This is a genomic window from Grimontia sedimenti, assembly GCF_011045095.1.
Taxonomy (GTDB): Bacteria; Pseudomonadota; Gammaproteobacteria; order Enterobacterales; family Vibrionaceae; genus Enterovibrio; species Enterovibrio sedimenti.
Genome location: NZ_JAALDL010000017.1, coordinates 57,672 through 102,781, shown reverse-complemented (window position 1 = coordinate 102,781; position 45,110 = coordinate 57,672). Strand labels below are relative to the sequence as shown.

The following is a 45,110-nucleotide window of genomic DNA, read 5'->3' as shown; positions in this document are numbered from 1 at the left end:
GCTGCCGCTCGACTTGCATGTGTTAGGCCTGCCGCCAGCGTTCAATCTGAGCCATGATCAAACTCTTCAATTAAAGTTTTTGGCTCGATGAAATACTGTATAAATTGACTGTGCCGATAACTCCGAAGAGTTTTCGTTTGGTCACTCAGTAAACATCGATAAATCTTTTGTCTATCAATCACGAGTGCCCACACAGATTGCATAGGTCAAATTGTTAAAGAACGTTGACTTGAAGAAGCGTTGCTTCTCACCGTCAGGGCTGCGAATTTTACGCTGCCGGGCGATGAAGTCAAGAAGAAATTTTGAGATTTTTCAGCGTTGCTTTCGCAACCCTCAAAACACCTTGTTGACTTGCCTCTCGGGGTGAATTTCCTTTCGAAGCGGGCGGCCATTCTACTGATTCGAAACAGCGCGTCAAGCGTTTATTTCAACTCAATTTTTGAGGCCTTCGCCGTACCGATTTGAGTGGACCTTTCCGCTGTGGGAGCCGCTCTCCGTGTCGGTGAAGCGGCATTATAGAGACTGGGATCACATTGGCAAGGGTTTTTATTGGTTTTTTTTCGTTCGAACACAATTCAACCTAAACTTTGAAAAACACAACAAATTGCAACATTAGATAGCCGTCACATTCACTTACTAGCAATAAGAACTCAATATCCGTAATATCAACCCGACAATTGTATTTATTTTAGTCAGCATTGATTTCGATTCTTCATGCTATTTCTTCTAACCGACGTTTACTTTAGACGATTATGAAAACATCTATCAGCTTGCTTATTACTGCAGCCATCGCACTCCTTGGTGCATTGCTTTTAAAAAACTCCACTTTAATTGCCAGTACAGGTTATGCATTCGCACTTGGTGCAATTACAACAGGTATTGCCATTTCTCTTTTTTCTACTAAATCTTCAGGCGATATTTCAGAGTCTAGTCCTTCCACCAGCAAAACCATCTATGTGGGTAACCTTCCTTACCGTGCAAATGAAAATGACGTAAAGGAACTGTTCTCTAAACATGGTGAGGTCTTTGCCGTGCGCTTGATGAAAGACAAGCGCACCGGGAAGCGACGTGGCTTTGGATTTGTCGTGATTGCAGCAGGAGATGCTGCTGATGCAATAGAAGCTTTGAACAACAGCGAATACGGTGAAAGGACTCTTAAAGTTAGAGAGGCGAATGATCCTAGAAAATCGGAGCGCGGCTAATCGTTGCAAAGCCCAACTTTTCTAACTCTTGATTTAGTGCTTCTTCTTCTTTCACTGGAGCGCTACTAAAAACAAAATGTTCAGCTTTACTGAGGGAGGTCATTTGATCTCCCTCTTTTAATAATGTCACTACGCGGTTGGCGATCGCTTTACCTGAATCAATTACCAGACATTGTTCGCCTAAAATGTCTTCAATTTCTTCACGAAGTAACGGGAAGTGTGTGCAACCCAATACAATGCAGTCTGTTTTATTTATAAACGGTGCCAGTACATCGCTTAATATTTTTTTATCGACCTTTCTGCCACGCAATTTCCCCTCTCCCATTTGTACGAGTTCCGTTGAACCTACCATTCAACTTCACAATCGGGCGCAAACTCTTTTACAAGCTGATGCGTATAAGGACGTCTGATTGTTGCGGGAGTAGCCAAAAGGCCAATGTTTTTGGATTTACTGATTGCGGCAGCAGGCTTAATAGCAGGAACAACCCCGACTACTGGGACATTAAGCAGATCCCGCAGATGTGGCAGCACGAGTGTGCTTGCGGTATTGCATGCAATGATAACTAACGAGATATCCTGCTGTTGGCAAATCGCGGAGACCATTCCACAGACACGTTGGATAAGCACATCATCCGCCAACTCACCATAGGGAAAAGCTGCATTATCGAAGGCATACACGACATGCTGTTCCGGCAGTAGCTGAGCCACTTCCTTAAACACAGAAAGGCCACCTACACCAGAATCAAAAATCAGCACACTCTTCACGCTATAACCCTTTGTTATCCACTTGCGACGCAATCATACTTCGCACGCCAGCGAATTTGAATCTTTCACCTGACGAGATGATAGCTAAGGTGGTGGAATCTCCCTTCCCGCTGAAAACCTGTGATCTCAATATCCAGGGGATACTGAAAGCAAGGAGCATCGGTAACGATAGTGTGAAACTCCCCGTCTTCGCCACAAAGGTCACAGCCATTTGGAAGCTCAGCTAACAAATTGGCGTTATAGTCCCAGCCAAGAAATCTTCCATCCAGCTGAGAGGTATCAACGGTAGAAAGTGTGGTCTTAATGCCTGAAGCAATGATGTCGTTTGCAAGCATCTCGCTTCCCTCACCGAGCAATGGAAAAACACACTCCCAGCCCTGAGGTTCAATATAGCTTCTGCGGTATTCTTCAATGCCATTACAGAACATATCGCCAAACGCCACTGCATCGACATTTAGCCCACTACTGCGTATATCTTCGACAACCCTCTTCTGATAAACATCATTGGGAGGAAAGACTTCGTTCAGTTCGATAAGCACCAAAGGCAATCCAATACTTTCTGCCTGCGCTTTGACAACATTGATTGGCGTTGCTTGGAAAGGAACAGTGCCTGCCACGTAGGTGGTATACAGTCCAACAACTTGATAACGATCGTCTTCCAGCAGTCGACACAGTGTCAGAGTTGAGTCCTTACCTGATGACCAACTGACAATAGCGCGTTTTTTCATTCTTTATTCCAAAAGAAAAAGCCGCCTGATGGCGGCTTTAAGCTGAATTAAAATTGATATGTTCCCGTAACGTAGTAAGCACGCTCCGACCCGGGATAATACCCTGTTGAATATCCGTTGTAGGATACAAAAGAAGCATATTTCTCATCTAGCAGGTTTTCTGCACTAGCCGAAAGAGTGAATGATTCATTTACGTTGTAGTTGATAGCTAAATTTACTAACCAGTAAGCACCAACTTTTTCCAAATCATTAGCATCGTCACCGCTCCGGTACATTGAACCGGTGTACACTGCATCTGAATAAACATCAATTTCGTCAGTGATATAATAGTTAAAGCCAACTCTAGCAGTATGCTCAGCTACCCAAGGCACTTCTTTGCCTTTGTTTTCACCTTCAGTTACTTCAGCGTCAACGTAGCTGTACTCCAGTGAAACTAGCAAATCATCGTTGACATAGTAATCACCGAAGACAGAAACACCATTTCGCTCAGATGAATCCGCATTTACATTAGCTCCGTCAAACATGCCTCCATCCGGCTTTTGCGCACTGTCTAAGTAAACGATCTCATCATCAAGATTCAAATTAAAAGCATCAATACGCAAAGAGTAATCGGTATCAGTCCAGTGCCAACCAATCTCGTTAGAGACACCTGTTTGCGGCTTAAGACCAATAACATCAGGCTGTGTATATGCTTGCTCTGATATTTTAGCAAAGCGGAAATTGCTCTCGGTACGAACGTATACACGAGACTTTTTAGAAATCTGGTAATTAAGCGCCAACTCATACGCAGAAGCGTCATCTTTAAGTTTGACTCCGTCAGGGTATACAGCCTGATCGTTGAGATCATCTTTTACGCGCCCATAACGACCGCCTAGAGTGAAAACCAAGTTCTCAATTAACGGATACTTATACTGCGAGTAGACATTAAGTGTTCTCTGCTCGATATCTCTGTCAGTGAACGAGCTTTTATAGTCATACTCGGCCTTACCTGCATCTACACCAAAGAGGAAATAAGCTTCTCCCGAAGATGTATCATGCTTTCCTTCTACTTGGCTTGATAAGAAAGCTTGGCCACTATCTACATTTGTAGCGCCACCCCAAATAGCACCATGCTCCGTCGTATCATCGAGGATAAATTCATTTTTCAACAACCAGTCGTCACTTAAAGCTTGGTCAAAGCCTAAGCGTGCAACACGAGTATAAGCATGACTGTAGTCGTCTTTATTTGAAGGGTTAACTTGAGTTGGATCAGTTTCAAACTGCTCTTTTGTTAGGCTACCAGCATACTCTCGCTCGGTATCATAGTAGCCAAGTTCCAAGTAAGCTTTTCTTGTTGTGTTTTCATAATCAACACGGCCCATCAAAGCCCCATTCTGACTGGCGTTATGCTTGCGATAGTTGTCTGAGTTATCTTGAGTAGCAGAAAAACGATAACTCGTCGTTTCGTTAATTGCCCCAGATGCAGCTACATTCGCATTTACAGAGTCAAAACTTCCGTAAGAAGCACTCGCTGTGACTCTGTCGTCTTTAGAAGAGCGGGTAACGATATTTATAACGCCACCCACAGCTTGATCACCGTATAGAACACCTGCACTGCCAGACAAGATTTCAATACTTTCTATATCGTTTAGCTGAATGAAGTTCAGATTTGGTGAAGTAAGATCGAGAGAATTGAGTCGACGTCCATCTAACAACACCAGAACATTGTTAGCGGCCTGCTCGCCGCTCATGCCACGGAGTGAAAATGATGCACCACTGTTTGAGTCAGATAACTGAATACCAGCACGCCCCTTGAGTAAGGCTTCCAGCGATTTAGCATTGCTTTTTTCTATTTCATCACGAGTAACAATTGTTACATTAGAAGGGATGTCTGCAATGGAGTTTACGAATTCGCTGCGAGCGAAAACGACCATAGTGTCGTCGATAGAAGGGGTGGTTGTTTCGGCGTGCGCAAACGCAGCCCATGGCAGCATACCTGCTGCAAGTAGCTTTTTAGACATATCAGATCCAAATATCGCGTGTATCCAATGATGTCAGGAGATCCTGAAACCATATTGTGACCCAGCTGATATTCGGACTTAGAGACGACCTACAGTGACGACTTCCCACATTTACATGCAGTGTCTGGCTTTCGCCTTGTCACTTTCGTTTCTCTTTACCGCTGCGCGCCAGTTCCGGATTCTCACCGGATTCCCAGCTGGAGTGAAAGCGCGCAGAGTATAGAGGAGTCAGCGCGCCATTGATACATAGATATTGAGAACTTGGTCTCATTCACTCGGGAAATGGGTGATTTGTGCTTGGCAGCGCTTTCAATAGCTGAGACTGACAAACTCCACTTCTTCTACGTCCAGCTTCATCTTGATATACACCGTCAGTACGAAGAAGAAGTTAGCAAGTAGATTAGCGAAACGGGGCAGTACTGGCTCAAAGGTCACGCCTGATTCATCTAAGCGATGAAGCAGACGCACGGTTTTCTTTGAGCCCGTGCGGCACTGATGCAACGCCATTACACCAACCGGACCTCTTGGCAGCACAAAGCGGTTAATACGACCACGGCTTAATTCGTTGTAATGGTCGTATCTCGCATGTAGCCATTCCAAATCTTCTTCAAAGATGGCCGTCTTCCCACGCACCGAACCATTGAGGTGATAGATTTTTGGATGAAGGGTCTCGAGATCTTCCCGCACATCATCAAAACCTTCCGGCAAGGTTGCTAGTGCCATCCCCACCAAACTGCAAAGCTCGTCAGTGTGGATTTCATAGTCGCAGGTCAGTGCCGACTCATAGATAAACGGATAACAAATCTCTTTGCGGTTCTTTGGTTTTCGAAAGCTCATGACAAGGCTCGGTCTGATTAAAGTGTGCCAATATTATCCCAAGGCACAGGTTTACGCTTCTACTGGCGAAAAAGTCAGCGAAAAGGCTGGACAATATGGTTCCGCTACTTACAATTTGCGCTCATTTTTAGTTATGCAGGTTAGGTAATATGAGCAATACCCTGATTGACACCACCCAATATCAGGCGCAATTGGACGAGAAAATCGCGCGTATGCAAGACGCGTTTACCGAGTTCAATGCGCCTGAGCTGGAAGTGTTTCCGTCTCCAGACAAACACTACCGCATGCGTGCGGAATTCCGTGTCTGGCATGAAGGGGATGACCTCTATTACATCATGTTCAATCAAGAGACCAAGCAGAAGTACCGTGTGGACCAGTTTCCGCAGGCAAGCCGCATCATCAACGATCTGATGCCTCTGCTGGTTGATGCTATCCGTCCGATTGAAAGCCTGCGTCGCAAACTGTTCCAGGTGGACTTCCTATCTACCCTGAGCGGTGAAGTACTGGCTTCAATGCTTTACCACCGTCAGCTTGACGAAGAATGGGAAGCAAATGCGCGCATGCTGAAGCAACGTCTGAACGATGAAGGCTTCAACCTGAACCTGATTGGCCGCGCGCGTAAGCAAAAGATCGTGATTGACCGCGATTACGTGGTGGAAAAGCTGAGCGTTAACGATCGCACCCTGACCTACCAGCAAATTGAAAACAGCTTCACCCAGCCAAACGGGAAAGTGGCAGAGAAGATGCTTGAGTGGGCAGTGGATTGTACTCAGGACAGCACAGGCGATCTGCTCGAACTTTATTGCGGTAACGGTAATTTTTCACTGGCACTGGCGGACAACTTTGATCGCGTTCTGGCAACCGAACTGGCTAAGCCCTCTGTTGAATCTGCGCAGTGGAACATTGCAGCAAACAACATCGACAATGTCCAAATCATCCGTATGTCTGCAGAAGAATTCACGGAAGCGATGGAAGGTAAACGTGAGTTCCGCCGCTTGCAGCAAGCCGGTGTAGATCTGAAAAGCTACAACTGCAACACTATCTTTGTCGACCCGCCGCGCTCAGGCATGGATGAAGGTACCTGCCGCATGGTGCAGGCTTACGACCGCATTCTGTATATCTCCTGTAATCCGGAGACACTGAAAGAGAACCTGGATATTCTGTCAGAAACACACCGCATCACACGTTTTGCGCTGTTTGACCAGTTCCCTTACACCCACCATATGGAAGCGGGTGTGCTACTTGAGCGTAAATAAATGTTCAGAAACAGAAAAAGGCGCCTTAGGCGCCTTTTTTGTGTCAACTGCCAGCATTACTCTTCGGCAGGGGTTTCTTCTTTCTTAGTGCCACCGACACTCAGCCAACCCATCTTGAATGCCACCCAGAAAACCAACAGCATGGTCACGATAATTGGGAAGAAGTTACCGCCAAGCTCTGGCACCTGCATACGCACAAACGCCGTATAACCAAAGGCACCGACCAGGAAACAGGCAAACGCGATAAGCGGTGTGCCCTCGGTCAGTGGTTGGTTAACATGCTGCTGGTAAAAGCAGTACACCGCCAGAATAAAGGCAATGATCGGGAAAACGGAGAAAGCAACGCTATCGACGAAAAGCGTTGCCAGTGATGCGCTGCCACATAGACCTGCGACCACGGCGAGAAGGAGAAATTTACGCTCTGATTGGTGATTCTGTTCCATATTACTTACCTGCCTGAAGACAACTTATCCTTGAGAGCATTGCGTTCACGTTCTTTACGGTACCAGTAAGCGCCTTTCGCAATAATGCGCAGCTGGGTCACCAGACGTTCCGCGAGTTCAGCACGTGCGCGCTTGTCCAGATCCAGTGCTTCTGCACCTGAGCTGAATACCAATGTGACACATGCCTCTGCCTGATTATAGGCTTCATCTCGGGTCGATCCGCCTGTCGCCTGGAAATATTCCGTCAGCTCAGCGATAAAGTGTTGAATTTCACGTGCGACGGCTGCACGGAAAGCCGCTGAAGTACCGGAACGTTCACGCAATAGCAGCCTGAATACATTGGGGCTGCTTTCGATAAATTCCATAAAGGTTTCTACTGACGTTCTGACAACGCTACCTTCGGTGGCGATACGTTGGCGAGCTTGTCGCATCAATTGACGCAACAACAAACCACCTTCATCCACCATGGTCAGGCCAAGTTCGTCCATATCTTTGAAGTGGCGGTAAAACGACGTCGGTGCAATACCGGCTTCACGTGCCACTTCGCGTAAGCTGAGACTGGAAAAGCTTCGGTCTGCGCTGAGTTGGCTAAAAGCCGCGTCAATCAGCGTTCGCCGGGTTTTTTCTTTCTGTTGAGCTCTAATTCCCATCGTCAGTGTTTTACCTCATGAAATCTAACCGCAAACTATACTCGGTTTTTTTAGTGAGTTCAGTGCTAATACTCAAACTACGTTAAGAAGCTTTATTGTCCTATTCATCAACTTGCCTCATTCAAAAACCCCAAACACCTCATTTAATGCCTTGCCGGTCCTTTTCATGCCATAACCCCAGCCAATACTGACAAATTTGAGTCATGTCGCTCATTTATTATTCGCTCTAAGATCAGCGCCATATGCTCATTCCTGTTAACGACACAGAAGGCCTGATTTATGAAACATGTAAAAGTTGCCACCTGCCTCCTCTTCGCGGGTTTCTCCTCAATAAGTAACGCACAACTAGCCAAAGAAGAAGGGGTGACTGGTGAGTTTTCCATGTTGGCGGGCATGTCTTCGACGAACTCAAATTTATCGACCTCTGGTGATGAGTATTTACCAAATGGCGCACAAAAACGCACCGAGGAGTTAATTGGGGGAGCGCTTGGCAACCTTACCTACACCTTTGGCGAAGACCTTAATAAACAGGTTTTTATTGGTACATCCCGCGAAGACATTGCCACGGGTCTCATTGCTCTGGAAATGGGTTATCGCTATTTGACTGACTCCGGCACTAAAGTGAGTCTGGCGTTCCTCCCAACCGTGCTCAGTGAAGAAGTGTGGAAGGACCCTTACAATTTTGACGCAGCAAGAGAAACCACTGACAGAACGGGCAACGCCTATCTTTTCTCACTCTCCAACATCAATGGCTCTGCCTACTCCGTTGATATCGGCATCGCAAACATCAAGGTGGATGAGGAATTATCGGGAGTAACTCAAGACACTCAACAACTGATGAACAGAGATGGCAACAGCTATTTTGGCAAGCTGAGTTACCAAGGCATGCTGACGCCAACAAGCGGCTATAGCGTTTCTCTTCGCTACCTGCACCATGACACTAAGGGTGATGCGATGGCCTATGATCACCTTGGTGCGGAAGGCACATGGTTCAAGCTCCATCAACGCCACAAGTTTGCAGCAACGCTAACTACCGGCTCATCAAAATACAAAGCGCCAAACCCTATATTTGAAGATGAAAAACGTTCAGATACGCATTACACAGCATTCGGTGCCTATGAGTATGCAAATCTGTTTGGTTTTGAGGATTTCTCGTTTGTCTCTTTAGCGAGCTACACCCATCACACCTCGAATATCGACTTCTATGATTACGATGAATATTTCTTCTCGGCAGGGTTTAGCGTCTTTTTCTAGGGCATTTCCTTTCGTATATGCATTTAGAGGCCTGTTTTTACGTTAAGTTGCGTGATCACCTACGCTGAATAGGAGCGAGTTGATTCTCGCCACGCCTTGTGAGCGCTACACTTAGCCCGCAATCCTTAACATAATGAAAACAAAAGGCCATACGGACATGAGCAAAGCGACCCCTACATCGTCTAACCATTTTGATGTCATCGTAATAGGTAGCGGCCCTGGCGGCGAAGGGGCTGCCATGGGCCTGACCAAAGCGGGCTTACGCGTCGCGGTGATTGAAAAAGAAGGTACCGTTGGCGGCGGGTGTACCCACTGGGGCACCATTCCATCCAAAGCGTTGAGACACACCGTCAGCCGTATTATCGAGTTCAACCAGAGCCCTATTTATACTGGCGACAACAAGCAGGTACACAGTACCTTTTCCGCCATTCTTGGCCATGCCCAATCAGTTATTGGCAAACAGACCCGCATGCGTCAGGGCTTTTACGACAGGAACCTCTGTAGCATCATTCACGGCAGCGCCAAGTTCAGCGGCACGCACGAAATTGAAGTAAAAGCCGCGGATGGCAGCGTCGACAAATACACGGCCGACAAATTCGTTATCGCGACAGGTTCACGCCCTTACCGTCCAAAAGATGTCGACTTCAAGCATCCGCGTATCTATGACAGTGACTCTATCCTCTCGCTGCAGCACGACCCTCGTCACGTCATCATCTATGGAGCGGGCGTTATCGGCAGCGAATATGCGTCTATCTTCCGTGGTCTTGGTATTAAAGTGGATTTGATCAATACCCGTGACCGCCTGCTCTCGTTCCTCGATAACGAAATGTCAGACTCGCTTTCCTACCACTTCTGGAACAGCGGCGTTCTGATCCGTAATGATGAGACCTACGAGAAAATCGAAGGCACCAAAGACGGCGTTATCTTGCATCTACAGTCCGGCAAGAAGATGAAAGCTGACTGTATTTTGTTTGCTAACGGCCGTACCGGTAATACCGATGCGCTGAACCTGAAAGCCGTCGGCTTGAAGGCAGATTCACGTGGTCAGCTCAAAGTGAACGATAACTACGGCACCGAAGTAGAGCACGTTTACGCGGTTGGTGATGTGATTGGTTATCCAAGCCTTGCGAGTGCAGCTTACGATCAGGGTCGAATCGTCGCTCAGGCAATGGTGGAAGGTCAGGCCAAAGGCCGCCTTATCGATCATATCCCAACCGGGATTTACACCATTCCGGAAATCAGCTCAGTGGGTAAAACCGAGCAGGAACTAACCGCGGCAAAAGTGCCTTATGAAGTGGGACGCGCGCAGTTTAAGCATTTGGCGCGCGCACAGATTGCTGGCATGGATGTGGGAAGCCTGAAAATCCTGTTCCACCGCGAAACTAAAGAGATCTTGGGGATCCACTGTTTTGGTGAGCGTGCGGCGGAGATCATCCACATCGGTCAGGCGATCTTTGAGCAAAAAGGCGAAGGGAATACGTTGGATTACTTCATCAATACTACCTTCAACTATCCGACCATGGCAGAAGCCTACCGCGTAGCAGCCTTGAACGGCCTTAACCGTCTGTTCTGATTTGCCGCAGGCAATAAAAAAACGGAGCTTCTGCTCCGTTTTTTGTCTCTGGACGAAAGTGAAAGGTGGCTAGGTTAGCCTTCCAGCCTCACAATCTGTCGCCAAGGCAGTTCGGTATCACCCAGTACAATGAAATTCGGGTTTTCCAGCGAGTCCCTCTCGTTGTAGGACAGCGGTGAAAGCGTCATATCCAGAATACGTCCGCCCGCTTCTTCTACGATGCATTGGGTCGCCGCCGTGTCCCATTCGCCGGTTGGGCCAAGGCGAAGGTAGCAATCCACCGCGCCTTCTGCGACTAAGCAGGACTTCAGCGCCGCAGAACCCAGAGGCACCAAATCATAGTTGCGGCTAGGCTCAAGGCGGTCAGTGATCGCTTTGATGTCCTGACGACGGCTTATCGCAATCGACAGAGATGCGAGTTCATCTTCATGCTTGAGGATAGACAGACGGTGTTTTTCGCCATCCGGCATCACCTTCCACGCCCCGTGACCTTTGGCAGCATAGTATGAAACCCCGGAAACTGGACCATACACCACACCCATCACCGGCTGATTGTTTTCCACCAGTGCGATAATGGTGGCAAAGTCGCCACTTCCGGCAATGAACTCCTGTGTGCCGTCCAGCGGATCCACCAGCCAGTAACGCTCCCAGTTGCCACGCTCAGCAAACGGAATCGAAGCGTCTTCTTCTGACAGCACAGGAATATCCGGGGTTAATGCACTCAGGCGTTCAGTAACCAGTTTGTGCGCCGCGAGATCGGCGCTGGTCACTGGTGTGTCATCGCTTTTGATGTTCTTTTCAAATTCACCACGCTGATAGATATCCAGGATCACCTGACCGGAAGCCCGGGCAATCTCTATCACGGGTTGAAGCAGTTGTGACAGCTCCATGTAACACTCCTCTTGGGCTCTCACACTACGACTTTGTCCAATGGTCTTTGGTCACGAAGTGATCAACGGCCGGAAAGCTCTCTCAAGGCCAACAGTAATGCAGTAATACTGCGCGCTTCCCCAAAATCGACGTGAGATAACAATTCTTCTGCCTGCGCAACAGGCCAACGGACCAATTCCAACGGCTCAGGTTCATCGCCCTCGAGCTTCTCTGGATACAGGTCCTGCGCCAGCAGCAGGGTCATTTTGCTGGAAAAATAAGACGGTGCGAGCACCACTTCTTTCAGCGGGAACAATTGATGAGCACCGAAACCAATTTCTTCTTTAAGTTCTCGGTTTGCCGCTTCTAAGGCGGTCTCACCCGGATCAATCAGCCCCTTTGGAAAGCCTAGTTCATAACGTTCAGTTCCGGCAGCGTATTCGCGCACCAACAGTAAGTCGCCGTTTTCTGTCACTGGCACCACCATCACAGCATTGCGGCCGCTTGGTTTCATGCGCTCGTAAGTGCGCTCTTCACCGTTACTGAACTTTAGATCCAAGGCTTCAATCTGAAACAGACGCGATTTAGCAACAACCTTAGCGTCCAGAATTTCAGGTGGAATCTGCTTTTTCATGCTTGCTCTCCCGTTAACCGCTGAAACTGAGGCGATAACGGCCTTCGCTGTCCGGCGTACCTAAGAAACCAAGTTGGCCTCGCATGCTTTCGGGAAATGTCTCTCCCGGCGCAAACCAACCATTCAGGCTATAGCGTTGATCCGGTGACAGCGAAATATTGAAATCAGTTTCAATCGCATCAGACGCACTGTCACCATCCATCACCAACTGACCTTCATTGCAGGACAATTGCGCGACCACTAAACCCGGATCAATCGTGCCGATGGGTGAAGCCACGTTGCCTTGCGACCAAGCAAGGTTGCCAGCGAGCGATTCACAGAAAGGCTGTTGGTTAAACAGGTAATCGCGTACGGTTAAATCAAACTGTCCGGACAGACTAACAGGCATTGGATACGGAATAAACGACTGCACCACATTGGCAGACGCCGAGACCAAAAGGTTATTCGCGTAGAGACCACCCAGGCTATATCCCAGGTTTCCGCGCGCCGACAAACCCGGCGAGCCAGAAAGGCGCAGTTCCACATCTGCTTTGCCGGTAAAGAGTTTCAGTGGATTGAACTGCCACTTCAACGCACCCATTTCCCGACCTTGAAACGTAAAATTAGACGCCGAGCCATTCCACAAGGTTCCCGATACGCCACTGAGCGACAGTCCTTGCATGGGCGGAAGGTAACGCACAACCAGATTCGCCGGAATGTGCACCACAGCGCTCGAGATCAATACGACAAGAAAAAGCACGCTCCATAGGATCACACGTTTCATCTTACCCTCTTCCCAGTTGCAGTCGTTTTACTTCAACGACACCCTGAGTGTCGGTTTTGCCCACATCAATAAACTTCACTTCGACGCCGTGATTAATCGATAGGTAGTCAAGCCAGCTGATAAGTGAATTGAATGGCATCGGCTTCAGCCACACTTGAATCTCTTCCTGCTGAGGCTGCAAACGCACAATTTCGAGGTTATAACGCTTAACTGACGTGGTCACAGACTGGTTAAGTGGGAGGGCGCTCACCTGACCGCTGTTTCCAGCCACACGGCGCAACGCTTGGATTTCGGCGGCTTTGCCATCCACCCAACTCAGCAAGCTACGCTCGCTATTCAAACGTTGTTGGGCCTGCTCGGCACGTTCCTGTAATGGACTGATAACTCCCCAGTAAAGGACACCCAGAACCAATACTGCGCTTGCGACACTCAGCAAGCGTTGCTCGCGGCGCGATAGGCCTTTCCAATAAGCAATCAATGCGTTCATGATGGCTCCTTACGCAATACAAAGGCGCCGGTCACGGTTTGCTGATCGCGGCTTAGCTGCCCCAGCTCTGTGTTGTATTTGGTCGACAAGGCTTCACGCAATTTCTCGAAGTCTCCGAAATCCTTTCCACGCGCATTCAAACGAAGCTCCCCGCGGTCCTGATCGAACCGAAGCGCATCGAGCTGGATGCCCGGCGCAGATTCTAACAGCGGGCCTAATTCGGACATCCACACCATCACGCCTGATTGGTTGCCACCACCGGAGAGCCTGCTCACTTCTCCTTCGATGATACGGCGCATATAACTGGTGGTCGGGATACGCTGATTTTGCGGCAGAAGTGCGCGCACTTTCGCTTCGCTTTGCTCACGGTATTGCGCGGCCTGCGCTTCCATCTGATAGATGTCTGCGATTTTCTCGCCACCCAACACGGCCAATAACACCGCCGCGGCAATCGCCGCGCCGCGCCAAGGCTTAAGATGTTTGTAAATCTGGTTCTGTGGTTTGTAGTGTCCTGCCAGCAGGTTGTAGCGGCTTTGCATCGCCTGTTGAGCAAGGAGAAGCATCACCAGCTCACACGGTTCAGTTTTCCAGTTGTCACCCATGTCTTCCGGGACATCTGAATAGCTGTAGACGGTTTTAGTACCGCCATCCTCTTCATGGAGACTGTTAATGCTTTGCAGCCAAACTGGCAGCCAGCCTTCTTCGACGGCGCTGCCCTCTGTTTCGCCGGTGCGCATCAGCCAGCGATGGTTCAGATTCGCCGCACTGTAGCCATCATCATGCATTGGCAAACACAAGCAATCCGGCACCAGCTTACGAATATGCAGTCCAGCATCAGCCAAATCGTCCAGCCAACGCTGGAGTAGCTTGTGCTCGACCACGGCAACATTGGCAAGCTCGCCGCTTTTCCCCAGCAAAGTGATATGAACCTGATCCACATCCTGTGCCAAGTCATCTTCTAAAAGGAAGGGTAAAACGGTGTCGAGCTGGCGTTCACTGCCCGCAGGAATCGTCGCGGTAGTCAGCGTGATAGCAGCACTGTCAGCCAATGCCACCACGTCCCGCTCAGCCGCATAATCCGTCAGCTGTGACAAGCTCTCGGCCTCACCAGAAGCAATCACTTCCTGCTGGGCTGGCGACCAGACCAGCCAGGGGATCAACTCCTGCGGATCACTGTTAAGCCTGATTGTCAGGATCTCGCTCACTCATTCCTCCAAAGCGACGACGGATAACGGTTACCGCGCCGTTGTCATCCCTCTTCAGCAAAGAACGCAGTCTTAGCGTCACGCTGTCGAGGGTAATTTCTGTATCCAATTCAAAGTAGCGGCTGCGCACATCCAAATATTGCTGCAGTCGTTCCCTTTCATCTTGTTCAATGCCCGCCAGTACTGGCTCGGCCATAAAGCTGGCCACGTCCTGCCAGCCATCAACGGCGTTTCTTCCGTTGATCAATTCTTTTGCCTGATCCTCACTGAGGTTCGGGTGGAAGATGGCGCTCAATATTGGCGCATCTTCCTCGGTCAGTGTGTTAACGTTCACCACCAACTTATCGCTGGGAATCGCACAAAGTAGCGAACCAACTTTGTCGAACATATCTTGCGTCACGCCATTGATGGCACGCCATTCAGAGATGTCCGCGATAAAACTGTTTGGCGCTACGTGTGGCACGGGACGCGCTTCGTATTCACTGTCTTCCACGCCTAGCGGCGACTGGACATTGGTGTCAGTATCGACAAATTCCCAGGTTGCCGCTGCCGCAGTTTCCGCTTCAAAGCTGTCGATGCCCTGCGATTCAATCAGCTGTTGAAACGACACCACCATTTTAGGGTTAGTGCCATTTTCCGTCGGTTTCACACTGCGAAGTCCGTTGACGTTAAAACACGCCTGTCGGTCGTAAACATTACCCGTCGCCTGGCCACCATCGAGCGGATAAACCTGATCACGTACAGCCCACGGCTGACTGAGGGTCACAGTATCGTTACTGTCGAAGCTTTCCTCGATACCAAAACGGGCCAAGGATTCAACCGATTGGGCGTACCAGTAGGCTTGTTGATATCGCACCTGACTTTCTGCCCGGTTGAAGTTTACAAACATCCTACCCGACATGCTGACCGCAACCGTGGTCATCAATGCCATGATGAGTAGCACCACCAAAAGGGCAACGCCGCGTTGTGACCGACGCTTCATCATGGCGTATTCCCCACCGGCGGTGCCAGAGTTTGTCCTGGCAGCAGATAAATACGGGTTAGCTCACCATAGCGCTCGGTATCCAACGTCACCCGGATGGCTTTTGGCATTTCGAGCGGCGTGTCCCAATCGCGTTTCCATCCATCTGAGCCCTGCACCTCAAACTTAATGTCTGTCACACCCTCAAGCAAAGGCATGGAAGCAGGTTCCGTCGCGGAGCTGTCATCTGGGTACATCCAGCGAATGCGTTCCAGTGTGTCATCCTGAATGCGGTAACCCACCTTCACCACTTCTCCACGCGGGAAAAGCTGTTGTGGGTTAATCCAGCCACCGCGTACAAATCGGATCCCCTGCGATTCTGAATCCAGTAAATCGTCACCAAATTCCAACAAAGTTTCTTTGGCTTCGTCGCCACCATTTCGGTATTGGCGTGCCAGCATCTGACGGAAGTCGCTGTCCATAATTAATAGTGTGCGTTGCAGGCTTTTTAGTGCATTGCCCACTTCTTCTGTCTGTATGTTGCTGTTAATGACGTTCCGGAAAATCTGATTCGCCGCCAGACTCAGGGTGGCGAAAATCATCAACGCCAGCAGCACTTCAATCAGGGTAAAACCCTTCGCTCTCTTAGTTCGCAGGCACATAGGTCCTCACCGATACCAGAGAGCCTTGACGACGCTCATCCGCCCAGACAATCACATCTACCGCCCGAAGCAGGTTGTCAGAGGTCGGAATAGGTTTCACCGTCCAGAACCACTCGCGCCCAGCCATTTTCGTGCTGCCATTTTTCGCCGATGTCACTGGTTTGTCTTCCAGCACAAACAGCGCCAACTGATTGTCTGCCACCATGGACGCAAAGGTTTTTTCTTCCAATACGCCCAAAGAATTAACATGTTGGCCGGTGGCATTAAGCACCGCCATTGCCGCCACGGCAAATACCGCCATGGCTACCAAGACTTCAATGAGGGTAAAGCCGCGACGCTTTCTCACTCTTTATCCTCATTCAAGTTCTTCACTTCGAATGTTGCCACATCATTGCCTTTCACCTGCCAGAGGCGCTTTTTGTCCGCCACAATGGTCAGGGTAAATGGAATAATTTCACCGTTCCCCATCAGGACAACCTGAGGCTGGGGCGGTTTGTTCTCCTCGTCCGCAAACATCTCTTCGTCGAACAGGCTTTCTCTGTCGAACAGACGATCTTCTTCAGACACAAAGCCACTGACTTCTAAATCAAGCACCAGTCCTTCAGGCAAGGTAACGGACGTAATGTTTCGCTCTTGCTCTACTGGCTCCCAATCCTCACGGGTCAGGCGAAGAAGCTGGTAACCGTCTTTTTCAACGTTGAGGCCAAACGTCTGCCCTGTCAGCAAGGACTGCTCTGTCCAAAGCTGAATGAGCTGGAAGAAGCGCTGGGCTTCTTCCTTGGCTTCATCACTTTTGTTTTGTGGAAGATTGGGCACCACGATGACAGCACTGATTGCCAGCAGCACCATCACCAGCAGGATTTCCAGCAACGTAAACCCGGACGGCGCCCTCTTCTCATCGATTAGTTGATGTCCAGCATGTTCCAGTTGCCGATGTCCTGATTCACGCCTTCACCGCCTTCCTGACCATCAGCACCCAGCGTGAAGATATCGACTGTACCGTGCTCACCCGGATTCAGGTATTGGTACTGGTTGCCCCAAGGGTCTTGTGGCAGACGTTTGATGTAACCATCCTGACGGTAGTTACGCGGCTCTGGCGACGAAGACGGTTTTGACACCAATGCATCCAGGCCCTGATCGGTGGTTGGGTAAACGCTGTTATCTAGGCGGTACATATCCAGCGCATTTTCCAGTGCACTGATATCAGTGACGGCTTTTTGTTGGTCAGCTTTGTCTTTGTTACCCAGCAGGTTTGGTACCACCAAACTTGCCAGTACACCCAAAATAACGATAACAACCATGATTTCCAGCAGGGTGAAGCCCTGTTGACGACGTTGCATTTTCTATCTCTCCTGAAAAAACACTGCTTGGCAGCGAGTTGTGGTTACACGCCCACGATATTGTTGAGCTGGATAATTGGCATTAAGGTTGCCACGACAATAAACAGTACGATTAGCGCCATCACAATGATGAGCAAAGGCCCGAAGATCCCCAGTGCGATATTGACCTGAGATTCGAAGTCTCTGTCCTGATTGTCAGCCGCGCGGGTCAGCATTTGCTCAAGCTCACCACTTCGCTCACCACTGGCAATCATGTGTAACATCATGGGTGGAAACAGTTTCGACTTTTCCAGCGATACCCTAAGGCTCGCCCCTTCCCGGACGCGATCAGACGCTTCCAGAACTTTACTTTTCACCCAGGTATTGGTCATCACGTCTGCCGCAACCTTCATCCCATCCAACAGGGGAATGGCGCTTGAAGTACAAATCGACAGAGTACGGGCAAAGCGTGAGGTATTCAGCCCCCGCGCAACCCGCCCAACCACAGGCATACCAAGTACGCTTCTATCCCAGCCTAGGCGCCGCTCTGCGTTTCTGAGCATCACACGGAACAGTACGAACAAAGCCACCGAGACACCCAGCACCAACAGTCCCCAATTGGTGACGAAATCGCTCGCCGCGAGCAATATCTTGGTGATGTTTGGCAGCTCAGCCCCAGTTTGCAGGAACTGGCCCACGATGTCCGGCACCACGGTTGCCAGCAAAAAGGCAACGATACCGATCGCAGCGACCGTCAGTACCATGGGGTAAACCATGGCCTGAATCAGTTTGTTCTTCACTTGCTGGCGGTTTTCCACGTAATCGGCGAGACGCTCAAGCACAGGGCCGAGATGACCGGATTTCTCACCGGCCGCCACCATGGCGCGGAACAGTTGGTCAAACACATGAGGGTAATCGCCAAGGCTGTCAGAAAGCGTGTAGCCTTCGACCACCCTTGCACGCACGCCGGTGAGCATGTTCTTGAGTCGCTGCTTTTCCGATTGGTCGGCAACAGCTTTGATACATTCTTCCAATGGCATGGCAGCCTGCACCAGGGTCGCAAGCTGACGGGTCAACAGCGCCAGTTCATTGGTACTGATCCCACGTTTGAAGCCGACAGAGGCAGATTGTTTTTGCTGCTCTTTTTCGTGCGTTTGCGCCACTTCCATCGGCACCAACGACTTCTCGCGCAGCATCTGACGCGCCTGACGCGCTGTGTCTGCTTCAATAACGCCTTTTACGGTGCGGCCTTTGGCATTTAACGCTTTGTATTCAAACGCTGCCATTAGCCCTCCCGCGTCACACGCAGGACTTCTTCCAGCGTGGTCTGGCCCTTGCGAACTTTCATCAGGCCATCAGCACGGATACTCGGCGTGGACTCGCGAACATAACGTTCAATCGCCTGCTCACCCGCTTCGTTATGGATGAGCTCCTGCACCTGGGTATCAACGACAAGAAGCTCGTGGATACCGGTACGGCCGCGATAGCCTTTATGATTACACTTCTTACAGCCCTTGGCTTTGTAAAGTGTCAACGGTTCGCTTTCTGACAACTCAAACCAGGCTTTGCTTTGAGCATCCGCTTCGTAAGGTTCTTTACAATCCGGACACAGGGTACGCACCAATCGTTGTGCCAGCACGCCAAGCAAAGAGGAAGACACAAGGAAAGGCTCAATACCCATATCACGAAGACGGGTCACTGCACCGACTGCGGTATTGGTGTGAAGGGTCGACATCACGAGGTGGCCCGTCAGTGACGCCTGCACCGCGATTTGCGCGGTTTCAAGGTCGCGGATCTCACCAACCATCACCACATCCGGGTCCTGACGCAAAATGGCGCGCAGACCACGGGCGAAGGTCATATCAACTTTGGTGTTCACCTGTGTCTGGCCGATGCCATCGATATCAAATTCGATAGGGTCTTCGACCGTCAGAATGTTTCGCTCCGCACTGTTAAGCTCAGTCAGACCTGCATACAGCGTGGTCGATTTACCCGAACCTGTCGGACCGGTCACCAGCAAAATGCCGTGCGGGCGTTTGATAAGATGCTGGAAGTTGTCGTGAACCGCCGGAGTCATACCCAGACTTTCCAGATCAAGTTGGGTAGCGTTTTTATCGAGAAGACGCAGCACTACACGCTCGCCGTGAGATGAAGGCATGGTCGAAACACGCACATCTACAGCACGTCCACCGATGCGCAGTGAAATACGGCCATCCTGTGGAACACGTTTCTCTGCAATATCGAGTCGCGCCATAACCTTGATACGCGACACCAACAGCGGCGCCAGCTTGCGGCTAGGACTTAATACCTCACGCAGTACACCATCCACACGGAAACGGATAGACAGGCTCTTTTCGAAAGTTTCGATATGGATATCCGAAGCCGTTTCTTTAATGGCCTCGCCGAGCATGGCGTTGATGAGCTTGATGATTGGCGCATCATCTTCCGATTCCAGCAAATCCTCGCTCTGCGGCAGCTCTTCAGCCAGCGCAAAGAAATCGTCACTGTCAGCGCCGATGTCTTCCATCAATTGCTGAGCTTCGGAAGAGTCACGCTGGTAAAGCTGGGTCAGCTTAGGCTCGAAATCTTCTGAGCGCAGCTGGATCGGTGTAAAGCCATGACCGAGAACGCGGCGTACTTCGTTGAGCACCGCAGGCTTTGGCTGGTCACGGTAGTACAGCAGGAAACCATTCTCTGTTCGCTCCACCATCACGCCATGGCGCTTGGCAAAGCCAAAAGGCAGTCTTGTGGCTACCATTGGGGCATTAAGGTCCTGAGCCAGTTCTGCTTCGACTTCCGTATCCTGAGACAGCAATTCCATGGCCTTACCTCAGCTCAGCCATGATGGCGCGCACTTCCGCAGGCATGGTCAAATCAGCGCCAAACTCCGGCAGTACTGGTGTTGTCACGCCCGGCATCAACTTCACTTCTTCCTGCGCACGGAAAATCTGCTCGGCGCGGATGTAGTTGTACTTACGCTGTGTGATGCCATCTGCAGTCAGACCGGTGCGGATGATAGTCGGCTTGATAAACAGCATCAGATTACGCTTGGTTTTGCCTGACGAGGTTGATTTGAACAGGTGGCCAAGAATCGGGATATCACCCAGCAAAGGTACTTTCTGCTCACTCTCGTTGGTTTGCTCGTCAATCAGACCACTCAGTACAATCATCTGTTGATCAGCCGCCAGTACCGAGGTGTTGATTTGACGCTTACCAAAGCGGATATCGACGGCGCCGCTTGCGCCCAGTACGTTCGAGATTTCCTGTTCGATGTTGAGCTGTACAGAATCACCTTCGTTGATTTGCGGAGTGATCTTGAGTTTCACACCGACATCTTTACGCTCAACGGTCTGGAATGGGTTGTCGTTGTTGGAACCTGTGGCAGAGCCCGTCACAACAGGCACTTCCTCACCCACGATGAACGAAGCTTCTTCGTTATCCAATACCATCAGGCTTGGCGAAGAAAGGATGTTGGAATCACTGTTGGTCGACACTGCAGTCACCAGAGCGGTCCAGTCACCGAAGACTACACCGGCAGCAAGACCACTGACACCGCCCAGCACTTCTGCAATCGCCGTTGGGTCGCCAGACTCAGTAATTGGCACCTGAACCAGGTTGTTATTGTTGTCGAAGCGCGACTCTGTCGTTGTCTTGTCTTTCGCTTCTTCCTGCGCAGCCAGGTAGTTAGTGATTGGTACGCCAGTATTACCAAACTGGATACCACCACCGTCCAGTGAGCCCCACTGAATACCGAGGTTTGCACCGTCGCTTTCTGACATTTCGACGATCATGGCTTCAATCAGAACTTGGGCACGGCGAATATCAAGCTGTGAAATCACACCTTCCAACGCTCGCATAATGTCTGGCGGCGCAGTAATAACCAGCGAGTTAGTGCCTTTGTGCGCCGAGATCTTCACGTCCCCGCCGACACCGGTAGCGCTTTTCTGGCCACCTTGCTTCTCTGCAATCAGGTTTTCTGATACGCCCTGAAGCACATCGACCACTTCTTCGGCTTTGGCATAACGAAGGTAAATCACACGGTTGTTGCCAACAGTTGCCATTTCGCGGTCAAGTTGGTTGATAAGACGGCGGATGCGATCACGCACCTGTGGCTCGCCGGAGATGAGTACAGAGTTCGTGCGCTCATCGGCGACAAAACTTGGTTGGAGAAGTTGTGGCGTGCTTTTGCCGTCGCCTTGTTTGTTCAGGCTTTCCACGATGCGCACCATTTCTGATGCTGAAGCATGCTTAAGGTGAACCACTTCCACTTCTTTATTACCGGCCTGGTCGACACGCTCAATGATGTCTGCCAGGCGGTTTACCACCGCTGCACGGCCTGTGATCATGATGACATTCGCAGGGTCGTAGTGAACCACGTTACCAGCACCCGCGTTATCAATCAGCTGACGCAGCAGCGGGGACAATTCCCGCACAGAGACGTTTTTCACTGAGACCACTCGGGTGACAACGGCGTCGCCCTGAATATTGTCATTGTCGCCCACCACAGGAATTGCCGATTGCTTGGCGTCTTTGTCACGCACCACTTTCAGCACACCGTTTTCCATTTCCACCACAGCAAAGCCGTAAACCGACAGTACGTTGAGGAAAAATTGGTAGTACTGATCTTCATTCAGCACGTCGTAGCTGCGCACGTTCACTTTGCCGCGCACCGCTGGGTCAACAATGATGGTCTTTTCGAGGTTGCGTCCGACAATCTCGATAAATTCCTGGATATCTGTTCCCTTAAAACTGGCACTGAATTCGGCAGCCCAAGCTCCCATGCTTTGCATGGCAAGCACACCTGCAACTAACCAGGATGTTTTACGTTTTTTCCACGTATTCACTTCGTTCTCCGTTTCCAGTCCAGTTACAGACCGATATAAATTTCGTGCAATTGACCGTCACGCTGGACGGTTAGGCTGATTTCAGAGGCATCAGACAAGCTTTGCCAAATACGGTTCATTTCTGCCGGGTTGGTCAAGTCAGCACCATTGATGCCTACAGCAACGTCGCCAGACTGAAGGCCAGCCTGCTCAAACAGGCGGCTGTCTCCACCAGGCCCAAGGCGATATCCCACCAGCCCTTCTTCGTTTCTCTCTTGAGACAGTGTGATGTATTTCAGCAATGCTTGCGGATTATTCATGATTTCTGCTTTCACATTGCTCAGATCTGCCTTTCCAGTGTTTTGGGGAATATTCGGCCTGGTTTGCGCGCGGGTCTTAGCAGGACTGGACTGGTTGTAATCGACCCCCGCTAGCATCAGCGCCTCATCACGCCCATTGTTTCGCAAAATGACGCGATCGGTTTGTACCTGACGAAGAATAACCCGCGTCCCCTCTATCGCTTCACCAATACCGTAGGTTTTTTGCGAGCCACGGTTAGCAATCACAGCCAAACCGCGATCAGGTTCAGAACTGGCAACCAAACCCACCAAGGTCAAATTCAGGCGGGTACGAGGAGCCTCGACGACAGGTTCAGTTTTTTTCTCAACGGGAGCGGCTTTGGCGCTGTATCGGCCAAAGAAGTGACGGTTGATCAATTGGTCGAGCTGATAAGCAGGTCCCTGTGCGACAACAGTCGCCACAGCAGCAGGTGCACCGGAAACGGCTTCAGGCGCAGAATTGGGCACCCAAACCCATACCAGTCTTCCCAGCGTCCATGCCAGTATCAATACCAGCAAACGCGTTACCCACTTCGCGAGCGCGGCCGGAAACGCTTTTCCTAGTTGTGGTTGCGCCCAGACAGGTAAGCGCTTTATCCCAAAATTCGAAGACATGTTTTTCCTGTTACAAACATCGGCACTTCATTGCCATTCAGTCAATTGCCGCAATCTGATGCCTTTTGGCACCTTAGAATAAGAATATGAAATTGACTCACCAATTTACCTGTTTTCTTGTCCATTGCCGATAAGTGAGAACTGATTTTTGTCTGAATGATTCCATTGCGGCTTGAAAGTTAGACGAATGAACACCATATAAGAGCTCGAATTGTGATGCTGATCGTATTCAGCAAACGTGATAAGTTTAGCCCCCCGAATGTAAAGGAGTGTCTAGTGGGCTCGAAAGATAACGATTTTGATCAGGATTTGCAGGTCAGGCTGGATAAATGGCTGTGGGCGGCACGTTTTTATAAAACCCGAACCATCGCCAGAAATATGATTGATGGTGGCAAGGTTCACTACAACGGCCAACGTTCCAAACCGAGCAAACTGGTAGAAATCGGCGCAGAGATCAAACTGAGACAAGGCTTTGATGAGAAAATCATCATCGTCGAACAACTGAGTGAGCGTCGCCGCGGCGCGCCGGAGGCTCAGGCCCTTTACAGTGAAACCAAGGAAAGCGTGTCGCGCAGGGAACAACGAAGCCTTGAGCGTCAGCTGAATGCACACAACCCAAGTCCAGATCGTCGTCCTGACAAAAAACAGCGACGCGATATTATCAAATTTAGACACAGTAACGATTAACGCCGGAGAAGTTATCCCATGGCACAAGACAGTCTGCACCGTTACTTGTTCGATGGCGTCTCTGTACGCGGCGAACTGGTTCAACTATCTGATTCATTCCAACAGCTGACGGGCAGCAAAAGCTATCCGGCACCGGTAAAAAACCTGCTGGGCGAGCTGATGGTCGCAACCAGCCTGCTGACAGCAACACTGAAGTTTGAAGGCAGTATTACGGTACAAATCCAAGGTGATGGCCCAGTGTCACTTATCGTTATCAACGGTAATCATGACCAAGTATTACGTGGTACAGCGCGCTGGAATGGCGATCTGCCAGAAGCGGCAACTTTGCCAGAACTCATGGGTAAAGGTCACATTGTGATCACCATCGAGCCAGACCAAGGCGAGCGCTACCAAGGCATCGTGGGTCTGGAAGGTGACACGCTCCAGGAATGTCTGGAAGACTACTTCGCACGTTCTGAGCAATTGAAGACCCGTCTGTGGCTGCGTACCGGTAAAGTAGACGGCGAATCGAAGGCGGCCGGTATGCTGCTGCAAATCCTGCCAGATGGCATGGGCAAAGAAGACGATTTCGACCATCTGGCAAAACTGACTGAGACAGTGAAAAACGAAGAGCTGTTCTCGCTGGAAGCGCAGGAAGTGTTATACCGTCTTTACCACCAAGAAAATGTAAAAGTCTACGAGCCGAAAAGTGTGACATTCAAGTGTTCATGCTCGCGTGAGCGCAGCGCTTCTGCAATTGCTGCGATTGAGCGTCAGGAAGTTGAAAAAATGGTCGCTGAGACCGGAAATATCAAACTTCATTGCGACTACTGCGGTGCTGATTACGAGTTCGACTCTGTTGATATTTCAGCAATTTTTGACCAGAACGGTCCTTCATCAGAAGCTGTGCATTAATAATTTTCTTAAATAATTAATGGTTAAAAATCCCACAAAAACCGGCCTCTGAGCCGGTTTTTTTCTACCAAATTTCCACTTTTCGCAAAAAAAGTACGCTGAATGCTAACCCCTTAATTTTGTACAAATAATAACCAATCTCGTGTGGCACACATACGCAACATGACGGTAATATTATAAGTACAGACTGGTTAAGACTATTACAAACCCTTAATTTGTTTGTGGTTATTTTTTGAGTTAACTCTCTGAATTGACTAATTCAGGTTGCTAGCATGGACGACAGTTACATTACATCTTACCCAAGGAGCACCTATGACTGTCATGAACGTCGAAAAAAAGGTTGCAAATAATGTCGATTTGTCAAAACACGGCATACACGATGTTAAAGAGGTTGTTCGTAACCCTACTTATGAACAACTTTTCGTTGAAGAAACAAAGCCGGAGCTGGAAGGATTTGAGAGAGGCACTGTAACGGAGCTAGGCGCAGTGGCTGTCGATACCGGGATTTTTACCGGTCGTTCTCCCAAAGATAAATACATTGTGCGCGACAACACTACCGAAAACACCCTGTGGTGGTCAGATCAAGGAACGAATGATAATAAACCTATCGACCAACACGTCTGGGATGACCTTAAAGCCCTCGTTACCCGCCAACTATCAGGCAAACGTGTGTTTGTGATTGATGGTTACTGTGGCGCCAACCCCGATACCCGACTGAGCATCCGCGTGATCACCGAAGTGGCCTGGCAGGCACACTTCGTGAAAAACATGTTTATCCGCCCAACCGAAGAAGAGCTGGAAAACTTTGAACCTGATTTCGTGGTCATGAACGGTGCGAAGTGCGTCAACGAGAAGTGGCAGGAGCATGGTCTGAACTCCGAAAACTTCACGGTATTCAACCTGACTGAGCGTATGCAGCTCATCGGTGGTACCTGGTACGGCGGTGAAATGAAGAAAGGTATGTTCGCGATGATGAACTACTTCCTTCCGCTTCAGGACATTGCTTCTATGCACTGCTCCGCCAACATGGGTAAAGATGGCGACGTGGCCATTTTCTTCGGTCTGTCCGGTACCGGTAAAACCACGCTTTCAACCGATCCAAAGCGCGCATTGATCGGCGATGATGAGCACGGTTGGGATGACAACGGTGTCTTCAACTTTGAAGGCGGCTGTTACGCAAAAACCATCAAGCTCTCTAAAGAAGCTGAGCCAGACATCTATAATGCGATTCGTCGCGATGCACTGCTCGAGAATGTCACCGTTCGCAACGACGGCTCCATTGATTTCGACGACGGTTCAAAAACAGAAAATACCCGTGTTTCTTACCCGCTTTACCACATTGAAAACATCGTGAAGCCGGTATCGAAAGGCGGCCATGCTAACAAAGTGATCTTCCTGTCTGCCGATGCGTTTGGTGTATTGCCACCAGTGTCTAAACTGACGCCTGATCAAACCAAGTACCACTTCCTGGCGGGCTTCACCGCCAAACTGGCGGGTACTGAGCGTGGTATCACCGAACCAACCCCAACCTTCTCAGCGTGCTTCGGCAATGCGTTTCTGACTTTACACCCAACCAAGTATGCAGAAGTACTGGTGAAGCGTATGGAAGCGTCAGGTGCAGAAGCATATCTGGTCAACACTGGCTGGAATGGCTCAGGTAAGCGTATTTCTATTAAAGATACCCGCGCGATCATCGATGCGATTCTGGACGGTTCGATTGAAGAAGCTGAAACCAAAGTGGTGCCAATATTCAATCTGGAAGTGCCTGTGAAGCTGCACGATGTCGATCCGGATATTCTGGACCCTCGTGACACCTACGTTGACCCTCTGCAGTGGGAAAGCAAAGCCGAAGATTTGGCAAAACGCTTTATCGACAACTTTGCGAAATACACTGACACCCCAGAAGGTCAGGCGCTGGTGAAAGCAGGCCCACAGCTCGACTAACCGACAGTCGCCACAAACATAAAGATAGAAAGCCCCCTGCTCCGGGGGCTTTTTGTTTTGCAGTTTGACGGACAATCTCTAAATTCCTCCATTGCCTTGGCGCTGAAACAGATTACTGCTTGAATAACGTTGATTTTTGCGCCAACCTCAACAGAATTGCGGCGTAACACGCTGCCCCCTTTCGCATCTGATAACCATAGAGAGAACACCGCCAAATGCGTTTCCTCGCCAAGTTGTTTGCCTCGCTTGTCATTATCACCTTGGTCGCATTGGGTGCGCTTATCACCGTACTCAGCACGAATTACGGCCTGCCATTGGTGCAAAAAACCGTGGCAACCCTCACGCCTTATACTTTGCGTGCCACCTCCCTAGACTACGATCTGCTCTCGCCTTTTTCCCTCACACTGATTGAACCAGAACTGGTTGAACAGGAAACAGGCGATACCCTTTACCGCGCAGGCTACGCCTCAGCAGCACTGTCGCTGTGGGAGTCCATTGATGGTTCGCTGACATTGCAAAGCGTAGTGATCCGCAAAGCGACGATTGATTTAAAAGACAAAGCAGCACTTCCGGAATCACTGTCGATAAAGCATCTTGCACTGGACGATGTCGCCTACCAAAGCAGTGCGTTTGCGTTTGACCATGCCGATATTCAAGTCGCCAACTGGCAAAATACCGAAGAGAAATGGGGAAGCTGGCAGGGACAGTTCCAATTCTCGACACCCTCTCTTTCTATCGACGGCCAGACACTGACCAACCTCTTGCTCGACAGTGAGCTGAATGAGGAAAAATGGGAAATTTGGGGACTGTCGTTTAACAGCCAGTTTGGCAATATCACTGGCAGCGCCACCATCGAAGACCGCAAGGTCACACTCCACCAGCTTACATTGAGCGACGCGCGTATTGAGCCTTCTGATAACCTTTCGAATCTCACTGCAATGTGGACATCGCTGAGCGAAGATTACGACATTGCCATCAACCGCCTTGATTTGCTGGACGTCAGTGCATCTCTGGACACGCTTACCCTCGAGCATCTAAACCTCTCGGCACAATCGGTCAACTTGCAGGGCGGCGAGTTGGTGTGGGCCGCCAACGATGCTTCCTCCCTGCTTTCTTTCAATGCCAATCTGATTAACTACGACACGTGGCTCTTGACCGATGTATTGGCAGAGATGTCGCTTTCCCCTGCACGTATCGAAGTCGGTGCCTTTTCCTCCAAAGTGGATGACGAGGGGTATATCTCCTTTGCCGGTGACATGACACCAGCGTCACTTTCATTGCGCTCGCTGGTGTTGAATGGGCTCACCCTTGAGCTTGAAGACGGGTTGTCCCGATCACTTTCGAGATACTGGAAGGGTTTTGACAATATCCGGTTGAACAACCTTACTGTGAGGCACACGAGCATCACAGTGCCAGATCCGGCTTTCCCACTGCAGGTGATGGGTCTCAACCTGAAAGGAAAAGATTTACTGCTAAGACAAGCCAGTCACAACGGGATGTGGCTAGGTGAGCTAACAGGGAGTGCTAAAGCCGCCAGCATCAACCGTATTCCGGTTTCCTCACCCTACCTGGCAATGCGCGTCGAAGATGGCATATGGCGGCTTGACCCATTGAGCCTGACGTTTCAACAAGGTCAGCTGGCCGCTAAGGCCAATGCCGACCTATCCAATCCAAGTCGCCCTTGGCTGTTTGAAGGCACAGGACTCAGTTTGCCAACCGCCATTTATTCGCGCTGGTTGGGTCTGAACCTGCCTCTTGAAGGTGAACATGATCTCTCAGTGCGCGTCTCTGCACTGGGTGGAGATAAGGACAGTCTGGCTTACAGCCTGACCGGAGATCTCAAAGCCACACCGCACCGTACCGTGATGCTTGCTAACCAAGGAGAATCCTTCGGTCAAGCTTTGTTGATGTTGTTTGCGGATAAAACCGGGGAAGCGGAGAAAGTGGCACTGCCAGTGAGTCTTGGCGAAGTGAAAATCGCTGCCGATCGCGGCCGGATTGGGCTGGCTCCGCTCAGTTTAGTGCAGGAAGGACAGCGCTCAACGCTGTCGGGACAATGGGATCTGGTGACGGGCAATGGCGGATTATCCCATTCACGCCAGTAAGCAAGTTGGAAAATCAGCCAAACAGTAATGTTTGGCTTTCAATGGTATCTGCTGCTTTTTCCTGCTCAGGAACCAGCATGTAGGTGCCTGTGAAGGTCCCCGCCACATCATCGCCACTGTAGAAAGTGACTTCCAGTTTCACCCGGGCTTTGCGGCCGTTTTCAAGGCGATCGAGATCCCCACTTAGCCCATCAAGAGATACCGCAGCGCGTGGACGTTCCAGAATCGGCCGACGGTATCGGATATGGCTGTCAGCCAGCACGATGCTTGCTGATAACTGACGCTCTTTCATCAGCAGCCATACCATCCCCCAACCAGCAAGGGTTGCCATGCTGAACACACTGCCTGCAAACATGGAGTCATGGGGATTGAGGTTGGCATTGAGCAGCGCACAAATTTCAAAGCGGTAGCCGGTAAACTGATTGATGCGTATACCCATTTTGTCGCTGATGGGGATTTGTTGCTCCCAGCGCTGCTGAAGTTCGTGACACCATTCCGGGCGGCGCACGACATCGGACATCATATCGAGGGTTTTCAGCATCTGTTGGTGACGCACAGGGCCGCGCTCTTCACTCAGCTCACCCTGATTGACAAAACCGTTCTGGCTATAGAAACCAATGGCGTCTTCACGGGCGTTACAGACCAGTCGTTTCGCGCCTTCCTGGCGTGCCAGCGATTCCAATGTCATGAGAATGAGTGCACCTAAACCACGCTGACGATATTGCGGAGCCACGGCCATGTAGCGAATTTGGCCGTCGTTGTCCGGTGTCAGGTAAAGACGGCCAATGGCGATCGGCTCGCCTTTAGCGTCAACAATCATGCGGTGGTGAGAACCAACATCATAGGCGTCGCGCTCAGAGCCTTCCGGCAGACGCCAGGGTTCACGAAGCATCTTCCAGCGAAAATGAAAATACGCTTGAAGCTCATCATCCTTGGTAGGGGTGATTAACCGAAACATCCTGTTTCTCTCCTCGTGAACCCAACTGGGTTATTAAACCTGCAGCCAGAAAGTCACCGGACCATCGTTCACCAGGCTCACTTTCATGTCGGCTGCAAACACACCATTTTCTGTTTTGACACCGCTTTCGCGACAATATTGCGAAAACAATTGATAAAGACGATCCGCTTCCGCCGGAGGCGCGCCGTTAAAACTGGGGCGCATCCCTTTGTTAGTGAGAGCTGTCAGCGTGAACTGGGAAACCACCAGTACCTCTCCACCCGCCTGTTGCACGTTCAGGTTCATCTTGTCGTTTTCGTCACTGAATACGCGGTAACCCAACACCTTCTCATGCAGGCGATGCGCTTTCTTATCATCATCGCCTTTTTCAACACCCAGCAGCACCAACAGCCCTTTGCCAATCGCACCGACAGTCTCGCCGTCAACCACCACACTGGCTTCGCTGACTCGCTGGATAAGCGCAATCATAGCAGCTCCTTTCTTATCGTCTTAATTATCATTAAGTTGTTTGGGTTCTGAAGGGGTGGGTGTATCCCACATCTGACGCTCGCCGAGCGAAGCGGTGATCTCAGCCCCAATCAGCACGATACACCAGCTGAGATAGACCCAGACAAACAGCAAAGGGACCACAGCCAGCGCACCGTAAATCAGTTCATAGGATGGAAAATTGGTGGCATAGAAGGCAAAGCCTTTTTTACTGAATTCAAATAGCAGAGCAGCTGATATCGCCCCGGCAGATGCATGCGCAAGGCGCACCCGGCAATTAGGTACCAGCGTATAGAGCCCCAAAAATGCCAGACCGGTGAGCAAAAACGGCAACCACTTCAGCAAGGTTGGCGCCCATATGTCTGCCCCATCAAGCTCGAGCAGGTTCAATGACCCCAGATAAGAGCTCACACCCAGACTGCTGCCCACCAACACAGGACCAAGGGTCAGTACCATCCAGTAAATAGAAAACGACACCACAGGCGCGCGCTTGTGCTTGATTCGCCAAATGTAGTTCAGGCTCTTGTCGATAGCGGAGATCAGCATCAAGGCCACCACAAACAGGAAGGCCACACCGACAGCAGTCATCTTGCCTGCGTTAGCGACGAACTGGTTGAGGTATTGCTCTAAGGCATCACCGGAGGCAGGGACAAAGTTATGCAGTACAAAAGTGCGGATCTGATCGCCGGCATCAGCAAAGCCTGGGATTAACGATAATGCTGACAGCACCACAGTGATGAGCGGTACCAGCGACAGCAAAGTGACATAAGCCATGTAACCGGCAGTCACTGTCAGGCGGTCATGAATAACACGTCGAATAAGATGCCTTGTGAAGGCGAACAGAATTTGCCCTACCTTGGGCAATGAATGCTTGAGTCGTTCCAATGCTTCAACCATAGTCTTTATTTAGAAAATTAATCATACACGAAGGAGTGTACCGTGCGCCTCATCTCCACCCTGCTTTTGTTTTTTACGCTGGCTGGCTGCCAGTCAGCTTACTACGCCACCATGGAAAAGGTTGGCGTGCATAAGCGTGACATCATGGCCGATCGCGTTGAGGCGGCTTCCGATGCACAGCAGGAAGCCAGCGAGCAGTTTACCAGTGCACTTGATGCACTCACCACTCTGACTAATTTTGATGGTGGAGAGTTACAAACAATGTACGACACCATCAACGATCAATATGAAGACAGCGAAGCTGCGGTGGAAAACGTGCGCGAGCGCATCGATGCCGTTGAGGATGTGTCTGATGCCCTGTTCGATGAATGGCGCGAAGAGTTGTCACTCTATTCCAGTGCCACGCTTCGCCGTGACAGCGAACGTAAACTCAAGGAAACCGAGCGCAGTTACGCGCAAATGCTGTCTGCGATGAAAAAAGCAGAAAGCAAAATGGAGCCAGTTCTCGACACATTACGTGATAACACCCTTTACCTGAAGCACAACCTCAATGCCGCTGCGATTGGCGCTTTGAAGGGAGAGTTTGCCGGTTTAGAAAATGAAATAAATCGCGCGATCAAAGACATGCAAACCGCAATTGCGGAGTCAGAGCGCTTCCTGGTAACCCTAAAGAACTAAGATTCATATCTGAAAGCGTCTCAATGTTTTTCTCTATTTTGAAACAGACGGTGTGAGACAAACTGCCGTAATGTGTGCCCAGGCAATTTACTGCCTGCATTCAACGGTATTGGTAAATCCATAAGTATTTACCGTCTCTCAACTTGGAGGAGAACACATGAGCATTATTTCTTGGATCATTCTTGGCTTACTCGCAGGTATTCTCGCGAAGTGGATCATGCCAGGAAAAGACGGTGGCGGTTTCATCATCACTACCCTGTTGGGTATTGCAGGTGCCGTAGTGGGTGGCTGGGTCAGCACACTGCTGGGCATTGGCACCACAACCGGTCTGAGCATTGGCGGCATCGTAATGGCAACAGTGGGCGCACTTATCCTCCTGTTTGTTTACAACAAGTTCGTCAAATAACGCAGAAAAACAAAAGCGATAGAGACAAAAAAGCCTCCCAACCGGGAGGCTTTTTACGTTCCTAAGAAGGCTTACTTGCTGCCGCGGCTTGCGCGCTTACGGTCAGTTTCAGTCAGCAGTTTCTTACGGATACGGATGCTTTCTGGGGTGACTTCTACCAGCTCGTCGTCATCGATGAACTCCAGAGCCTGCTCCAGTGTGTACTTGATTGGTGAAGTCAGTACCTGTGCGTCATCAGTACCTGATGCACGTACGTTGGTCAGCTGCTTACCTTTCAGGGCGTTAACAGTCAGGTCATTGTCACGGCTGTGAATACCGATAACCATACCTTCGTAAACTTCAACACCGTGACCGATAAACAGACGACCACGCTCCTGCAGGTTGAACAGGGCGTTAGTCAGGGCTTTACCCGCTGCGTTCGCAATCAGTACGCCGTTGTTACGCTGGCCGATGTTACCGCCTTTGTGTGGACCGTAGTGGTCATAGGTGTGGTACATCAGACCTGAGCCAGAAGTCAGGGTCATGAACTCAGTCTGGAAGCCAATCAGGCCACGAGATGGCATGATGAAGTCCATACGTACACGGCCTTTACCGTCTGGAGACATGTCTTTCAGCTCACCTTTACGCAGGCCGATTTTCTCCATGATGCCGCCCTGGTGCTCTTCCTGAACGTCGATGGTTACGGTCTCAAACGGTTCCATCAGCTGGCCATCTTCTTCTTTCAGAATAACTTCTGGACGAGATACAGCAAGCTCGAAGCCTTCACGACGCATGTTTTCGATCAGGATAGACAGGTGCAGTTCACCACGACCTGAAACGCGGAATTTATCCGGGTCTTCAGTTTCTTCAACGCGCAGTGCAACGTTGTGAACCAGTTCTTTCTGCAGACGCTCAAGGATGTTACGTGAAGTCACGAACTTACCTTCTTTACCTGCGAAAGGAGAGGTGTTCACCTGGAAAGTCATGGTCACAGTTGGTTCGTCAACAGACAGCGCTGGCAGCGCTTCAACCGCGTTCACGTCACAGATGGTGTCAGAGATTTTCAGCTCGCCCAGACCGGTGATTGCGATAATGTCACCTGCCGCTGCAGATGCAACGTCATGACGCTCAAGGCCCAGGTAACCCAGTACCGTACCGACTTTACCGTTACGGGTTTTACCGTCAGCACCTACGATGGTCACTTGCTGGTTAGGTTTTACAGAACCACGGGTCACACGGCCAACACCGATAACGCCAACGTAAGAGCTGTAGTCCAGCTGAGAGATCTGCATTTGCAGAGAGCCGTCAGTATCAACTTCTGGTGCTGATACGTTATCAACGATAGCCTGGAACAGTGGTTCCATGTTCTCGCCGGTTTCGCCTTCTTCCAGGGTCGCCCAACCGTTCAGTGCTGATGCGTAAACCACTTGGAAGTCCAGCTGCTCGTCAGTTGCACCCAGGTTATCGAACAGGTCAAATACCTGATCCATTACCCAGTCAGGACGCGCTCCAGGACGGTCGATTTTGTTGATAACAACGATTGGCTTCAGACCGTGTGCGAACGCTTTTTGCGTTACGAAGCGAGTTTGTGGCATTGGGCCATCAACTGCGTCAACGATCAGAAGTACAGAGTCAACCATCGACATGATACGTTCCACTTCACCACCGAAGTCGGCGTGTCCTGGGGTATCTACGATGTTGATGCGGTAATCATTCCAGTTAATCGCGGTGTTCTTCGCCAGAATGGTAATGCCACGCTCTTTCTCGATGTCGTTCGAGTCCATGACGCGTTCTTCGTGCTCGCCACGGGTTTCCAGGGTGCCAGACTGCTGAAGCAGTTTGTCAACCAGGGTGGTTTTACCGTGGTCAACGTGCGCGATGATCGCGATGTTTCTTAGTTTATCTATCTGTAAAGTAGACATGGGTTCTCTTTCACTCAAAAAAGATGTGCCGCCAAAAGCTCCGGCTTTGCCGAAAGCGCTCACCGCCACTGATTAAAAATCCGGCCGTAATTTACCAGATTTTTATTGAAACCCACGAAATATGTGACTTAGGATCAATTTATATTCGTTCTGCCTTGTTACCGACACAAAAAGCCCACTTTGGAAGCCTGTCTCCATCCCTTATCCAATACTGCCTGCGGGCGAACAGTGCGCTACATTTGGGCAACATTTTCCTCGCTTATCATGGGTCGACTTCTTGCGTTTTTTATTGCACCACAATAGGCCGACTTTCGATCCACCTCACAGCTCCAACATTGTCTTATCCATCCCATTGATCTGACGTTGACAACATAGCCGAACCGCTGCTGAATGAGTTGATTGGCACGCAACCCTTCCAGTTGCACCATCTTGGTGCGGACGCGCACCATAATTGATCGAAGTAACGCACTTTTTTAAGTCATTTTCGTGTAAAAGCGCAGAATGACTGGGATTTCAAACTTGGCACACTTTTAGCTTTAGTGGAGCCAGACCCATTTTTTGGTGGAACGCATAGAAGCAACTTCACCAAGTTAGAGAACAATGACACCGGAGGTTTATTCACATGTCAGTAGAAAACGTACTCGCCTTAATCCAAGAGCACGAAGTTAAGTTTGTTGACCTGCGCTTCACCGATACCAAAGGTAAAGAGCAACACATCTCAATCCCAGCACACCAGATCGACGCGGACTTCTTCGAAGAAGGTAAAATGTTCGACGGTTCATCTGTTGCAGGTTGGAAAGGCATTAACGAGTCAGACATGGTGATGATGCCTGACGCGTCTTCAGCAGTACTTGACCCATTCACGGAAGACGCAACGCTGAACGTACGTTGTGACATTCTTGAGCCAGCAACTATGCAAGGCTACGACCGTGACCCACGTTCTATCGCAAAACGCGCTGAAGACTACATGCGCTCTACCGGTATCGCAGACACTGTTCTGATCGGTCCTGAGCCAGAGTTCTTCCTGTTTGACGATGTGAAATTCGCGACTGACATGTCAGGTTCTTTCTTCAAGATCGACGACGTAGAAGCAGCATGGAACACAGGTTCTGATTTCGAAGGCGGTAACAAAGGTCACCGTCCAGGCGTTAAAGGCGGTTACTTCCCAGTAGCACCAGTTGATTCATCTCAAGACATCCGTTCAGCAATGTGTCTGGTGATGGAAGAGATGGGTCTGGTTGTTGAAGCACACCACCACGAAGTAGCAACTGCGGGTCAGAACGAAATCGCAACGCGTTTCAATACCCTGACCAGCAAAGCGGATGAAATCCAAATCTACAAGTACGTTGTTCACAACGTAGCGCACGCATTTGGTAAGACTGCGACCTTCATGCCTAAGCCACTGGTTGGCGATAACGGTTCAGGTATGCACGTTCACCAATCTCTGGCGAAAGACGGTCAAAACCTGTTCGCTGGCGACAAGTACGGCGGCCTGTCTGAAACTGCTCTGTACTACATCGGTGGTATCATCAAGCACGCTCGCGCAATCAACGCATTCGCGAACGCGTCTACCAACTCATACAAGCGTCTGGTTCCAGGCTTCGAAGCTCCTGTTATGCTGGCATACTCTGCACGTAACCGTTCTGCTTCTATCCGTATCCCAGTGGTACCAAGCCCGAAAGCACGTCGTATCGAAGTTCGCTTCGGTGATCCATCTGCTAACCCATACCTGGCGTTTGCAGCAATGCTGATGGCTGGTCTTGACGGTATTAAGAACAAGATCCACCCTGGCGATGCAATGGATAAAGACCTGTACGACCTGCCAGCAGAAGAAGCAGCAGAAATCCCAACTGTTGCTGAGTCTCTGCAGCAAGCTCTGCAAGCACTGAGCGACGATCGTGAGTTCCTGACTTCAGGCGGCGTATTCTCTGATGACTTCATCGATTCTTACATCGCACTGAAATCTCAGGACGTTGAGAAGGTGAACATGACCACTCACCCACTGGAATTCGAACTGTACTACTCAGTGTAATTCAACGGGTTTCATACCAAATCAAAGGGCTCGCTCACAGGCGGGCCCTTTTTCTATTGTCTGGATTTCTCCCCCGCGGAAAATAGGTTTGTTGGCATCCCGCCAGAAACTCAAGGAATTCATGATGCGCAAAATCGGTATGCTCCTTTTTGGTGCACTGTCTGTGTCCGCCAGCGCGGGTGAGTATTACCGCTGGGTTGATGAAAATGGCACTCTGCATTTCAGCGATTCGCCACCTTCTGCGAGTTTGGAGCTCGAGGTGGAGTTAGGTACGATTCCTCTACCCGCTCAGGGGCCATCCAATGTTGCTTCACCTACCGTTCCGGAAGCGCCGCCCATACCTGATGCGCCCGAAGCGCCGCCGCTGGCCAGCTCAATTTCCCTGCTGTCTCCGGGCGATGAGGTCACCATTCGCAGTAATGAAGGCAGTATCACCCTCAACATTTCTACCGATCTGCCACTAGGGAAAAATCAATCTGTTCGCGCCGTGATTGATGGAAAGAAACAGCCCGCCTCAAAAGGGGCATCTTTAACCCTAACCAACGTTGATCGGGGCACCCACACCATAAAGGTGCAATTACTACAAGATGGCAAGGTAATTGCAGCATCCCATTCAATAACCGTGTATCTGCATCGGGCAACCAAGAAAAAAGCACTGCCTCCGGGCAAGCCAAGCCCCAGATAACACAGGTTAAGACGCTATTTGGCAGCGCTGCTGTAGAAAGCGGTTTTTCTTCGCTGCACAACAACGCACTATCGAGTAAACTAGATTGCACCATATTGGTGCAATCAAAAGGAAGGTAATGTGGCCACGCTGACCGAAACTGTTATGGATAACCTGATCACTGCGGTGTTGGTGCTTGATAATGATCTTGTTGTCACCTACGCCAACCCTGCAGCCGAGCAACTGCTCTGCCTAAGTGCACGTCGTTTACTGGAGCATCCCCTTCCTGAATTGTTGCAACACTGTTCAATCGACCTCAGCCTGGTCAAGGAAACGCTTTCTGGCGGTCAAGGACTCACTGACAGCGATGTCACCATCGTCGTGGATGGCCATCAGCGCAAAGTAGAACTGAGTGCCAGCCCTTTGATGTGGGCGCGCAGTCCTTCCATGCTGATTGAAATCAAAGCCATTGGCCATCAACAGCAAATCAGTAAAGAGTTGCAGCAGCAGGCACAACAACAGGCTGCCAAAGAGCTGGTGCGTGGTCTTGCCCATGAAATTAAAAACCCGCTCGGTGGCCTTCGTGGTGCGGCTCAGCTTTTAGAGAAAATGCTGCCCGACCCAAATCTTGCGGAATATACCCGCATCATCATTGAGCAGGCTGACCGTCTGCGCAATCTGGTCGACAGATTACTGGGGCCACAAAAGCCCGGTCACCGCCAGCAAGAGAACATTCACGTGGTGCTTGAGAAAGTTCGCCAACTGGTCGAGCTCAGTGCAGGCAAGGTCAACCTAGATCGTGACTATGACCCGAGCTTACCCGATATAGAAATGGACCCTGAACAGATGGAGCAGGCCATTCTCAACGTGGTGAACAATGCGGCGCAAATTATGGGAGACAGCCCAAATGCCGAAATCACCCTCCGCACCCGCACTGAACATCAAGTCGTGATTGGCGGGAAGCGCCACCGTTTGGCTGCACGTATAGATATTTCTGACAATGGTCCTGGCATCGCCCCTGAGCTCCAGGACACCTTGTTTTATCCCATGGTGTCAGGGCGCCCCGGAGGCACAGGGCTTGGACTTTCCATTACCCGAAACCTCATAGATCAGCATAAAGGCAAGATTTACGTTAATAGCTGGCCGGGACACACCACTTTCACCATTTTGTTACCAATTCGTCGCTAAGGGGAGAATATGAGCAAAGGACTAATCTGGGTCGTCGATGACGACAGCTCAATCCGCTGGGTACTGGAACGCACCCTGAGCGCAGCTGGGCTTGCTTGTGAAACTTTTGCCGACGCTGACAGCATGCTGGATGCATTAAACCGGGAAGTCCCGGATGTACTAGTCTCCGATATCCGCATGCCGGGCACCGATGGCTTCACCCTGCTAAACCGTCTGCAATCTGAATACCCGACATTACCCGTCATCATTATGACTGCTCACTCGGATCTGGATGCTGCGGTGAGTGCGTATCAGAAAGGGGCATTTGAATACCTGCCAAAGCCGTTTGATATTGATGAAGCCGTCGCTTTGGTTGAGCGCGCCGTCTCCCACAGTCAGGAACAAAAACGCCAGCGCTCTCCCAAGGAAACCATGGAAGCCGCACCGGAGATTATCGGTGAAGCGCCGTCTATGCAGGAAGTTTTCCGCGCCATTGGTCGCCTTTCCCGTTCTTCGATTTCCGTATTGATCAACGGCGAATCCGGCACGGGTAAAGAGCTGGTTGCCCATGCTCTTCACCGCCACAGCCCACGCGCGTCAAACTCTTTTATCGCACTTAACATGGCGGCCATCCCTAAAGATCTGATTGAATCAGAACTGTTTGGTCACGAGAAAGGGGCCTTTACCGGTGCCAACAATGTCCGTCAGGGCCGCTTTGAGCAAGCCAATGGCGGCACCCTGTTTCTGGATGAAATCGGTGATATGCCGCTGGATATCCAAACCCGTCTGCTGCGCGTGCTGGCCGATGGCCAGTTCTATCGTGTCGGTGGCCATCAGGCCATCAATGTGGATGTCCGTATCATTGCAGCAACCCACCAGAACCTCGAAAGGTTGGTGGCCGAAGGCAGTTTTCGTGAAGACTTGTTCCACCGCCTGAACGTGATTCGTGTTCACCTGCCGCCGCTTCGTGAGCGTCGTCAGGATATCGGTCAGCTCGCCAAACACTTTCTCAAGCGAGCGTCAGATGAGCTCGATATCGAGGTCAAATCACTGCACCCGACCACGCTGGATTTAATGTCAGGTCTTTCCTGGCCCGGTAACGTACGCCAGCTTGAAAACACCTGTCGCTGGCTGACAGTGATGGCGAGCGGTAAAGAAATTTTGCCCGAAGACTTACCGCCAGAGCTGATGCAGCCTGAATCAATGGAAAGTACCGGCGAAGGTGACAGCTGGCAGGCCGCACTATCCCAATGGGCCCGTCTGTCGCTGGATAACGGTGATGACAACCTGCTCCGTGAAGCCTTGCCTGAATTTGAACGTATCTTGCTGCGTGAAGCACTCAGCCACACCCGGGGGCACAAGCAGGAAGCAGCTAAACTGCTTGGTTGGGGACGTAACACCCTGACCCGTAAGCTCAAAGAGCTTCAAATGCCATAAACCCAAAACAGCTCACCATTTAAACAAATTTGGTAAACAACCTTTTCAAAACCGCCTTTTTAGGCGGTTTCCTTTTCCTGCCCTACTGACGACCTTGTATTTAGTCCTTATACTTTCCAAAAGTTGATTTAAGGATATTCACATGATCGCAACCCACCTTCCTCTGACGGATCTGCACCGTCACCTTGATGGCAATATTCGGATTAACACCATTCTGGAACTGGGTCAGAAGTTCGGCATGACGCTTCCTGCTGACACTATCGACACACTCCGCCCACACGTTCAGGTTATGTCTAACGAGCCGGATTTAGTTGGTTTCCTGTCCAAGCTGGATTGGGGTGTCGCTGTACTGGGCGATCTGGATGCGGTTCGCCGTGTTGCCTATGAAAACGTCGAAGACGCACTGAATGCACGCATTGACTATGCAGAGCTGCGTTTCTCGCCTTACTACATGGCGATGAAGCACCAACTGCCAGTGCAAGGTGTAGTGGAAGCGGTGATTGATGGCGTTCAGGCTGGTAGCCGTGACTTCGGCGTGAAAACCAACCTGATTGGTATCATGAGCCGTACTTTTGGTGTGGAAGCCTGCATGCAGGAGTTGGATGCGCTGTTGGCACTGAAAGAGCACCTGGTTGCTATCGATTTGGCCGGTGACGAGCTGGGCCAGCCGGGTCACCAGTTCAACGACCACTTTGCCAAAGTCCGCAAAGCTAACCTGAATGTGACTGTGCACGCTGGCGAAGCGGCAGGAGCAGAAAGCATGTGGCAGGCAATCAATGAGCTGGGCGCAACCCGTATCGGCCATGGTGTGAAAGCCATCGAAGACCCATCTTTGATGGAGTTTCTGGCGAAGAACCGTATTGGCATTGAGTCTTGCCTGACCTCTAATGTTCAAACCAGCACCGTGGCTTCATTGGAAGCACACCCGGTGAAACAATTCCTGGCACAAGGCATTCTGGCAACGTTAAACACCGATGACCCTGCAGTATCAGGTATCGAGTTGCCTTACGAGTACGAAGTGGCCGCACCGCAGGCGGGCCTGAGCCAAGCGCAAATCACTCAGCTTCAAGCGAACGGCATGGAAATCGCGTTCCTGTCTGATAGCGAAAAAGCGGAACTGAAAGCCAAAGCAGCATCCCGCAGCTAATCCGTTTACCTGAAAAATATCCTGAAAACACCGGCAAAAGCCGGTGTTTTTTTGTTCAAAACTCAAGTAGAATGCCGCCGAATTTTAAGCAACCAAGGTCAATGCAAAGCCTTTGCTTTGATAAGCCTCTTGGTTGAAAACCCATATTTACGCCGGATGAGAAGTATCATGTTCGACGCACTGTTTACCGCAAATGAAATTGTTGCTGCTGGCCCAGGTCAACTGGCAGCGGCAGCTCTGGCTGTGGTGCTGGCTATTTTCAGCATCGGCAGCGGCGTATAACGCCCCATCAACAGCCAACAAAAAAGCCGCTATCAGCGGCTTTTTTCGTTTCTTGTGCCGTGAGACAGCATTAAATCACACGGGAAAACTGCTGCTGACGCGCTCTGTCACGCAAGTAAGTGTCAAAGCACATGCAGATGTTGCGAATCAGCAGACGCCCTTTCAGCGTCACTTTAATGGTATCCGCATCGATGCTCACCAGCTCATCATCGACAAAGCACTGCAGCAATTCCAAATCTTCCGCAAAGTGGGTGTCGAAAGAAACATCGAACTCGCGTTCAATTGCACGCTTGTCCAGAGTAAAGTTGCAGATCAGCGATTTGATGACTTCGCGGCGAAGCAAGTCATCGCCATCCAGCATCACACCTTTCCACAGCGCATGGCGTTGCTCGTCGACCTGACCGTAGTATTTTTTCAGCTCTTTCTGGTTTTGTGCATAGCAATCACCAATCATGGAAATCGCCGACACCCCCAAGCCCAGCAGATCGCAATCGCCTTGGGTGGTGTAACCCTGGAAGTTTCTGTGGAGGATGCCTTCACGCTGCGCTACCGCCAGTTCATCATCCGGTAAGGCAAAGTGGTCCATACCGATAAACTGGTAGCCTGCGCCAGTCAGAGTGTTGATGGTTTGCTCCAGCATCGCCAGTTTTTCCTGTGGCGATGGCAAGTCGTCTTCTTTGATTTTTCGCTGCGCGGCAAACAGTTGTGGCAGGTGCGCATAGTTGAAAACAGACAGACGGCCCGGTTGCATGGTCAGCACTTGTTCCAACGTCTTGGCAAACGTCGCACCATTTTGGTGCGGCAGGCCATAAATCAGATCCAGGTTGGTCGAGCGGAAGCCCAATTCTTTGGCACGCACCACCATGGCTTTGATGAAGTCTTCATCTTGCTCCCGGTTCACCGCTTTCTGAACTGTCTTATCGAAATCCTGCACGCCGATACTTAGACGGTTGAAGCCTTCAGAGCGCAGGTGGTCGAGCATGTCGAGTTCAATCTCACGCGGATCCACTTCGATACTTATTTCTGCATCGGCATTGAGACGGAATTCTTCACGCAACAGGGACATCAGACGGGAAATCTGTTCCTTGGTCAGGAAAGTTGGTGTACCACCGCCCCAGTGCAGTTGTGTCACGTTGCGATCGCGAAGCAAATACGCACGTTGACGAATTTCCAGTTCCAGCGCATCAAGATACTGATCCGCTTTGTGTGCATGACGGGTGATCACCTTGTTACAGCCACAGTAGTAGCAAAGGGTGTGGCAGAACGGGATATGCACGTATAACGACAGATTACGATCTGGGTATTGGGTGCACGCCATATCAAACTCAGCCGCCGTGAAAACCTCGTGGAATTCCAGTGCGGTTGGGTAAGAGGTGTAACGCGGCCCTGAGTAGTTATACTTCTCGATCAGTGCCTGATCCCAGATAATTTGCTGCTTAGACATGTATGTTCCCGCCAAAATGAACAACCGGAAAGTGTAAGTTGGCTAATTCTGCCACACTCTCCGGCTGCTAAGAATTGTTCCCGCACAAGGAACGGGAAAATTGTTGGTCAGATCGTACCTTTTATGGCTGAGTCGTTAACTCGCTAAGGTACGCACTGGCGTCATTTTTGCGCCAGTAAATGCGAGGATTTCCTCAAGCTCTGTATGAATGGCCTGCTGAAGACGGGCTTCCGCCTTCATGCGCGCCATGTCGTGGCGCATGCGTTCACGCTTTTCGATCTTCTTACGCGCATCGCCACGTGGCATGTCTTTCACCACATCATACAGCTCGTAAAGTGCGGGGAAGCGCTCAGGGAATTCTACGCGCTTCTCTCCCTGCAGGTGGTCCATGATCATGTAAAGACGGATAGCCGCTTCTGACAGGTCGCACTGCTCTTGCAGTGTCGCCATGGCAATCACATCTACACTCTCAATGATTTTCTCGTTACGTTGCTTGATAGCGGCGTTCATCGCCTTTTCCTGCATTTTGGTTTGATGGCGAAGTTTCGACAACAACCAGCCTGCATACACAGCCAAACCGAGAATGATGGCACCACCGAGTACCACAACACCTATAGGAAGAGTTTCCAACACTTACTCCTGGTCAAATTTGAAGTTTTCAAACTCCGCCAGCAAATCGTCGTCACCGCGGCGTTTGTTTTTCTTCGGTGCTTCTTCCACTTCAGGCTCGTCCTCTTCGAACAGACCCAGTTGCTTCATTAGCACCTCAATGCGATCCAGCTTCTCATCAACATATTGCTGAAGGCCTGCGCCCAAGCTATCACCGTTTTCAATACGGTCGAGAAGCACATTTAGTTGCGCATCATTTTCCAACATTTCCAACTCCTGCTCAGCGCTCAGGCGACGGGCCTTCTTCGCTTCTGCAGATTTTGGATGTGGTTTGGCTTCTACCACCAACTGAATAGGTTTTTTGCTGCCCAGGCGCGGGTCGCGTTGTGCCTGCGCCTGACGCTGTTGCGCGATTTTGCCTTCTGAGTGACGTGAGCCAGACTTCAGGCCTTTGCGCTTGTTCTTACGTTTGCGTGCCAGCGCGGCAATGTCTTCTTTGGTCAGCGACTTCTCGCTGTATTGCGCAGGACCTTCAGAGCCAACTTTGCGGGCTTTTTTCTTACGGGTCATTCGTTTTTCTTCCTCAGTAAAATTACGTCGTTACCAACAAAGTCCACGTCAAGACCATCACGCTCGGCCAAAAAGCGGAACGTTTCGCGACTGAAAAAACTCACGTGGGTTGGGTCATTTTTGTAATGCCAGCTTTTGAAAGCTGGAGCATCAATAACGAGCTTGGTCATAATGGCTAACCAGCCTCCCGGCTTGACCAAGTTCAGCAATTGTCTCCATTCCCTGTGAGGCATATAAAAGTGTTCAATGGCTTCTGTACAGGTCACGAAATCATACGTAGCGTCCAACGCACTGAGGTTGGGCGCAAAATACGGATCGTACACGGCCATTTGGTGTCCGGCTTCTTCAAGCATGGCGGCTAAAGCCGGACCGGGACCACATCCAAAGTCTAAGCCTTGCTTGGCACCCTCACCCATTTTTCCATAAGCGGTGTCGCGAGACGGCTTAGGAAACGTCGATAGCCTTCATCTTCCACGACATTTTCATGTTTGTCGTAGACGGCTTTTTCTTCCTCCGGTGATAACAGGCACTCAGGGTCTGCAAAGACCAAGTAGCATTCCTGACAACGGAAGTAACGGCGACGTCTATCCTGCTCGAAATCGGCTGTATCAGCAGATCTACATAGAGGGCATTCAAGGGACATGGGGATTTCTACACCAAATTGAATGGCGGGAAATGTAGCAGAAAGTTGAATAAGAAAAAAGCGACAGGCAAAGCCTGTCGCTCTATAGCGTTCTAATGAACGGATTTACCGTTTTCATCCCTAACAGTAACACCACATCCCGGTGAATAAGGGTCCTTCTAAGCGCGGGCGTCCTGCCGTTTTTATTTGAGTTATTACTCGCAACGTCCTGTCGTCATCACCATCCTGGTGTGTGTCCTAACCTTTCGTCCTAAAGGTGGTCCATGCTGAGTGTGAATCCTTCACACTTTTGAATGCCGTCCTGACAACATAACGTCCTGGTCGCTGAGGCTTTCCTAAGCCAAAGTCCGTTTGAATCCTTGCCGCAGCCCTGCGAAATCGTCCTGATTGTCCTTTCCGTGTCGTGCTCCTGTCGACATGAATAAGTTTACGCTTTCGCCCTTATCAAAACAGGCGATAACTCACAATTCAAACAATCACTAAATGCACTTAAAAAGTATCTTTCTGAAATATAGAAGAAAAAATTAAAAACCAACAAATTTTTACGCACCTTTCTCTATAAAGAATGGTCGATCGCTTACAAGATCATGGGAAATAAAAGAAACCCAAACGAAAAAAGGCAGCGAATGCTGCCTTTTTGACGTCTTATTGCGCAATTTTGCTTTTGCACAATCTGTTAGTGCAGACCACCAACATAATTAGAAATCGCTTCAATTTCTTTATCAGACAGCTTCTGCGCCACAATGCGCATCATGCCGTTGAGGTCGTTGTTGC

42 protein-coding genes, 1 rRNA gene, 2 pseudogenes and 1 riboswitch (1 of these 46 only partly in view) are annotated in these 45,110 nt (G+C 50.3%); of the genes and pseudogenes, 15 read left to right on the top strand and 30 right to left on the bottom strand.

The genetic code is table 11. The annotated features are described in order from the left end of the window. A 16S ribosomal RNA gene (locus G5S52_RS19410) occupies positions 1-73 on the bottom strand; the annotation flags it as partial. Between the two features lie 679 nt (positions 74-752). On the opposite strand from G5S52_RS19410, the gene G5S52_RS19405 reads away from it, so the two are divergent. Beyond that, positions 753-1,202 carry an RNA recognition motif domain-containing protein gene (locus G5S52_RS19405; protein WP_165017593.1) on the top strand — a complete coding sequence of 150 codons (450 nt, stop codon included), beginning with the start codon at positions 753-755 and terminating at the stop codon, positions 1,200-1,202. On the opposite strand, the pseudogene murI reads toward G5S52_RS19405, so the two are convergent. The 4 genes and pseudogenes from murI to G5S52_RS19385 all read right to left on the bottom strand — a co-directional run bounded on the left by murI (position 1,180) and on the right by G5S52_RS19385 (position 5,532). Further along, positions 1,180-1,967: pseudogene (murI, locus tag G5S52_RS19400) on the bottom strand (glutamate racemase). The gene G5S52_RS19405 and the pseudogene murI sit on opposite strands and share 23 nt — an antisense overlap. 65 nt (positions 1,968-2,032) lie before the next feature. After that, positions 2,033-2,695: a Dph6-related ATP pyrophosphatase gene (locus tag G5S52_RS19395; RefSeq protein ID WP_165017591.1), complete on the bottom strand. Its 663-nt coding sequence runs from the start codon at positions 2,693-2,695 to the stop codon at positions 2,033-2,035. Positions 2,696-2,742: 47 nt separating this feature from the next. Beyond that, complete coding sequence (locus tag G5S52_RS19390) at positions 2,743-4,695, bottom strand: TonB-dependent receptor (protein ID WP_165017589.1); 1,953 nt, start codon at positions 4,693-4,695, stop codon at positions 2,743-2,745. A gap of 46 nt (positions 4,696-4,741) precedes the next feature. Beyond that, positions 4,742-4,928, bottom strand: a riboswitch (cobalamin riboswitch). A 76-nt stretch (positions 4,929-5,004) separates the two neighbouring features. Next, positions 5,005-5,532, bottom strand: coding sequence for a cobalamin adenosyltransferase family protein (locus G5S52_RS19385; RefSeq protein ID WP_062708786.1), 528 nt, complete (start codon positions 5,530-5,532; stop codon positions 5,005-5,007). Between the two features lie 149 nt (positions 5,533-5,681). On the opposite strand from G5S52_RS19385, the gene trmA reads away from it, so the two are divergent. Beyond that, positions 5,682-6,788: a tRNA (uridine(54)-C5)-methyltransferase TrmA gene (gene trmA / locus G5S52_RS19380; protein WP_165017586.1), complete on the top strand. Its 1,107-nt coding sequence runs from the start codon at positions 5,682-5,684 to the stop codon at positions 6,786-6,788. Between the two features lie 56 nt (positions 6,789-6,844). Here trmA and G5S52_RS19375 read toward each other — a convergent pair whose 3' ends face one another. After that, positions 6,845-7,231, bottom strand: coding sequence for a YijD family membrane protein (locus G5S52_RS19375; protein WP_002539753.1), 387 nt, complete (start codon positions 7,229-7,231; stop codon positions 6,845-6,847). 5 nt (positions 7,232-7,236) lie between these two features. Then, complete coding sequence (gene fabR / locus G5S52_RS19370) at positions 7,237-7,881, bottom strand: HTH-type transcriptional repressor FabR (RefSeq protein WP_002539752.1); 645 nt, start codon at positions 7,879-7,881, stop codon at positions 7,237-7,239. 279 nt (positions 7,882-8,160) lie between these two features. Here fabR and G5S52_RS19365 point away from each other — a divergent pair, with 279 nt between their 5' ends. Further along, positions 8,161-9,135, top strand: coding sequence for a DUF2860 family protein (locus G5S52_RS19365; RefSeq protein ID WP_165017583.1), 975 nt, complete (start codon positions 8,161-8,163; stop codon positions 9,133-9,135). A gap of 157 nt (positions 9,136-9,292) precedes the next feature. Beyond that, positions 9,293-10,708: a Si-specific NAD(P)(+) transhydrogenase gene (gene sthA / locus G5S52_RS19360; protein WP_165017580.1), complete on the top strand. Its 1,416-nt coding sequence runs from the start codon at positions 9,293-9,295 to the stop codon at positions 10,706-10,708. 74 nt (positions 10,709-10,782) lie between these two features. On the opposite strand, the gene cysQ is transcribed toward sthA, so the two are convergent. The 14 genes from cysQ to gspC form a co-directional block, all read right to left on the bottom strand. Further along, positions 10,783-11,598: a 3'(2'),5'-bisphosphate nucleotidase CysQ gene (gene cysQ / locus G5S52_RS19355; RefSeq protein WP_046305057.1), complete on the bottom strand. Its 816-nt coding sequence runs from the start codon at positions 11,596-11,598 to the stop codon at positions 10,783-10,785. Between the two features lie 62 nt (positions 11,599-11,660). Continuing rightward, positions 11,661-12,212 (bottom strand): ADP compounds hydrolase NudE, encoded by a 552-nt coding sequence (nudE, locus tag G5S52_RS19350; RefSeq protein WP_165017577.1) that lies wholly within the window; start codon positions 12,210-12,212, stop codon positions 11,661-11,663. 13 nt (positions 12,213-12,225) lie between these two features. Continuing rightward, positions 12,226-12,975, bottom strand: coding sequence for a type II secretion system protein N (locus tag G5S52_RS19345; protein ID WP_165017574.1), 750 nt, complete (start codon positions 12,973-12,975; stop codon positions 12,226-12,228). A gap of 1 nt (position 12,976) precedes the next feature. Next, a complete protein-coding gene (locus tag G5S52_RS19340) occupies positions 12,977-13,462 on the bottom strand; it encodes a type II secretion system protein M (protein WP_165017570.1) in 486 nt (161 codons plus the stop codon). Continuing rightward, positions 13,459-14,667, bottom strand: coding sequence for a type II secretion system protein GspL (gene gspL, locus G5S52_RS19335; protein WP_165017567.1), 1,209 nt, complete (start codon positions 14,665-14,667; stop codon positions 13,459-13,461). The genes G5S52_RS19340 and gspL overlap by 4 nt, the downstream gene beginning before the upstream one ends. Next, positions 14,639-15,652, bottom strand: coding sequence for a type II secretion system minor pseudopilin GspK (gspK, locus tag G5S52_RS19330; RefSeq protein ID WP_438590730.1), 1,014 nt, complete (start codon positions 15,650-15,652; stop codon positions 14,639-14,641). The genes gspL and gspK overlap by 29 nt, the downstream gene beginning before the upstream one ends. Continuing rightward, the gene (gene gspJ / locus G5S52_RS19325; RefSeq protein WP_039850160.1) at positions 15,649-16,290 is read right to left on the bottom strand and encodes a type II secretion system minor pseudopilin GspJ; all 642 of its coding nucleotides are present in this window, start codon (positions 16,288-16,290) and stop codon (positions 15,649-15,651) included. The genes gspK and gspJ overlap by 4 nt, the downstream gene beginning before the upstream one ends. Continuing rightward, on the bottom strand, positions 16,274-16,636 hold the full coding sequence (gene gspI, locus G5S52_RS19320) for a type II secretion system minor pseudopilin GspI (RefSeq protein ID WP_039850159.1): 363 nt from the start codon (positions 16,634-16,636) through the stop codon (positions 16,274-16,276). Before gspI ends, gspJ begins: the two co-directional genes overlap by 17 nt. Next, a complete protein-coding gene (gene gspH, locus G5S52_RS19315) occupies positions 16,633-17,193 on the bottom strand; it encodes a type II secretion system minor pseudopilin GspH (protein WP_368737484.1) in 561 nt (186 codons plus the stop codon). Before gspH ends, gspI begins: the two co-directional genes overlap by 4 nt. Next, on the bottom strand, positions 17,193-17,630 hold the full coding sequence (gene gspG, locus G5S52_RS19310) for a type II secretion system major pseudopilin GspG (protein ID WP_002539739.1): 438 nt from the start codon (positions 17,628-17,630) through the stop codon (positions 17,193-17,195). The genes gspH and gspG overlap by 1 nt, the downstream gene beginning before the upstream one ends. A 44-nt stretch (positions 17,631-17,674) precedes the next feature. After that, complete coding sequence (gene gspF / locus G5S52_RS19305; RefSeq protein ID WP_002539737.1) at positions 17,675-18,895, bottom strand: type II secretion system inner membrane protein GspF; 1,221 nt, start codon at positions 18,893-18,895, stop codon at positions 17,675-17,677. Further along, positions 18,895-20,367, bottom strand: a complete 1,473-nt coding sequence (gene gspE / locus G5S52_RS19300; protein ID WP_438590731.1) for a type II secretion system ATPase GspE — start codon at positions 20,365-20,367, stop codon at positions 18,895-18,897. The genes gspF and gspE overlap by 1 nt, the downstream gene beginning before the upstream one ends. 67 nt (positions 20,368-20,434) lie before the next feature. Then, on the bottom strand, positions 20,435-22,453 hold the full coding sequence (gene gspD, locus G5S52_RS19295) for a type II secretion system secretin GspD (protein WP_165017555.1): 2,019 nt from the start codon (positions 22,451-22,453) through the stop codon (positions 20,435-20,437). Between the two features lie 23 nt (positions 22,454-22,476). Further along, positions 22,477-23,385 carry a type II secretion system protein GspC gene (gspC, locus tag G5S52_RS19290; protein WP_165017552.1) on the bottom strand — a complete coding sequence of 303 codons (909 nt, stop codon included), beginning with the start codon at positions 23,383-23,385 and terminating at the stop codon, positions 22,477-22,479. Between the two features lie 276 nt (positions 23,386-23,661). On the opposite strand from gspC, the gene hslR reads away from it, so the two are divergent. The 4 genes from hslR to G5S52_RS19270 all read left to right on the top strand — a co-directional run bounded on the left by hslR (position 23,662) and on the right by G5S52_RS19270 (position 29,015). Then, complete coding sequence (hslR, locus tag G5S52_RS19285) at positions 23,662-24,072, top strand: ribosome-associated heat shock protein Hsp15 (RefSeq protein ID WP_165017549.1); 411 nt, start codon at positions 23,662-23,664, stop codon at positions 24,070-24,072. 18 nt (positions 24,073-24,090) lie between these two features. Continuing rightward, complete coding sequence (gene hslO / locus G5S52_RS19280; RefSeq protein ID WP_165017546.1) at positions 24,091-24,966, top strand: Hsp33 family molecular chaperone HslO; 876 nt, start codon at positions 24,091-24,093, stop codon at positions 24,964-24,966. A 312-nt stretch (positions 24,967-25,278) separates the two neighbouring features. Further along, the gene (gene pckA / locus G5S52_RS19275; protein WP_165017543.1) at positions 25,279-26,910 is read left to right on the top strand and encodes a phosphoenolpyruvate carboxykinase (ATP); all 1,632 of its coding nucleotides are present in this window, start codon (positions 25,279-25,281) and stop codon (positions 26,908-26,910) included. Positions 26,911-27,125: 215 nt separating this feature from the next. Next, the gene (locus G5S52_RS19270; protein ID WP_165017540.1) at positions 27,126-29,015 is read left to right on the top strand and encodes an AsmA family protein; all 1,890 of its coding nucleotides are present in this window, start codon (positions 27,126-27,128) and stop codon (positions 29,013-29,015) included. Positions 29,016-29,028: 13 nt separating this feature from the next. On the opposite strand, the gene G5S52_RS19265 is transcribed toward G5S52_RS19270, so the two are convergent. From G5S52_RS19265 to G5S52_RS19255, 3 genes are read right to left on the bottom strand one after another with little or no spacing between them, the layout of a single operon-like run. Beyond that, positions 29,029-29,973, bottom strand: coding sequence for a bifunctional GNAT family N-acetyltransferase/hotdog fold thioesterase (locus tag G5S52_RS19265; RefSeq protein ID WP_046305078.1), 945 nt, complete (start codon positions 29,971-29,973; stop codon positions 29,029-29,031). A gap of 33 nt (positions 29,974-30,006) precedes the next feature. After that, positions 30,007-30,441: a D-aminoacyl-tRNA deacylase gene (gene dtd, locus G5S52_RS19260; protein WP_002539721.1), complete on the bottom strand. Its 435-nt coding sequence runs from the start codon at positions 30,439-30,441 to the stop codon at positions 30,007-30,009. 21 nt (positions 30,442-30,462) lie between these two features. Continuing rightward, the gene (locus G5S52_RS19255; RefSeq protein ID WP_165017537.1) at positions 30,463-31,356 is read right to left on the bottom strand and encodes a virulence factor BrkB family protein; all 894 of its coding nucleotides are present in this window, start codon (positions 31,354-31,356) and stop codon (positions 30,463-30,465) included. 42 nt (positions 31,357-31,398) lie between these two features. Here G5S52_RS19255 and G5S52_RS19250 point away from each other — a divergent pair, with 42 nt between their 5' ends. Both G5S52_RS19250 and G5S52_RS19245 read left to right on the top strand, forming a co-directional pair. Then, positions 31,399-32,034: a DUF2959 domain-containing protein gene (locus G5S52_RS19250; protein ID WP_165017534.1), complete on the top strand. Its 636-nt coding sequence runs from the start codon at positions 31,399-31,401 to the stop codon at positions 32,032-32,034. Between the two features lie 157 nt (positions 32,035-32,191). Beyond that, a complete protein-coding gene (locus tag G5S52_RS19245; RefSeq protein ID WP_002539716.1) occupies positions 32,192-32,440 on the top strand; it encodes a GlsB/YeaQ/YmgE family stress response membrane protein in 249 nt (82 codons plus the stop codon). A gap of 71 nt (positions 32,441-32,511) precedes the next feature. On the opposite strand, the gene typA is transcribed toward G5S52_RS19245, so the two are convergent. Then, the gene (gene typA / locus G5S52_RS19240; RefSeq protein ID WP_002539714.1) at positions 32,512-34,341 is read right to left on the bottom strand and encodes a translational GTPase TypA; all 1,830 of its coding nucleotides are present in this window, start codon (positions 34,339-34,341) and stop codon (positions 32,512-32,514) included. Positions 34,342-34,963: 622 nt separating this feature from the next. Here typA and glnA point away from each other — a divergent pair. From glnA to add, 5 genes are all read left to right on the top strand, one after another. Next, entirely contained in the window at positions 34,964-36,373 is a 1,410-nt protein-coding gene (gene glnA / locus G5S52_RS19235) for a glutamate--ammonia ligase (RefSeq protein ID WP_002539711.1), read from the top strand. Between the two features lie 121 nt (positions 36,374-36,494). Then, positions 36,495-37,058: a DUF4124 domain-containing protein gene (locus G5S52_RS19230; protein WP_165017531.1), complete on the top strand. Its 564-nt coding sequence runs from the start codon at positions 36,495-36,497 to the stop codon at positions 37,056-37,058. 120 nt (positions 37,059-37,178) lie between these two features. After that, the gene (gene glnL, locus G5S52_RS19225; protein WP_165017528.1) at positions 37,179-38,225 is read left to right on the top strand and encodes a nitrogen regulation protein NR(II); all 1,047 of its coding nucleotides are present in this window, start codon (positions 37,179-37,181) and stop codon (positions 38,223-38,225) included. Positions 38,226-38,234: 9 nt separating this feature from the next. Then, the gene (gene glnG / locus G5S52_RS19220) at positions 38,235-39,641 is read left to right on the top strand and encodes a nitrogen regulation protein NR(I) (protein ID WP_165017525.1); all 1,407 of its coding nucleotides are present in this window, start codon (positions 38,235-38,237) and stop codon (positions 39,639-39,641) included. A gap of 142 nt (positions 39,642-39,783) precedes the next feature. Continuing rightward, the gene (add, locus tag G5S52_RS19215; RefSeq protein ID WP_165017522.1) at positions 39,784-40,788 is read left to right on the top strand and encodes an adenosine deaminase; all 1,005 of its coding nucleotides are present in this window, start codon (positions 39,784-39,786) and stop codon (positions 40,786-40,788) included. Positions 40,789-41,140: 352 nt separating this feature from the next. Here add and hemN read toward each other — a convergent pair whose 3' ends face one another. The 5 genes and pseudogenes from hemN to G5S52_RS19190 all read right to left on the bottom strand — a co-directional run. After that, on the bottom strand, positions 41,141-42,514 hold the full coding sequence (gene hemN, locus G5S52_RS19210; protein ID WP_165017519.1) for an oxygen-independent coproporphyrinogen III oxidase: 1,374 nt from the start codon (positions 42,512-42,514) through the stop codon (positions 41,141-41,143). A gap of 135 nt (positions 42,515-42,649) precedes the next feature. Next, positions 42,650-43,147: a DUF2489 domain-containing protein gene (locus G5S52_RS19205; RefSeq protein WP_046305096.1), complete on the bottom strand. Its 498-nt coding sequence runs from the start codon at positions 43,145-43,147 to the stop codon at positions 42,650-42,652. Further along, entirely contained in the window at positions 43,148-43,693 is a 546-nt protein-coding gene (yihI, locus tag G5S52_RS19200) for a Der GTPase-activating protein YihI (RefSeq protein ID WP_165017516.1), read from the bottom strand. Beyond that, a pseudogene (locus tag G5S52_RS19195) lies at positions 43,690-44,336 on the bottom strand (class I SAM-dependent methyltransferase). The gene yihI and the pseudogene G5S52_RS19195 overlap by 4 nt, the downstream one beginning before the upstream one ends. Positions 44,337-45,012: 676 nt before the next feature. Then, on the bottom strand, positions 45,013-45,110 hold the end of the coding sequence (locus G5S52_RS19190; protein ID WP_165017514.1) for a c-type cytochrome. Its footprint extends 520 nt past the window's final position; only the last 98 of its 618 coding nucleotides appear in the window; its start codon lies off the right edge, out of view; the stop codon is at positions 45,013-45,015.

Excerpts from the sequence above, each read along its gene's own strand:
- G5S52_RS19390 (WP_165017589.1), bottom strand. The coding sequence starts at position 4,695 with ATGTCTAAAAAGCTACTTGCAGCAGGTATGCTGCCATGGGCTGCGTTT.
- G5S52_RS19265 (WP_046305078.1), bottom strand. The coding sequence starts at position 29,973 with ATGTTTCGGTTAATCACCCCTACCAAGGATGATGAGCTTCAAGCGTAT.
- gspG (WP_002539739.1), bottom strand. The coding sequence starts at position 17,630 with ATGCAACGTCGTCAACAGGGCTTCACCCTGCTGGAAATCATGGTTGTT.
- G5S52_RS19340 (WP_165017570.1), bottom strand. The coding sequence starts at position 13,462 with ATGAACGCATTGATTGCTTATTGGAAAGGCCTATCGCGCCGCGAGCAA.
- nudE (WP_165017577.1), bottom strand. The coding sequence starts at position 12,212 with ATGAAAAAGCAGATTCCACCTGAAATTCTGGACGCTAAGGTTGTTGCT.
- gspC (WP_165017552.1), bottom strand. The coding sequence starts at position 23,385 with ATGTCTTCGAATTTTGGGATAAAGCGCTTACCTGTCTGGGCGCAACCA.
- G5S52_RS19270 (WP_165017540.1), top strand. The coding sequence starts at position 27,126 with ATGCGTTTCCTCGCCAAGTTGTTTGCCTCGCTTGTCATTATCACCTTG.
- G5S52_RS19230 (WP_165017531.1), top strand. The coding sequence starts at position 36,495 with ATGATGCGCAAAATCGGTATGCTCCTTTTTGGTGCACTGTCTGTGTCC.
- glnA (WP_002539711.1), top strand. The coding sequence starts at position 34,964 with ATGTCAGTAGAAAACGTACTCGCCTTAATCCAAGAGCACGAAGTTAAG.
- gspF (WP_002539737.1), bottom strand. The coding sequence starts at position 18,895 with ATGGCAGCGTTTGAATACAAAGCGTTAAATGCCAAAGGCCGCACCGTA.
- G5S52_RS19405 (WP_165017593.1), top strand. The coding sequence starts at position 753 with ATGAAAACATCTATCAGCTTGCTTATTACTGCAGCCATCGCACTCCTT.
- G5S52_RS19375 (WP_002539753.1), bottom strand. The coding sequence starts at position 7,231 with ATGGAACAGAATCACCAATCAGAGCGTAAATTTCTCCTTCTCGCCGTG.
- yihI (WP_165017516.1), bottom strand. The coding sequence starts at position 43,693 with ATGACCCGTAAGAAAAAAGCCCGCAAAGTTGGCTCTGAAGGTCCTGCG.
- hslO (WP_165017546.1), top strand. The coding sequence starts at position 24,091 with ATGGCACAAGACAGTCTGCACCGTTACTTGTTCGATGGCGTCTCTGTA.
- G5S52_RS19255 (WP_165017537.1), bottom strand. The coding sequence starts at position 31,356 with ATGGTTGAAGCATTGGAACGACTCAAGCATTCATTGCCCAAGGTAGGG.
- G5S52_RS19365 (WP_165017583.1), top strand. The coding sequence starts at position 8,161 with ATGAAACATGTAAAAGTTGCCACCTGCCTCCTCTTCGCGGGTTTCTCC.
- G5S52_RS19245 (WP_002539716.1), top strand. The coding sequence starts at position 32,192 with ATGAGCATTATTTCTTGGATCATTCTTGGCTTACTCGCAGGTATTCTC.
- add (WP_165017522.1), top strand. The coding sequence starts at position 39,784 with ATGATCGCAACCCACCTTCCTCTGACGGATCTGCACCGTCACCTTGAT.
- dtd (WP_002539721.1), bottom strand. The coding sequence starts at position 30,441 with ATGATTGCGCTTATCCAGCGAGTCAGCGAAGCCAGTGTGGTGGTTGAC.
- G5S52_RS19385 (WP_062708786.1), bottom strand. The coding sequence starts at position 5,532 with ATGAGCTTTCGAAAACCAAAGAACCGCAAAGAGATTTGTTATCCGTTT.
- sthA (WP_165017580.1), top strand. The coding sequence starts at position 9,293 with ATGAGCAAAGCGACCCCTACATCGTCTAACCATTTTGATGTCATCGTA.
- gspK (WP_438590730.1), bottom strand. The coding sequence starts at position 15,652 with ATGATGAAGCGTCGGTCACAACGCGGCGTTGCCCTTTTGGTGGTGCTA.
- hemN (WP_165017519.1), bottom strand. The coding sequence starts at position 42,514 with ATGTCTAAGCAGCAAATTATCTGGGATCAGGCACTGATCGAGAAGTAT.
- cysQ (WP_046305057.1), bottom strand. The coding sequence starts at position 11,598 with ATGGAGCTGTCACAACTGCTTCAACCCGTGATAGAGATTGCCCGGGCT.
- G5S52_RS19395 (WP_165017591.1), bottom strand. The coding sequence starts at position 2,695 with ATGAAAAAACGCGCTATTGTCAGTTGGTCATCAGGTAAGGACTCAACT.
- pckA (WP_165017543.1), top strand. The coding sequence starts at position 25,279 with ATGACTGTCATGAACGTCGAAAAAAAGGTTGCAAATAATGTCGATTTG.
- gspJ (WP_039850160.1), bottom strand. The coding sequence starts at position 16,290 with ATGTGCCTGCGAACTAAGAGAGCGAAGGGTTTTACCCTGATTGAAGTG.
- trmA (WP_165017586.1), top strand. The coding sequence starts at position 5,682 with ATGAGCAATACCCTGATTGACACCACCCAATATCAGGCGCAATTGGAC.
- typA (WP_002539714.1), bottom strand. The coding sequence starts at position 34,341 with ATGTCTACTTTACAGATAGATAAACTAAGAAACATCGCGATCATCGCG.
- gspE (WP_438590731.1), bottom strand. The coding sequence starts at position 20,367 with ATGGTAGCCACAAGACTGCCTTTTGGCTTTGCCAAGCGCCATGGCGTG.
- glnG (WP_165017525.1), top strand. The coding sequence starts at position 38,235 with ATGAGCAAAGGACTAATCTGGGTCGTCGATGACGACAGCTCAATCCGC.
- fabR (WP_002539752.1), bottom strand. The coding sequence starts at position 7,881 with ATGGGAATTAGAGCTCAACAGAAAGAAAAAACCCGGCGAACGCTGATT.
- G5S52_RS19345 (WP_165017574.1), bottom strand. The coding sequence starts at position 12,975 with ATGAAACGTGTGATCCTATGGAGCGTGCTTTTTCTTGTCGTATTGATC.